The organism is Nocardia coubleae NBRC 108252, from assembly GCF_001612805.1.
Lineage (GTDB): Bacteria > Actinomycetota > Actinomycetes > Mycobacteriales > Mycobacteriaceae > Nocardia > Nocardia coubleae.
The window spans coordinates 1-57,671 of the sequence record NZ_BDBD01000003.1 but is presented as its reverse complement, the minus strand read 5'-3'; the positions used below and the strand labels follow the sequence as shown (position 1 = coordinate 57,671).

General features: G+C 68.9%; 48 protein-coding genes (1 of these 48 running past the window's edge). 30 read left to right on the top strand and 18 right to left on the bottom strand.

Annotation, left to right across the window (positions count from 1 at the left end; translation table 11 throughout):
• Both hutG and hutI read right to left on the bottom strand, forming a co-directional pair.
• Positions 1-195 carry the beginning of a formimidoylglutamase gene (gene hutG / locus NCO8_RS01745; protein ID WP_067635836.1) on the bottom strand. It extends 717 nt beyond the left edge of the window, so 195 of the gene's 912 nt are visible here — the first part of the coding sequence; it begins with the start codon at positions 193-195; its stop codon lies off the left edge, out of view.
• Between the two features lie 10 nt (positions 196-205).
• Positions 206-1,378 carry an imidazolonepropionase gene (hutI, locus tag NCO8_RS01740; RefSeq protein ID WP_084456358.1) on the bottom strand — a complete coding sequence of 391 codons (1,173 nt, stop codon included), beginning with the start codon at positions 1,376-1,378 and terminating at the stop codon, positions 206-208.
• A 222-nt stretch (positions 1,379-1,600) separates the two neighbouring features.
• Here hutI and NCO8_RS01735 point away from each other — a divergent pair, with 222 nt between their 5' ends.
• Together NCO8_RS01735 and hutH are read left to right on the top strand one after the other, a co-directional pair.
• Positions 1,601-2,998, top strand: a complete 1,398-nt coding sequence (locus tag NCO8_RS01735; protein WP_067635832.1) for an amino acid permease — start codon at positions 1,601-1,603, stop codon at positions 2,996-2,998.
• A 41-nt stretch (positions 2,999-3,039) separates the two neighbouring features.
• The gene (gene hutH / locus NCO8_RS01730) at positions 3,040-4,608 is read left to right on the top strand and encodes a histidine ammonia-lyase (protein WP_067635858.1); all 1,569 of its coding nucleotides are present in this window, start codon (positions 3,040-3,042) and stop codon (positions 4,606-4,608) included.
• A 229-nt stretch (positions 4,609-4,837) separates the two neighbouring features.
• Here the strand turns inward: hutH and hutU are convergent, their stop codons facing one another.
• Positions 4,838-6,514 (bottom strand): urocanate hydratase, encoded by a 1,677-nt coding sequence (gene hutU / locus NCO8_RS01725; RefSeq protein WP_067635830.1) that lies wholly within the window; start codon positions 6,512-6,514, stop codon positions 4,838-4,840.
• A 125-nt stretch (positions 6,515-6,639) separates the two neighbouring features.
• Here hutU and hutC point away from each other — a divergent pair, with 125 nt between their 5' ends.
• The 13 genes from hutC (at position 6,640) to NCO8_RS01660 (ending at position 20,765) form a co-directional block, all read left to right on the top strand.
• Entirely contained in the window at positions 6,640-7,410 is a 771-nt protein-coding gene (gene hutC, locus NCO8_RS01720; RefSeq protein WP_084456362.1) for a histidine utilization transcriptional repressor HutC, read from the top strand.
• A 192-nt stretch (positions 7,411-7,602) separates the two neighbouring features.
• Positions 7,603-7,872, top strand: coding sequence for a hypothetical protein (locus tag NCO8_RS01715; protein ID WP_157104742.1), 270 nt, complete (start codon positions 7,603-7,605; stop codon positions 7,870-7,872).
• 652 nt (positions 7,873-8,524) lie between these two features.
• Positions 8,525-9,592 carry a polyprenyl synthetase family protein gene (locus NCO8_RS01710; protein ID WP_067635825.1) on the top strand — a complete coding sequence of 356 codons (1,068 nt, stop codon included), beginning with the start codon at positions 8,525-8,527 and terminating at the stop codon, positions 9,590-9,592.
• Complete coding sequence (locus NCO8_RS01705; protein WP_067635823.1) at positions 9,589-10,857, top strand: hypothetical protein; 1,269 nt, start codon at positions 9,589-9,591, stop codon at positions 10,855-10,857. Before NCO8_RS01710 ends, NCO8_RS01705 begins: the two co-directional genes overlap by 4 nt.
• Before the next feature lie 31 nt (positions 10,858-10,888).
• Positions 10,889-11,884 (top strand): fatty acid desaturase, encoded by a 996-nt coding sequence (locus NCO8_RS01700; protein WP_067635821.1) that lies wholly within the window; start codon positions 10,889-10,891, stop codon positions 11,882-11,884.
• Complete coding sequence (locus NCO8_RS01695) at positions 11,875-12,672, top strand: methyltransferase family protein (protein ID WP_067635819.1); 798 nt, start codon at positions 11,875-11,877, stop codon at positions 12,670-12,672. Before NCO8_RS01700 ends, NCO8_RS01695 begins: the two co-directional genes overlap by 10 nt.
• Before the next feature lie 81 nt (positions 12,673-12,753).
• The gene (gene mvk / locus NCO8_RS01690; protein WP_245655201.1) at positions 12,754-13,761 is read left to right on the top strand and encodes a mevalonate kinase; all 1,008 of its coding nucleotides are present in this window, start codon (positions 12,754-12,756) and stop codon (positions 13,759-13,761) included.
• On the top strand, positions 13,758-14,783 hold the full coding sequence (gene mvaD, locus NCO8_RS01685; RefSeq protein ID WP_067635815.1) for a diphosphomevalonate decarboxylase: 1,026 nt from the start codon (positions 13,758-13,760) through the stop codon (positions 14,781-14,783). The genes mvk and mvaD overlap by 4 nt, the downstream gene beginning before the upstream one ends.
• The gene (locus tag NCO8_RS01680; RefSeq protein ID WP_067635813.1) at positions 14,780-15,973 is read left to right on the top strand and encodes a phosphomevalonate kinase; all 1,194 of its coding nucleotides are present in this window, start codon (positions 14,780-14,782) and stop codon (positions 15,971-15,973) included. The genes mvaD and NCO8_RS01680 overlap by 4 nt, the downstream gene beginning before the upstream one ends.
• Positions 15,970-17,067: a type 2 isopentenyl-diphosphate Delta-isomerase gene (gene fni / locus NCO8_RS01675; RefSeq protein ID WP_067635811.1), complete on the top strand. Its 1,098-nt coding sequence runs from the start codon at positions 15,970-15,972 to the stop codon at positions 17,065-17,067. Before NCO8_RS01680 ends, fni begins: the two co-directional genes overlap by 4 nt.
• Positions 17,060-18,118, top strand: coding sequence for a hydroxymethylglutaryl-coenzyme A reductase family protein (locus tag NCO8_RS01670; RefSeq protein WP_208115300.1), 1,059 nt, complete (start codon positions 17,060-17,062; stop codon positions 18,116-18,118). The genes fni and NCO8_RS01670 overlap by 8 nt, the downstream gene beginning before the upstream one ends.
• A complete protein-coding gene (locus NCO8_RS01665) occupies positions 18,115-19,287 on the top strand; it encodes a hydroxymethylglutaryl-CoA synthase (RefSeq protein WP_067635809.1) in 1,173 nt (390 codons plus the stop codon). Before NCO8_RS01670 ends, NCO8_RS01665 begins: the two co-directional genes overlap by 4 nt.
• Positions 19,284-20,765, top strand: coding sequence for a flavin-containing monooxygenase (locus NCO8_RS01660; RefSeq protein WP_067635807.1), 1,482 nt, complete (start codon positions 19,284-19,286; stop codon positions 20,763-20,765). The genes NCO8_RS01665 and NCO8_RS01660 overlap by 4 nt, the downstream gene beginning before the upstream one ends.
• 61 nt (positions 20,766-20,826) lie before the next feature.
• Here the strand turns inward: NCO8_RS01660 and NCO8_RS31010 are convergent, their stop codons facing one another.
• The 7 genes from NCO8_RS31010 to mftR form a co-directional block, all read right to left on the bottom strand.
• Complete coding sequence (locus NCO8_RS31010) at positions 20,827-21,120, bottom strand: hypothetical protein (protein WP_157104741.1); 294 nt, start codon at positions 21,118-21,120, stop codon at positions 20,827-20,829.
• A 13-nt stretch (positions 21,121-21,133) separates the two neighbouring features.
• Complete coding sequence (locus NCO8_RS01650) at positions 21,134-23,488, bottom strand: SpoIIE family protein phosphatase (RefSeq protein WP_067635803.1); 2,355 nt, start codon at positions 23,486-23,488, stop codon at positions 21,134-21,136.
• Positions 23,489-23,498: 10 nt separating this feature from the next.
• On the bottom strand, positions 23,499-24,122 hold the full coding sequence (locus NCO8_RS01645; protein WP_067492038.1) for a SpoIIE family protein phosphatase: 624 nt from the start codon (positions 24,120-24,122) through the stop codon (positions 23,499-23,501).
• Positions 24,115-24,540, bottom strand: coding sequence for an ATP-binding protein (locus NCO8_RS01640; protein WP_067492040.1), 426 nt, complete (start codon positions 24,538-24,540; stop codon positions 24,115-24,117). The genes NCO8_RS01645 and NCO8_RS01640 overlap by 8 nt, the downstream gene beginning before the upstream one ends.
• Positions 24,518-24,901, bottom strand: coding sequence for an STAS domain-containing protein (locus NCO8_RS01635; protein WP_067492042.1), 384 nt, complete (start codon positions 24,899-24,901; stop codon positions 24,518-24,520). The genes NCO8_RS01640 and NCO8_RS01635 overlap by 23 nt, the downstream gene beginning before the upstream one ends.
• 9 nt (positions 24,902-24,910) lie before the next feature.
• Complete coding sequence (locus NCO8_RS01630) at positions 24,911-25,819, bottom strand: STAS domain-containing protein (RefSeq protein ID WP_067492043.1); 909 nt, start codon at positions 25,817-25,819, stop codon at positions 24,911-24,913.
• Positions 25,820-25,883: 64 nt separating this feature from the next.
• On the bottom strand, positions 25,884-26,516 hold the full coding sequence (mftR, locus tag NCO8_RS01625; protein WP_067635801.1) for a mycofactocin system transcriptional regulator MftR: 633 nt from the start codon (positions 26,514-26,516) through the stop codon (positions 25,884-25,886).
• Positions 26,517-26,592: 76 nt separating this feature from the next.
• Between mftR and mftE the strand changes: the two genes are divergently transcribed.
• From mftE to NCO8_RS01610, 3 genes are all read left to right on the top strand, one after another.
• A complete protein-coding gene (gene mftE, locus NCO8_RS01620) occupies positions 26,593-27,291 on the top strand; it encodes a mycofactocin biosynthesis peptidyl-dipeptidase MftE (RefSeq protein WP_067635800.1) in 699 nt (232 codons plus the stop codon).
• Positions 27,288-28,502, top strand: a complete 1,215-nt coding sequence (mftD, locus tag NCO8_RS01615; protein WP_067635798.1) for a pre-mycofactocin synthase MftD — start codon at positions 27,288-27,290, stop codon at positions 28,500-28,502. Before mftE ends, mftD begins: the two co-directional genes overlap by 4 nt.
• A 92-nt stretch (positions 28,503-28,594) precedes the next feature.
• Complete coding sequence (locus NCO8_RS01610; protein WP_157104740.1) at positions 28,595-29,071, top strand: hypothetical protein; 477 nt, start codon at positions 28,595-28,597, stop codon at positions 29,069-29,071.
• A gap of 1 nt (position 29,072) precedes the next feature.
• Here NCO8_RS01610 and NCO8_RS01605 read toward each other — a convergent pair whose 3' ends face one another.
• Positions 29,073-29,591, bottom strand: coding sequence for a MarR family winged helix-turn-helix transcriptional regulator (locus NCO8_RS01605; RefSeq protein WP_245655200.1), 519 nt, complete (start codon positions 29,589-29,591; stop codon positions 29,073-29,075).
• A gap of 207 nt (positions 29,592-29,798) precedes the next feature.
• Here NCO8_RS01605 and NCO8_RS01600 point away from each other — a divergent pair, with 207 nt between their 5' ends.
• The 3 genes from NCO8_RS01600 to NCO8_RS01590 all read left to right on the top strand — a co-directional run bounded on the left by NCO8_RS01600 (position 29,799) and on the right by NCO8_RS01590 (position 33,489).
• Positions 29,799-31,475 carry a fumarate hydratase gene (locus tag NCO8_RS01600; RefSeq protein WP_174550282.1) on the top strand — a complete coding sequence of 559 codons (1,677 nt, stop codon included), beginning with the start codon at positions 29,799-29,801 and terminating at the stop codon, positions 31,473-31,475.
• A 116-nt stretch (positions 31,476-31,591) separates the two neighbouring features.
• Positions 31,592-32,962, top strand: coding sequence for an ABC1 kinase family protein (locus NCO8_RS01595; protein ID WP_067635794.1), 1,371 nt, complete (start codon positions 31,592-31,594; stop codon positions 32,960-32,962).
• Between the two features lie 38 nt (positions 32,963-33,000).
• On the top strand, positions 33,001-33,489 hold the full coding sequence (locus NCO8_RS01590; protein ID WP_245655199.1) for a M15 family metallopeptidase: 489 nt from the start codon (positions 33,001-33,003) through the stop codon (positions 33,487-33,489).
• Between the two features lie 23 nt (positions 33,490-33,512).
• Here NCO8_RS01590 and NCO8_RS01585 read toward each other — a convergent pair whose 3' ends face one another.
• Entirely contained in the window at positions 33,513-34,646 is a 1,134-nt protein-coding gene (locus tag NCO8_RS01585) for an epoxide hydrolase family protein (RefSeq protein ID WP_067635792.1), read from the bottom strand.
• A gap of 86 nt (positions 34,647-34,732) precedes the next feature.
• Here NCO8_RS01585 and NCO8_RS01580 point away from each other — a divergent pair, with 86 nt between their 5' ends.
• Complete coding sequence (locus NCO8_RS01580; protein ID WP_067635790.1) at positions 34,733-35,692, top strand: helix-turn-helix transcriptional regulator; 960 nt, start codon at positions 34,733-34,735, stop codon at positions 35,690-35,692.
• Between the two features lie 8 nt (positions 35,693-35,700).
• Here the strand turns inward: NCO8_RS01580 and NCO8_RS01575 are convergent, their stop codons facing one another.
• The gene (locus tag NCO8_RS01575) at positions 35,701-36,102 is read right to left on the bottom strand and encodes a RidA family protein (protein ID WP_067635788.1); all 402 of its coding nucleotides are present in this window, start codon (positions 36,100-36,102) and stop codon (positions 35,701-35,703) included.
• A gap of 97 nt (positions 36,103-36,199) precedes the next feature.
• Here NCO8_RS01575 and NCO8_RS01570 point away from each other — a divergent pair, with 97 nt between their 5' ends.
• Positions 36,200-37,171, top strand: a complete 972-nt coding sequence (locus tag NCO8_RS01570) for a helix-turn-helix transcriptional regulator (RefSeq protein WP_067635786.1) — start codon at positions 36,200-36,202, stop codon at positions 37,169-37,171.
• Positions 37,172-37,181: 10 nt separating this feature from the next.
• Here NCO8_RS01570 and NCO8_RS01565 read toward each other — a convergent pair whose 3' ends face one another.
• The 4 genes from NCO8_RS01565 to NCO8_RS01550 all read right to left on the bottom strand — a co-directional run bounded on the left by NCO8_RS01565 (position 37,182) and on the right by NCO8_RS01550 (position 45,946).
• Positions 37,182-41,717, bottom strand: a complete 4,536-nt coding sequence (locus tag NCO8_RS01565) for an SbcC/MukB-like Walker B domain-containing protein (RefSeq protein WP_067635784.1) — start codon at positions 41,715-41,717, stop codon at positions 37,182-37,184.
• 4 nt (positions 41,718-41,721) lie between these two features.
• Complete coding sequence (locus tag NCO8_RS01560) at positions 41,722-43,083, bottom strand: DUF2398 family protein (RefSeq protein ID WP_067635782.1); 1,362 nt, start codon at positions 43,081-43,083, stop codon at positions 41,722-41,724.
• Positions 43,080-44,639 (bottom strand): TIGR02677 family protein, encoded by a 1,560-nt coding sequence (locus NCO8_RS01555; protein WP_245655198.1) that lies wholly within the window; start codon positions 44,637-44,639, stop codon positions 43,080-43,082. Before NCO8_RS01555 ends, NCO8_RS01560 begins: the two co-directional genes overlap by 4 nt.
• A gap of 74 nt (positions 44,640-44,713) precedes the next feature.
• Positions 44,714-45,946: an NsdA family TPR-like regulatory protein gene (locus tag NCO8_RS01550; protein ID WP_243749666.1), complete on the bottom strand. Its 1,233-nt coding sequence runs from the start codon at positions 45,944-45,946 to the stop codon at positions 44,714-44,716.
• Positions 45,947-46,183: 237 nt separating this feature from the next.
• Here NCO8_RS01550 and NCO8_RS01545 point away from each other — a divergent pair, with 237 nt between their 5' ends.
• Entirely contained in the window at positions 46,184-46,489 is a 306-nt protein-coding gene (locus NCO8_RS01545) for a hypothetical protein (RefSeq protein WP_067492061.1), read from the top strand.
• Positions 46,490-46,556: 67 nt separating this feature from the next.
• Here the strand turns inward: NCO8_RS01545 and NCO8_RS01540 are convergent, their stop codons facing one another.
• Positions 46,557-47,441 carry a PAC2 family protein gene (locus NCO8_RS01540; protein ID WP_067492062.1) on the bottom strand — a complete coding sequence of 295 codons (885 nt, stop codon included), beginning with the start codon at positions 47,439-47,441 and terminating at the stop codon, positions 46,557-46,559.
• Between the two features lie 126 nt (positions 47,442-47,567).
• Between NCO8_RS01540 and metH the strand changes: the two genes are divergently transcribed.
• The 6 genes from metH to NCO8_RS01510 all read left to right on the top strand — a co-directional run bounded on the left by metH (position 47,568) and on the right by NCO8_RS01510 (position 57,603).
• Positions 47,568-51,164: a methionine synthase gene (metH, locus tag NCO8_RS01535; RefSeq protein WP_067635779.1), complete on the top strand. Its 3,597-nt coding sequence runs from the start codon at positions 47,568-47,570 to the stop codon at positions 51,162-51,164.
• Positions 51,165-51,379: 215 nt separating this feature from the next.
• Positions 51,380-53,170, top strand: coding sequence for a serine/threonine-protein kinase (locus NCO8_RS01530; protein WP_067635777.1), 1,791 nt, complete (start codon positions 51,380-51,382; stop codon positions 53,168-53,170).
• 73 nt (positions 53,171-53,243) lie between these two features.
• Positions 53,244-53,936: an HAD family hydrolase gene (locus tag NCO8_RS01525; RefSeq protein WP_281201857.1), complete on the top strand. Its 693-nt coding sequence runs from the start codon at positions 53,244-53,246 to the stop codon at positions 53,934-53,936.
• 157 nt (positions 53,937-54,093) lie between these two features.
• Entirely contained in the window at positions 54,094-54,957 is an 864-nt protein-coding gene (locus tag NCO8_RS01520; RefSeq protein WP_067635775.1) for a HalD/BesD family halogenase, read from the top strand.
• Positions 54,958-54,966: 9 nt separating this feature from the next.
• Positions 54,967-55,782 carry a class I SAM-dependent methyltransferase gene (locus NCO8_RS01515; protein WP_067635773.1) on the top strand — a complete coding sequence of 272 codons (816 nt, stop codon included), beginning with the start codon at positions 54,967-54,969 and terminating at the stop codon, positions 55,780-55,782.
• Between the two features lie 9 nt (positions 55,783-55,791).
• Positions 55,792-57,603 (top strand): choline/carnitine O-acyltransferase, encoded by a 1,812-nt coding sequence (locus NCO8_RS01510; protein WP_067635771.1) that lies wholly within the window; start codon positions 55,792-55,794, stop codon positions 57,601-57,603.
• The last annotated feature ends 68 nt before the right edge of the window (positions 57,604-57,671 follow it).

Below are 57,671 nucleotides of genomic sequence, written 5' to 3'. Positions count from 1 at the left end.
CAGCGCGCGGCGCAGGGCATCGGGCCCATCGGCGGCGCCCGGCCGACCCTTGTTGCGGCGCACGCCTTCGTCACTGGCGAAGCCGACGAACACGCAGGCGCCGGGGTCGACGCCGGGTTCATAGGGTGCGACGGCCTGATGCCAGCGCAGATGCTCGGGTGACGTGCCGTCGACGCGGCCGGTCCAGGAAGTCATGGGGGACACTTCAGTTCGATGCGAGCACGCCGCCGCGCCACACCTGGCGCACGAGCGGAACGCCGGGACGGTAGGCCAGATGCAGATGTGACGGCGCGTCCAACGCGACGGCGTCGGCCCGCATGCCGGGGGAGAGGGCGCCGATATCGCCGCGCCGCAACGCTTTCGCCCCACCCGCGGTCGCCGCCCAGACCGCCTCGTCCGGTGTCATGTGCAGCTCACGCACGGCCAGGGCGATACAGAACGGCAGGCTGGTGGTGTAGCTCGTGCCCGGGTTGCAGTCGGCGCCGAGGGCAACGGTGACCCCGGCGTCGAGCAGCGCGCGCGCATCGGGATAGCTGTTGCGCGTGCAGAAGTCGGCGCTGGGCAGCAGCGTCGCCACGGTGTCGCTGTTCGCGAGCGCGTCGATATCGGCGGCGCCGACATGGGCGACGTGATCGACCGACGCGGCCCCCAGTTCGACGGCGAGCTGCACGCCCGGCCCCTGGTGCAGCTGATTGCCGTGCACGCGCGGCACCAGCCCGTGCGCGATGCCCGCACTGAGGACGGCATGCGACTGGTCCCGGTCGAAGGCGCCCTGCTCGCAGAACACGTCGATCCACCGGGCCTCGGGCGCGCAGCGCGGAATCATCTCCGCACACACCATGGCCACGTAATCGTCCGCGCGCCCGGCGTATTCGGGCGGCGGAACGTGCGCGGCAAGCAACGTCACCTCGTCGGTGTGGCGGCCCGCGATGCGCACGCTGCGCCATTCGTCGTCGACGGTCTGGCCGTAACCGCTCTTGATCTCGACCGTGGTGCTGCCTGCCCGCAGCGACTCGGCGAGCAGCCGCCGCACGGTCGCGTCGAGTTGCTCGTCGGTCGCCGTGCGCGTCGCCGCGATCGTCGTGCGGATGCCGCCCGCGCCGTAGGGGCGGCCGGACATGCGCGCGGCGAACTCCTCGGCACGGTCGCCGGCGAAGACCAGATGCGAATGCGACTCGACGAAACCGGGCAGCACCGCGCGACCGTCGAGGTCGACCGCCTGATCGGCGGCGGGTGCGTCGGCGCTGTCACCCACCCACACCACCTGCGCGTCGTCGAAGACGACGGCCGCGTCGCGGCGCAACCCGAGCGGGCCGTCCCCGAGAGCCGGGTCGTTGGTGACGAGGGTGCCGATATCGCGCAGCACGGTGGTTGGCACGGTTTGTCCTCCTGGCGGCGGGCTGTGCGATGGATCACGCCAGCTATGTATAGGCCTGTATATACAGGATAGTCAAGCGCTACGGTGCCAGACGGTAACTGGCCATTGACACGGCTGTATAGACAGGCATATACATGTAGGGGTCGTTGTGACCGGCCCCACAGGCGAAGAGACCGGGCATCACCGGCGACCCTGCGCCCTTTCCGATCCCGGGAGAATGGTTTGAACAAGCCCGCCGCCGCGCTCACCCGCGGCCTCACCGCCCGCCATATCCGTTTCATCGCGCTCGGTTCGGCCATCGGCACCGGCCTGTTCTACGGGTCCGCCGAGGCGATCCACCGGGCAGGTCCCTCGGTGCTGCTGGCGTACCTGATCGGCGGCGCCGCCGTGTTCCTCGTGCTGCGGGCGCTGGGTGAGATGGCGGTGAGCAACCCGGTCGCGGGCTCGTTCGGTGAATACGCCAGCCAGCACCTCGGCCCGCTCGCGGGCTTCTTCACCGGCTGGACCTACACCTTCGAAATGCTCATCGTGTGCCTGGCCGATGTCACCGCGTTCGGTGTGTACATGGGGTTCTGGTACCCGGACGTGCCACGCTGGATCTGGGTGCTCTCGGTCATCTTCTTCATCGGCGCGATCAACCTGCTCAGCGTGAAGGTCTTCGGTGAGGTGGAGTTCTGGTTCAGCCTGGTCAAGATCGTGGCCATCGTGGCGATGATCGCCGGCGGTATCGCCGTGCTGATCTTCGGCTTCGGCCTCCACGACACCAGCGCGGGCGTGCAGAACCTGTGGGCCGACGGCGGCTTCTTCGCCACCGGAATCGGCGGCTTCATCGCCTGCTTCGCCATCGTGATGTTCGCCTTCGGCGGTACCGAGATCATCGGTATCACCGCGGGCGAGGCCGAGAACCCGCAGCGCACCATCCCGCGCGCGATCAACACCGTGCCCGTGCGCATCATCGTGTTCTACGTGCTCACCCTCGCGGTGATCATGGCGATCGACTCGTGGCGCACCATCGGGGACGAGGGCAGCCCGTTCGTGCAGATCTTCCAGAGCCTGGGCCTCGGGCCCGCCGCGGCGGTGCTCAACGTCGTGGTCATCACGGCCGCGCTGTCGGCGGTCAACAGCGACATCTTCGGTGCGGGCCGGATGATGTACGGCATGGCCCAGCGCGGCCAGGCGCCCGCGGCGATGAAGCGGGTCTCGCGCAACGGGGTGCCGTGGATGACGGTGGTCATCATGACCGTCACCCTGCTGGTGGGCGTTCTGCTGAACTACCTGATCCCCGACAAGGTGTTCCTGGTGATCGCCTCGATCGCCACCTTCGCCACCATCTTCGTCTGGCTGATGATCCTGCTCGCGCACCTGCGCTCGCGGCGCGGCATGAGCCCCGAACAGGTCGCCGCACTGAAGTTCCCGGTGCCGCTGTGGCCCTACGGCCAGCTGATCACCATCGCGTTCCTGGTGTTCGTGATCGGGGTCATCGCCTTCGACGCCGACAGCCGGGTGGCCCTGGTCGTCGGTGCGGTGTGGCTCGCGCTGCTCGGTATCGCCTACCGCCTGTGGGTCCGGCCCGCGACCGCCGAACCCGAGCCGGTCGCCGTACCGGCCGACGTCGCCTGAACTTGCTTGTCCTGCACGCTTATTCGGAATGGAGAAATATCGTGGGTATCGACTCGAACCGGTCGGTCACGCTGGAACCGGTCGTCGTCGGCACCGGTCCGGTGTCACCCGCCGACGTGGTGCGGGTGGCACGGGAGGGTGCCGCGGTGCGGCTGGCCGAGGAGGCGCTGGCCGCCATGGGCGAAAGCCGGGAGCGCATCGAGGCGCTGGCCGCCGACCCGCGACCGGTGTACGGGGTGTCGACCGGGTTCGGCGCGCTCGCCGTGCGCCACATCCCGCAGGAGTCGCGTAAGCAATTGCAGCGCAGCCTCATCCGCTCGCATGCCGCCGGATCGGGGGCCGAAGTGGAGCGGGAGGTGGTGCGCGCCCTCATGCTGCTCCGCCTCTCGACGCTGGCCACCGGCCGCACCGGCGTGCGACCGGTGGTCGCCGAGACCTACGCCGCGCTGCTGTCGGCGGGCATCACCCCGGTGGTCCACGAATACGGCAGCCTCGGCTGCTCCGGTGATCTCGCACCGCTGGCTCACGTGGCGCTCGCCGTCATCGGGGAGGGCACGGTCCGCGACGCGAGCCGCACCGCGATGCCCGCCGCTCAGGCGCTCGCCGCCGCCGGGATCGCACCGGTGGAGCTGGCGGAGAAGGAGGGGCTCGCTCTCATCAACGGCACCGACGGCATGCTCGGGATGCTGCTGCTCGCCTGTCACGATCTGCGCGCGCTGCTGCGGCTGGCCGATGTCACCGCCGCCATGAGCGTGGAGGGCCTGCTCGGTACCGACAAGGTGTTCGCCGCCGACCTGCAGGCGCTGCGCCCGCAGCCGGGCCAGGCGGTCGCCGCCGCGAACATGACCCGGCTGCTGGCCGATTCGGCGATTGTGGCCAGTCATGCCACCCCCGACTGCACCGTGGTGCAGGACGCCTACTCGCTGCGCTGCGCACCGCAGGTGGCCGGTGGCGCCCGCGACACCCTCGCCCACGCCGAGCGGGTCGCGGGGTACGAGCTGGCAAGCGCCGTCGACAATCCGGTGGTCACCCTGGACGGCCGCGTCGAGTCCAACGGCAACTTCCACGGCGCCCCGGTGGCGTATGTGCTGGACTTCCTCGCCATCGTCGTCGCCGACGTGGCCAGCATTAGCGAGCGCCGCACCGACCGTTTCCTCGACAAGGCGCGCAACCACGGGCTGCCGCCGTTCCTCGCCGACGACCCCGGTGTCGACAGCGGCCACATGATCGCCCAGTACACCCAGGCGGCGCTCGTCTCCGAGCTCAAGCGCCTCGCCGCGCCCGCATCGGTGGACTCGATCCCGTCCTCGGCCATGCAGGAGGACCACGTGTCCATGGGCTGGTCGGCCGCCCGCAAACTGCGTCGCGCCATCGACGGCCTCACCCGTGTGCTGGCCATCGAGGCGCTCACCGCGGCCCGCGCCCTCGACCTGCGTGCGCCGCTCACACCGTCGCCCGCCACGGCAGCGGTGCGCGATGCCCTGCGGACCCTGGTCCCAGGCCCCGGCCCCGACCGGCACCTCGCGCCCGAAATCGAGGCGGCGGTGAATCTGGCCGCCTCCGGTGCGCTGCTGGAGGCCGCGGAATCCGTTGTCGGCCCGCTGGATTGACTCGGCTGTACTGACCCGCGCCGCTGTAACCGAATCGGCCCCAGGTGGTTCCCGCCACCTGGGGCCGTTTCGTCGTGGATTTCCGGGCTCCGCGTGGTGAAAGCGGGTGGCGCGCCTTGGGGGCTGTAGGCCGCGACTCACGCAGCGATCCCGGACATCCGCCGCGTAGATACCCGTGACACGATTCGGCGCCGGGTGCGTTTCACACCCGGCGCCGAAGTATGCGATATCAGCTCTCCTGCATCGGGATTCGCACACCGCGTTCCCGGGCGACCTCGGCCGCGTGCTCGTAGCCCGCGTCCACGTGACGGATCACGCCCATACCGGGATCGTTGGTGAGCACCCGCTCCAGCTTCTGCGCCGCCAGGGGCGTGCCGTCGGCGATACACACCTGACCCGCGTGGATGGACCGACCCATGCCGACACCGCCGCCGTGGTGGATCGACACCCACGAGGCGCCCGATGCCGTATTGAGCAGGGCGTTGAGCAGCGGCCAGTCGGCGACGGCGTCCGACCCGTCGGCCATGGCTTCGGTCTCGCGGTAGGGCGAGGCGACCGAACCGGAATCGAGGTGATCGCGCCCGATCGCCAGCGGCGCCGACAGCTCGCCCGAGGCCACCATCTCGTTGAAACGCAGTCCGGCGCGGTGCCGTTCGCCGTAGCCGAGCCAGCAGATACGCGCGGGCAGGCCCTCGAATTTCACCTTCTCACCGGCCATGGTGATCCAGCGCTTCAGATGCTCGTTGTCGGGGAACAGCTCGAGAATCGCGCGGTCGGTGGCGGCGATATCGGCCGGGTCACCCGAGAGGGCCGCCCAGCGGAACGGGCCCAGGCCCTCCTCGAACAGCGGCCGGATATAGGCGGGCACGAAACCGGGGAACGCGAAGGCGCGGTCGTAGCCGCCCTTGCGAGCCTCGTCACGGATCGAGTTGCCGTAGTCGAACACCTCGGCGCCCTTGTCCATGAACCCGACCATGGCCTCGACATGCTTGGCCATCGATGCCTGCGCCTCGGCGGTGAACCACACGGGATCCTTCTCGGCCATGGTGTGCCAGTCCTCGAGCGCGACCCCGATCGGCAGGTAGGACAGCGGGTCGTGCGCGGAGGTCTGGTCGGTCACCACATCGATCGGCGCGTCCATGGCAAGCAGCGCCGGGAACACCTCGGCGGCATTGCCGACCAGACCGATCGACAGCGGCCTGCGCTCGTCGCGCGCGGCGACGGCCAGCTCCAGCGCCTGCTGGAGCGAGTCGGCCTTGGTGTCCAGATAGCCGTGCGCGATGCGGCGATCGATGCGGGCCGGATCGACATCGACACACAGGGCCACGCCGTCGTTCATCGTCACCGCGAGCGGCTGCGCGCCGCCCATCCCGCCGACACCCGCGGTGAGCGTGATCGTGCCGGCCAGCGACCCGCCGAAACGTTTACGCGCCACCGCGCCGAAAGTCTCGTAGGTGCCCTGCAGAATGCCCTGGCTGCCGATATAGATCCACGAACCGGCGGTCATCTGCCCGTACATCATCAGGCCGGCCTGTTCGAGTTCGCGGAACTTCTCCCAGTTGGCCCAGTCGCCGACCAGATTCGAATTGGCCAGCAACACCCGCGGCGACCATTCGTTGGTGCGGAATACGCCGACCGGTTTCCCCGATTGCACGAGCAGTGTTTCGTCGGACTCGAGGGTTTCCAGGGTCCGCACGATGGCGTCGTAGGCCGCCCAGCTGCGGGCCGCGCGCCCGGTACCGCCGTAGACGACCAGATCGTCGGGGCGTTCGGCGACCTCGGGGTCGAGATTGTTCATCAACATCCGCAGGGCGCCCTCCTGCTGCCACCCCTTGGTGTGCAGCTGGGGACCGCGTGGGGCACGGACGGGGCGCGGACCTGCGGCGGGCGCGGTGTCGTCGGTCATGTGTTCACTCCTCGAAAGACGGGTGTGTCCGGGGTCACTGAACACCAGATTAGTGGTATAGTCCTGTCTATACAAGTAGCTGCCGAAATCGGCCGCGACGTATTCTCTTGGTCGAGCGGAGGGAAATACCGGTGGTGGCGATCGAAGTGGCCGATGCGGAGCTGGCCGCGCTCTACGGCGAGCTCGGTACGGAGTTCGCGGCGTACGAGCGGGTCAAGCAGCTGATCATGGCGCAGATCAAGGGCGGCCGATGGAGCGCGGGGGAGCAGATCCCCTCGGAGAATCAGCTGGTCGCCGCGCTCGGGCTGTCGAGAATGACGATCAACCGCGCCCTGCGCGATCTCACCGCCGACGGTGCCCTCACCCGGGTGATGGGCGTCGGCACGTTCGTCGCCGCGGGCAAGGCCACCTCACCACTGTTCGAGGTCAGGAACATCGCCGACGAGATCGCGCGGCGTGGGCACCGGCACCGCACAGAGGTCGTCTTCGTGCGCGCCGAGCAGATCGACGAGGGCCATCCGATCCTCGGAAACGACCTGAGCGGCACGGTGTTCCACTCACTGCTCGTGCATCGCGAGGACGAGGTGCCGATCCAGCTCGAGGATCGCTACGTCAACCCGGCCCAGGCGCCCGACTATCTCGCCCAGGATTTCACCGCCGTCACCCCCAACACCTATCTGAGCGAGGTCGCCCCGCTGCTGCGCGGTGAGCACGTCGTCGAGGCCGTGCGGGCGAGCCAGGACGAGTGCGCGCTGCTCGGCATCGCCCGCGACGAGCCGTGTCTGCTGATCCGGCGCCGCACCTGGTCCTCCGGCGGCCTGGTGAGTGCGGCGCGGCTGATTCATCCGGGATCACGTAATCGTCTCGAAGGCACTTTCGGTACCGAACCGGGCTGAGGGCGACTCGCGCGTTCCGGTGACCGCGTTCATCGGCGTCGCTGAATTAACATGACCCATGAGCAAATATTTCGCAAACTGAGTTATCACCATTTCGTGACAATCGGGCGAATGGCGTTCACCGGGCTGTAGCTTTGTTTATGGATCGCTGAGTTCGACGTTCGCTGAGTTCCATCCATGGAGAGGGCGGAAATGGCTACGATCACGCGACGCTCCGGGGCGACGATGGCGCCCTCGACTCTGGTAACTCTCGGTTTGATCCTCTTGATCCCGGTACTGCTCACCGCGGGCCCGATCGCCGCCTCGGCGATGATCGCGCACTACGCCGGTGTCGGCTGGTCCGGGGGACTCGTCCTGTCCGCGATCGCGGTGGTGGTCGTCGGGTCGATCCTGGCCGCCGCATGGTCGTTCCGGCTGGCTTGGCAGCGCGGTCACCGTCCCTTCGGTTCGCGCCCCCGCTGACGACCGCCACGCCACGCCACGGGGTCCTCGCCCGTGGCGTGTCATCGCACGGAATCCCCCTGAACCGGTGTTTCGCTGCCGCACAGCCCATTTCGGGGCCGTGCGGCTGTGGTTTTCGATTCGCGCGACCGCGTCACCGATTGTAGAGTCGCGAACGTAACACTTCTCGGCCGTCGAAGTCGCCGGCCTCTGGACGTCTCCCGCTGACCTCTCAGCGCAGATGCGCAAGCCCACAGTGTCGTGGCACCCCTCCGTGAAACCGTACCCGCGATGAACAGTCGCGCGCTGACCGCACCCCTCCGGCCTGCTTGCCGCACGTGCGTAAACGCTTGTGCCGCAGCGTGTTTCATGTCACTACGGTGATGACATCAAGACGTCGGCTGTAACGCTGTCATCAGTTACTTCTGCTCAAAAACATTGTGCTCCAGTGCTATTCGTGCACGTCAGAGCGAAACCTTCACTAGTGCTTGACAATTGGGACAACCGTCTACAAAACTACCCGTCGGTAGCCAGTGATCGGGACAACACGGCCCCGACGCCCGCCGGTGGCGACACCCCTCCGACTCCTCCGAGGCGATTCCTCGAAAACCTCTGTCCACCAGGCGCAATGAGCTCTGCAGCCATCGTGACCACACCAAAGGAGTTCAGCGCTATGGACAACTCCGCGCTAGCCTCAGCCCATCGCCCCGAGGTTCCCCAGGCGGTGCACGTGGAGCACCCCGGTGACCAGGTGAGGGTCCTGCCGCGACCGGCCGGTCCGGTCGAGCAGCTCCCGCTCGTCGCCGCGCGCCTGCCCGAAATCCTGCTCACCGGTGAGGATTTCGACGACATCTACCGCCATGTGCTCGCCGCGCCCGGCAAGCGGGTGCGGGCCAGGCTCGTGCTGGCCTGCGCCACCCTGCTCCCCGATGCGCCGGGCGACGCGGTGTCGCCTGCCGACGCGGTCGACCTGGCCTGCGCGATGGAGATGCTGCACGAATCCTCGCTGATCCACGACGACATCTGCGACGGCTCCCTGCTGCGCCGCGACGCGCCGTCGGTCCCCGCGGCCTTCGGTGTCCGCCAGGCCGCCCGCGCCGGTTTCCACATGGCGGGCGCCGCGATGAAGGTCGTGGCCCGCGTGCTCGCCGACAACCCGGCGATGGCCGAGCGCATCACCGACGCTCCCGGTATCACCTTCGCCGACCGGCTCTCGGAGCTGTCGTTCGGCCAGCTCATCGAGACCCTGCCACCCGCCGTCGACGTGCCCGCGCTGCGCAGGCACTACGAACTGGTCGCCATCGCCAAGACCGGCACCCTGTTCCGGCTGTCGTGCGCCTACGGCGGCACCGCGGGCGGCGTCGACCTGGACCGGCTGCACGCGCTGATGGTGTACGCCGACCAGCTCGCCATGGCCTTCCAGATCATGGACGACGTCCGCGATATCGAGGGCGGCCCCGGCCTCGGCAAGGACGCAGGCGGTGATCTCGAACGTCGCGTGCCGACCTGGCCGGTCATCGAGTGGCTCGACCTGCGCGAGGGCGCCCGCGACCTGTGGCTCGACCCGGCCACACCGAGCGAGACCCTGCGCACCGACCTCGTGGACAGCGGCGCGACCAAGGCCGCCCGCGTGGTCGCGGTGACCGCCACCGAAACCGCGGCCGACGCGCTCGACGTGTTCGGCCCCTCTCCGGCGCGGGACGACCTGCGCGAACTTCTGCGGCAGGTGATCTCCCGATGAGCGATGTCCGACTCCTCCAGCTGGCCCGCGGCCTGCGTGTGCTGCGCCGCGCCCCCGACCTGGCCGCCATGCGCGCCGCGCGCACGCCCGAGGAACTGGCCCGGCTCGCCCTCGTTCCGGCCGGACGCAACCTCGGTATCGCGGTGAGTTTCCTGCCCGCCCACCAGCGTGCCGAAGCCGCCGCGGCCCTGCTCGCGTGCCGGGTGCTCGACGCCTACGAAGATCTCGCCGACCGCGGCCACGCGGGTTCGGCTGTGCTGGCCGCGGCCGAATACCTGAACGGCACAAGCGATTCCGCCCCGCCCGCGCTGCCGCCGACCACCGGCGTCGTGCGCGACAGCGAGGCGCTGGACCTGTTGCTCGCCGAGCGCATCGCCGACATCCGCGCGCTGGTCACCGGATTGTCGCCGCAGGCGCGCGAACGGGTGGCGAGCGTGCTCACCGACATGGCCGCGGTGATGGCCCGCAACCTCGACAAGCCGCTGCCGCGCGTCACCTACAGCGAGGGCGTGCTCGGCCGCGTCACCCATTACGCGTGCACCCTGGTCGCCGACGGCGTACTGCCCGAGGACGACCTGCGCGAGCTCACCGGCTGTATCGCGGTGATCGCCCAGTCGGCCAACGACCTGCGCGACGGCGAACTCGAGCTCTACGGCGCCGCCGACCGCGAGGAACTCACCCGCATGGTGATGCTGCGTCAGCTCGCCCCGACCCTCGGCGGCTTCGCGCTGCTCGCCAGGCTCGGCCCCGGCACGCCGGGATTCGGCGCCCGCGCGGCCATGGCCTACATGACCATCACCACCTCGGCGTTCCTGTGCGGTGCGGTCGGTGCGCCCAAGCCGTACCGGCGTCCGCTCACGGCGTCCGTGCTGGCCGCGGGTTCACCGAAGTACTGGACCCGCATGCTCGAGCGGGTGCGCGCGGGGGCCGACGGCGCCATCCACACCATGCTCGACGCCGCGCCGGACTTCGCGGCCGAGCTCCACGTCCCCAAGACCGATGTGCTGCGCGCCGGTGGTGAGAACTCGTCCGCGACCTCGCTGGTCCCGCTGATCGTCGACACCACCTTCGCCCTCGTGCGGGCCCTGCCCGAGGAACCGATGACCGGCGAACCGGCCGGCTCGACGGTGCGCACCATGATGATCGCCGACCACCTGGCCTTCGGGGCCATGGAGCGGGTGCCGGGCAACCGGCCCGACGCCCTGCGCGACCTCGCCGAGCGCCTGCAACAGGCAGCGCTCGCCACCGACGCAATTCGTTCATGAGCATCGTCACTACTAGCGAAGGAGCTCGCCCATGAGCACCCCAACGCCCGTCGCGCCTACCGAGAAACCGCCGTTCAGTCGGCGGGTCCTCAAACTCGAGCACGCCTCCAATGTCGGTCCGCTCGTGCACATCGCACTGTGGATGGGGATGACCGCGGCCGCCCTGTTCGTCCCCGCCGCGGGCAACTGGTACATCGCGATCCCGCTCATCATCGTGCTGTCGCTGCTCAACCTCTCGCTCACCATCGGTGTGATGCACATGCACACCCATCGGCCACTGTTCGTGTCGAAGCTGCCCAACCGGGTGGTCGACATCCTGTGCTGCCTGCCGGGCAACCTGACCGCCGCCGAGATGCGCGAGGTGCACGTCCTCAACCATCACCGGTTCAACGACGGCCCGGGTGACGTCACCGCCACCACCGGCATGGAAAAGGGTCTCGGTGCCATCTGGTACTGGATCCGCTACGGAACCATCGTCAAGATCCACACCGTGCGCACCGTGTTCGCCGCGAACCCGGCCCCGCGCCGCCGCCGCACCCGCCACCAGTTCATGTTCGACCTGGCGGTGTACTTCGTGGTCATGGCCGCGGTCTGGTACGCCGCGGGCACCGAACGGTTCGTGCTGTTCTACTGGGTGCCGTTCCTCATCACCCAGGTCAACGCGGGCTACTTCGCCTGGCTGAGCCACGCGCCGGCGCGCCGGTTCGAGGACGAACCGAGCACCTCGCTCAACAACGCGGGCAACATCCTCAACTTCCTCATCTTCAACCAGGGTTACCACAGCGTGCACCACCGCTACCCCGGTATCCACTGGAGCCAGATCCCCGACAAGCTCGACTACATGCGTGATGTCAACCCCGGCGTCATCGTGCCGTACTGGATGGTCGCGCAGTCGGGCTGGCGCCTGGTCGTGCCCGGTGGCTTCCTCAACGAGCGCTACGGCACCAAGTGGAAGGCGCGTCTCGAGCAGCGCCTGGAGTCGGGCACCGTCCGCAACCGATACCTGCCGTGGTTCGCATGGATCTGATGACTCCCCAGCAGGCGCGGGGCGTGCTGAGCACGCCCGGTCGGCTCGTCCCGTTCCTGTTCTCCTTCGCCGTGTACGCCTTCGCGGGCATCACGGTGCCGCTGATGCTGTTGTTCGCGGGCGGCTGGTTCCTGCCCAAGACCGTCGACAAGGGACCGCACCTGTCCGCGGTGCCCGCCGTCGCGATCGACCTGGTGCTGCTGGCCTTGTTCGCCCTGCAGCACTCGGGCATGGCCCGGCCGGCGTTCAAGGCCTTCATCACCCGCTGGGTGCCCGAAGCGCTCGAGCGGACGATCTACATCATCGGCGTCTGCCTGGTGATGTGGGTCATCATGCTGGCCTGGCAGCCCATACCACACGTACTCTGGTCTGCTGAAGGTGCGGTGGGTATCGCGCTCGATATCGGGTTCTGGATCGGGTTCGTGCTGGTCTACGCGGCGACTCTGCTGCTGAACCATTTCCATCTACTCGGTATCAGCCAGGCCTACCGGCAGTACGTGATCCAGGTGCCGGACGCCACCGTCGACCGGTTGCAGGTCAACGGTGTGTACCGGCTGGTGCGGCATCCGCTGATGGCCGGGCTGCTCGTGTCGTTCTGGTTCGCCAGGGAGTTCACGGTCGGCCACCTGGTGTGGGCGCTGGGTCTGACCGGGTACATCCTGCTCGGTACCTACCTGGAGGAGCGTGACCTGATCGCCCGCTTCGGTGCGTCGTATCGCGCCTATGCCGCACAGGTGCCCGCGTTCTTCCCGTCCGTGCGCAGTATTCTCGGCCGATCGACTCGGTAAGCGCGAGGCCGACCGTCCGGCGTCGTTCCGGTAGGAAGGATGTCGGGCGGTGAACCTGCCCGAGTTGGGAGAGGAATCGATGTGACCACGAAAACGGGCATGGTCGTAGGGATCGGGCGCGCCCACGCCAAAGCGATCCTGCTGGGCGAACACACGGTCGTGCACGGCACGCCCGCGATCGCGTTCCCCCTGCCCGCCCTGCCGGTGCGCGCCCTCGCGCGCCCGGCCGAACCCGGCACCGGGTCGCAGGTTCCGGCCGACGGGCACTTCCGTTTCACCGTCGGTGGAACTGACACCGCCCTGTCGGGTCCACGGGTCGCGGCCGAGGAAGCGTTGCGGCGGTGGGGAATCACCGATACTACCGTCGAAGTCGTTGTGGAGTGCGGGATTCCGCTGGCTCGTGGGCTCGGTTCCAGCGCCGCGTGCGCGGGGGCCGCGGTGCGCGCGGTCGCGGATCTGCACGGGCTCGTCGTGGAATCCGGCGAACTGTACGACCTCGTGCAATGTGGCGAGCAGGTCGCGCACGGGCGGGCCAGCGGCATCGACGCCAGTGCCGTCCTGGCGAACGGTCCGATCCGGTTCCACCAGGGCCGCGCCGAGCCGATGCCGATCGGGCTCGACGCCGCGCTCGTCATCGCCGACACCGGCGTGCCCGGCTCCACCCAGCACGCGGTGGCAGGCGTGCGGCGCAGGCTCGACGAGGACCCGGTGCGGGCCGGGTCGCTGCTCGAGCGCGCCTCGGGCCTGATCGAGGCCGCGGGCGACGAGTTGTCGGCCGGTGCCGCCGAATCGCTCGGCAAGACCATGCTCGACTTCCAGGAACTGCTCGCCGAGCTGGGGGTGAGCACGCCGCACATCGACGCCCTCGTCACCGCCGCGCTCGGTGCGGGCGCTCACGGCGCCAAGCTCACCGGCGCCGGGCTCGGCGGCTGTGTGCTCGCCCTCACCGAGCCCGCCTCGGCGCCCGGGGTGAGTGCCGCGCTGCGCCGTGCGGGTGCCGTGCGAACCTGGACGGTGCCGACTCGCGCCATGCACGCCGGCGCCACGCCCCTGTCCGCCACGACTTCGGAACCCGGTACCCACCAATGACTTCGACCTCCGCCACCGGCGAGGCCACCGCGCTCGCCTACCCGAACATCGCCCTCGTGAAGTACTGGGGCAAGCGCGACGAAACGATGTTCCTGCCCGTCACGAGCAGCCTGTCGATGACGCTCGACATCTTCGCGACCACCACCACCGTGCGCGTCACCGACGGCCCGGCCGACGAGATCGAGTTCAACGGCACCGCCGCCACCGGTTCCGCGCACACCCGCATCGAACGTTTCCTCGACCTCGTGCGGGCCAAGGCGGGTCGTACCGAACGCGCCACCGTCGTCACCGTCAACGACGGCCCGACCGGGGCCGGGCTGGCCTCCTCGGCGAGTGGTTTCGCCGCGCTGGCCACGGCCGCGGCCACCGCCTACGGTCTGGACCTGGACGGGCGCGCGCTGTCGCGGCTGGCCCGGCGCGGGTCCGGGTCGGCGTCGCGCTCGATCTTCGGCGGTTTCGTGGTGTGGCACGCGGGCGAGGGCGACGGCGAGGCGGGCGATCTCAGTTCCTATGCCGAGCCGATCGGCGGCGACGAACTCGACCCGGCCCTGGTGGTCGCGGTCGTGAACCAGACCGCCAAAACGGTGTCGAGCCGTGACGCCATGCGCGCCACCACCCAGACCTCCCCGTTCTACCGGCCGTGGGCCGAGTCGTCGATGCTCGACTTCGACGAGATGCGCCGCGCCGTCGCCCGCGGTGACCTGGCCGCCATCGGTGAGATCGCCGAACGCAACGCACTCGGCATGCACGCCACCATGCTCACCGCCCGCCCCGGCATCCGCTACCTCTCGCCGCACTCGCTCGCGGTGCTCGACGCCGTGCAGGCCCTGCGCGCCGACGGTGTGCTCGCCTACGCGACCATCGACGCGGGCCCCAATGTGAAGGTGCTGTGCACCCGCGCCGACGCCGCCCGTGTGGCCGCGACCGTGGAGAGCCTCGGCGATTTCGTCACCACCCGCACCGCGCACATCGGTCCCGGCGCCACCTTGCTCCCGGACACCGCGCAGGTCGGGGCCTCATGATTTCCTGTCGCGCCCCGGGCAAACTGTTCGTCGCGGGGGAGTACGCCGTCGTCGAACCGGGTCACCGGGCCGTGCTGGTCGCCGTCGACCGCTACGCCACCGCAACGGTCACGGCGACCGACGGCGACACCGTCCTCGCCTCGGATCTGGAGGGCGGAAGCTCCCTCCGGTGTAGCCGCGTGACGGGCGACCAGGCTGGTGTCGCTGCCTCAGCGGAATCGGCCCCCACGAACTCGGCGACGGCCGCCCTCGCGGCGGAAGCGGTCGTGCCCCGGGCGCCCGCGTCGGCAGGCCACCCCGGTTCCTTCGTGTCGGCGACCGGGTCGGTTCCGGCCACCTTCTCCTATCTGTTCGCCGCCGCATCGGTGCTCGACCGACTGGTGCTCGAACGCGGAATCACCCCGCGCCCTTACCGTTTGGACGTCACCGCCGATCTGGGCGACGCCGACGGCCGCAAGTTCGGGCTCGGTTCCAGTGCCGCCGTGACCGTCGCGGCGGTGACCGCGCTCGGCGAGTTCTACGAGCTCGGCCTGAGTTCGATGGACCGCTACCGCCTCGCCATGCTCGCCACGGTCACGGTCCATCCCCGGGCGTCCGGCGGGGATGTAGCGGCCAGCACCTGGGGCGGCTGGCTCGCCTACAGCTCCCCGGACCGCGCCCGGGTGGCGGAGGCGGCCGAGGCGGACGGCGTCGACGCGGCACTTCGCCTGCCGTGGCCGGGTCTGTCGGTGCGCCCGCTGCCCACTCCAACCACGCTCGAACTGCACATCGGCTGGACCGGCATCCCCGCCTCCACCCCCGCCCTGGTCGCGGGCCTCGGCGCACCCCTCGACCGCGCGGAGTTCCTGGTGCGCAGCGATGCCTGCGTCGAACGCCTCGCCGCCGCCGTCGACGCCGACGACCCCGTCGCCATCCGCACCGAAATCGACTGCGCGCGTGAGCTTCTCCTCGGTCTCGACGCGGCCGAGCGGCTCGGCGTCATGACCGAACGCCTCGCCGCGTTGTGTCACGTGGCGGCCGAGGTCGGCGCCGCCGCGAAACCCTCGGGTGCCGGTGGCGGCGACTGCGGTATCGCCCTGCTCGAGCACGGCCGCGCCGACGCTGTCGCCGCACTGACCGACGGCTGGGAAGCCGCCGGAATCCGCAAGCTGCCCTTGCGGATCCACCCGTCCGAAGGAGTTCGCGCATGATCGCCGACCGCAAGGACGACCACGTTCGCCACGCGGTGAACCATCGCCGCAACCACAGCGGTGGCAACGATTTCGACTCCGTCGCCTTCGTGCACCACGCCCTGGCAGGCATCGACTCGGCCGACGTGCGGCTCGGCGTCGATTTCGCCGGAAAGCACTGGAATTCACCGCTGTACGTGAACGCGATGACCGGTGGCAGCACCAACACCGGCGAGATCAACCGGCAGCTGGCCGTCGCGGCCCGCGAGACCGGAGTCCCCATCGCCTCGGGGTCGATGAGCGCCTACTTCCGTGACCCCGCCGTCGCGGGCACCTTCCGGGTGTTGCGCGAGGAGAACCCGCACGGGTTCGTCCTTGCCAATGTGAACGCCAACGCCACCCTCGACCAGGTGCACAGCGCGATCGACCTGCTCGAGGCCGACGCGCTGCAGATCCACGTGAACTCGGTGCAGGAAGTCGTGATGCCCGAGGGCGACCGCGCCTTCGCCGGGTGGCCGCGCCGCATCGAGGAGATCGTCGCGGGCGTGCCGGTGCCGGTGATCGTCAAGGAGGTCGGGTTCGGCCTCAGCAGGCAGACCGTCACGTGGCTGCGCGAGGCCGGGGTGGCCGTGGCCGACGTGGGCGGACGCGGCGGAACCAATTTCGCGCGCATCGAGAACGACCGGCGGGCGGGCGCCGACTTCGCCTTCATCGAACAGTGGGGTCAGTCGACGGCCGCGTGCCTGCTCGACTGCACCGGCATCACCGGCATCGACATCTCCGCCTCCGGCGGCATCCGCTCGCCGCTGGACATGGCCCGCGCCCTGGCGCTCGGCGCCAAGGCGACCGGTGTGGCGGGAGCATTCCTGGAAACGCTCGTCGACCACGGCACCGAGGCCCTCGTCGCCAAGATCACCACCTGGCTCGATCAGCTGCGCAACATCATGACCGTCCTCGGCGCGACCACTCCCGCCGAGCTCACCGGTCGCGATGTGCTCGTCACCGGCGACCTGGCCGGCTTCTGCGCGCTGCGCGGCATCGATGTGGCCTGCCTCGCCCACCGGAGTCCCTGGTGGCGCGAATCGAACCTCCGAGAAGGAGTCATCCATGAATGACATGTCGTACGCGGCTGTCCCGATGCAGTGGGTCGGTCCGCTGCGGATCACCGGCAATGTCGTCGACGACTCCGTCGATGTGCCGCTGGCCACCTATGAGACCCCGCTGTGGCCCTCGGTGGGGCGCGGCGCGCGGATCAGCACCCTCACCGAGAAGGGCATCGTCGCCACCCTCATCGACGAGCGGATGACCCGGTCGATCCTGCTCGAAGCCGACGACGCCTACACCGCCTACACCACCGTGCGGCAGCTCGAGGCCCGCATGCCCGAGCTGCAGGAGGTCGTCTCGGGCAGCAGCCGCTTCGCCCGGCTCATCGACCTGAACCACCAGATCGCAGGCAACCTGCTGTTCCTGCGGTTCGAGTTCACCACCGGCGACGCCTCCGGCCACAACATGGCCACGCTGGCCAGCGACCACCTGATGGACCACATCCTGTCGACCATGCCCGGTGTGCGCTACGGCTCCATCTCGGGCAACTACTGCACCGACAAGAAGGCCACCGCCGTCAACGGCATCCTCGGTCGCGGCAAGAACGTCGTCACCGAGCTGCTGATCCCGCGCGAGGTGGTCGAGGCGCGGCTGCACACCACCGCCGCCAAGGTCGTCGAGCTCAATATCCGCAAGAACCTGATCGGCACCCTGCTCGCGGGCGGAATCCGTTCCGCCAACGCGCATTACGCGAACATGCTGTTGGCCTACTACCTGGCCACCGGTCAGGACGCCGCCAATATCGTCGAGGGCTCCCAGGGCGTCACCCACGCCGAGGACCGCGACGGTGATCTGTATTTCTCGTGCACCCTGCCCAACCTGATCGTCGGTACGGTCGGTAACGGCAAGCACGCCAGTTTCGTCGAGGACAACCTGGTGCGCCTCGGCTGCCGGGCCGAACGCGAGCCCGGCGAGAACGCGCGCCGCCTCGCCGTGATCGGTGCGGCCACCGTGCTGTGCGGTGAGCTGTCGCTGATGGCCGCGCAGACCAATCGCGGTGAATTGATGCGTGCCCATACCCAATTCGAGCGGTCAACCACGAGCAACGGGACACAACGATGACCACAACGCCGGTCGGTATCCACGACCTTTCGTTCGCCACCACCCACTACGCCCTCGATCACGCCGTCCTCGCCGAGCGACTCGGGGTGGATCGCGACAAGTTCTACCTCGGCATCGGCCAGGAACGCATGAGCGTGGCCGCCGCCGACGAGGACATCGTCACCATCGCCGCCGCGGCCGCCCAGCCGATCCTGGAACGGCACGGCGCCGACAACATCCGCACCGTGCTGCTGGCCACCGAGACCGGTGTCGACCAGTCCAAAGCCGCTGCCCTGTACCTGCATTCGCTGATCGGGCTGCCCAACGCGGCGCGGGTGGTCGAGCTCAAGCAGGCCTGCTACGGCGGCACCGCCGGGCTGGCGTTCGCCGCGGGCCTGATCGCGCGTGACCCCTCGCAGCGGGTGCTGGTGATCGCCGCCGACATCGCCAAGTACGAACTCGACACCCCGGGCGAGCCGACCCAGGGCGCGGCAGCGGTCGCGATGCTGGTCACCGCGAACCCGGCCATCCTCGCGCTCGACCCGATCTCGGGGCTCTACAGCGCCGACATCATGGACTTCTGGCGCCCGAACTACCGCTCCGAAGCCATCGTCGACGGCAAGACCTCGGTGAACGCCTACCAGAAGGCCGCCCAGGAGGCGTGGAGCGACTACCGCCGCCAGGGCGGTCGCGAGCTCAGCGAGTTCGCCGCGTTCTGCTACCACCAGCCCTTCACCAAGATGGCCTACAAGGCGCACCGGCACCTGCTCGAGAGCCAGGGCCACACCGCCGAGGCCGCCGATCTCGAGGCCGCCATCGGCGCCACCACCACCTACAACCGCACCGTCGGCAACAGCTACACCGCCTCGCTGTACCTCGGCCTGGCCTCGCTGCTCGACCACGCGGACGACCTCACCGGCAAGGCCCTGGCCATGATCAGCTACGGCTCCGGCAGTGTGGCCGAGTTCTTCAGCGGCACAGTGCAGCCTGGCTACCGCGCGCACCTGCGCACCGAGGCCAACCAGGCCGCGATCAGCTCGCGCGAGATGCTCGACTACGACCACTACCGTGCCCTGCACGAAGCGGTGCTGCCCACCGACGGCGCCTACCACGCCATGGCCGAGGAAACCCGGCGTCCGTTCCGGCTGGCCGCGATGTCGGGCCACAAACGCATCTACGAAGCTCGGTGACCGTGGCCGATCCGGAAATACGGCACGTCAGGATCATCATCGTCGGAAGCGGGCTGTCGGGCGTCGGCGCGGCGGTCCGGTTGAGTCAGCAGGGGCACACCGATTTCCTCGTGCTCGAACGTGGACCCGATGTCGGTGGCACGTGGCGGGTGAACACCTACCCGGGTGCCGGGTGCGACGTCCCCTCGCAGTTGTATTCGTATTCGTTCGCGCTGAACCCGAATTGGACGAGGTCGTTCTCCCCGCAGGCCGAGATCGAACGCTACATCCGGGACGTGTCGGAGCGTTTCGGGGTGCGTGACAAGCACATCTTCGATTGCGAGATGACGGCGGCGCGCTGGAACGATACCGACGGCCGATGGGAGATCCACACCAGCCGTGGGCAATTCACCGCCGATGTGGTCGTGTCGGCGGCCGGTGTGCTCGCGGAGCCGAATCTTCCCGATATCAAGGGGATGTCGAGCTTCGAGGGCGAGATCTTCCATTCGGCGCGGTGGAATCACGAGTCGACGCTCGCGGGTAAGCGGGTGGCGGTGATCGGTACGGGATCGTCTGCGGTGCAGATCATTCCGTCGATCGCGCCGGAGGTGGCGAGCCTCGATGTGTATCAGCGCACCGCCACCTGGGTGATGCCGCATCTTGGCCGTCGCTATACGGCGGTCGAGCGGTTCGCGTTCCGGCGGATTCCCGGCTTCCAGCGGCTGGTCCGGGCGATGATCTACCTGCTGCGCGAGATCTTCGTCGTCTTCCAGGCCAAGTACCCGCGTGCGGCGGTGCTGCTGGAGTTGGTCGGCCGGGTCAAGATGTTCCTCGAGATCCGTGATCCGCAGGTGCGCCGGAAGGTGTTGCCGGCGCATCGTCTCGGCTGTAAACGGATGCTGGTGTCCAACCGTTTCTATCCGGCGCTCGACCGCGACAATGTGGATCTGGTGACGGATTCGATCGCGGAGGTCCGGGCGAATTCGATCGTCACCGAAGACGGCACCGAACGCGAAGTCGATGCGATCGTGTTGTGCACGGGATTCCAGGTATCGGATTCCCCGACCTACAACCTGTACGTCGGCCGCGACGGGCGCACGCTGTCGGAAATCGGTGAGGCGGAAGGGTATCGCAACTACAAGGGCACAACGGTCGCGAACTTTCCCAACCTGTTCTTCATGCTCGGTGCCAATTCCGGCTTGAATTACACCTCGCTGATCTACATCATGGAATCCCAGTTCCGGTACCTGATCTCGGCACTGGAAACCATGGAGCAGCGCGGCCTGCGCACCGTCGAAGTGCGCAAGGACGCCGAGGAAGAATACAACCGGGGAATCCAGCGCAAGATGGCGAAAACGGTGTGGGCCACCGGTGGGTGCCGCAGCTGGTTCCTCGACAGCACGGGCAACAACGCGGTGCTGTGGCCGGACTTCAGTTTCCGTTACCGCAGGCAGATGCGCGCTTTCGATCTCGAGGCGTATCAGACGACCACGAACTGAACCCGTCGATTCCGGAGCTGTCGTCGGCTCCGGAATCGACGGTTTACTCACGGATCGTTGTTCAGAGGATCGACCCGATGATCTTCAAAATACTGTCGATCAGGTCGCCGACTGCTGCAGACATCAGTTTCTCCTTCGAGATGGGGATCGTCCCGCAAAATTGCACGGCGATGGCACCGACAGCGTCGGTGTCATCAGGGTTGTGCAGCTCAACGAATTCGCGAGATGATCGCTGGATATCCGGATGCACACCTGGCTCGGTGTGGGACTGCGGTATCACCGTAGCAATGGAGTTTGGCTCCGACAAGCAACGGGTAGACGTGTCAGCACGGAATTTCTCTGTGCCTTTCCGCATTTGCTGACAGTTGTCAGGACGAGCTCAGCGACGACATTCCCGGCGGGCGCGTCGAGGCGCGCAATGGGTTCGCGGTCGGGAAGGTGATCGAGGGCAGCGTCACCCACATGCGCACGCGCGTGCCTTTGTCGTCGTGGGTGAATTCCAGGTCCTCGGTGAGTACCCGCATCATCTCCACACCCCGGCCGCGATAGCCGGGATCGGTGGGGGTGGGCACCCAGCGGCCGGTGTCGGTGACCTCGATGACCACCCGGTCACCCTCGCAGGTCGCGGTGAGGACGACCCGGCCGGGTGCGGTGTCGCGGTAGGCGTGTTCGACGCTGTTGCTACAAGCCTCGTTGGCGGCGGCCACGAGGTCGGCGGCCAGGTCGTGCGGCACGGCGGCCGTGGCGAACCAGCGGTAGAGGGTGCGGCGCAGGCCGGTCAATTCGACTGCGGCGGCGGGTATGTCGACGTGCAGCGGTTCCGGCGGCTGACGGTAGACGACCATCGCCACGTCGTCGTCGTAGCCCGCGGGCGGGCACAGCCGCGACAGCACGGCATCGGCCACATCGCGGGGGAGCGCGCCGCCGGTTTCGCTGAGGACGTCCGCGATCTTCACGAACCCCTCCTCGATGTCGTAGCCGCGCTGTTCCACCAGCCCGTCGGTGAACAGCACCAGCGAGGAGCCCGCGGGCAACGCGGTGGTCGCCTCGGGACGGCGCGGAGTGTCGAAGGTGGCCAGCGGCACCGCCCGCCCGCCTTCCAGGATCCGGCCCGGCCCACCGGGAGCCGCCAGGATCGGCGGCATGTGGCCGGCGTTGGAGTAGCGAACCACGCCGCGCTCGGGGTCGAGCACGGCGGCGCACACGGTGGTGCACATGGCGCCGGGAATCCGGGCGGCGACCGCGTCGAGTTCGGCGAGCAGCTGGGCGGGTCCGGCGCCGCGCAGCAGCAGCGCCCGTGCGGCAGTGCGCAATTGGCCCATCACCACCGCAGCGGACAGGCCTCGGCCGACGCAGTCGCCGACGACCACACCGATGGTGCCGTCGCGCAGCGGGACCACGTCGTACCAGTCGCCGCCGATCTCGAGCGGCGGCAGGGCCGGTTCGTAGTGCACCGAGAACCGCGGCGGCAGTTCGATCGGGCCGAGCATGGCACGCTGCAGGGTGAGCGAGGTGGCACGGGCCTGGTCGAAGTTGCGCGCACGTTGCAACGCGACACTGAGATGGCCGACCAGCAGCGAATACAGCGCCCAGTCGGCGGCACTCACCGCGCGCGGGGCGCCGAAGCGCACCCACAGCGCCGCGTCGCCGGTCTCACCGAGCGGCGCCACGACGGCGTCGACGCCGCCCTCGTCGCCGGTGATGGCCGACAGGCCGCGCGCGGACTGCCTGCGCGCCCGGTCGAGCAGTTCGTTGGTCTGCTCGTCGAGCACCACCGGAGCCTCACCGCGCGAACTCGGCTGCTGCACCGGCGTCGCGACGAATCTGGCGTTGGCGGAGACGAATTCGGGTTCCGGCGGGGCCTGCGCCGCGGTGGGGGACTCGCCGCAGGAGTAGAGGTCGGGTCGACCGGTGCGGCTCGGCCACACCGCCACGAGTGCCGTGCGCGCGCCCATCGTCCGCCGCAATTCGTCGAGCCCGACGGCGAGGACCTCCACCATGCTGGTGGCCGCGCCGACCGCGGTCGCCAGTCGCGAGGCCGCCTGATCGCGGGCCTGCGCGTCGTGCTCGGCGGTGACGTCGCGCACCGTGCCGACGAAGATCCGCTCGTTGTTCTCCTGCTTCACCAGCGAACTCGCGCTCACCGCGAGCCAGCGTTCGCGGCCGTCGCGATGCCGCACCGGCATCACGAAACGTGAGGCCTCGGTACCGATCTGGGGATAACCCTTGCGATCGTGCAGTGCCCACGGATGCGGCAGCGCGAACGGCACCTCCTCGGGCCCGTACCCGGTGAGCACCCCGAACGCCGAGTTCACCTCGACGATGGTCCCGTGCTCGTCGGCGACGAAGAACCCGTCCTGCAGCGACTCGACCAGCGCGGTGCGGAACGCGTCGCGGCCCGCCAGATCCTCGGCGCGCGAACGCTGTTGCTCGTAGCGCTTGGTGCCGTCGAGGTAGCCCCGGGTGGCGATGTCGAGCGCGGCCATCGTCTGCAGCAGGAATTCCAGTGCCACCTCCGCCCCGCGCGAATACGCCTCGCTGCCCGCGAGTTCGGCGACGGTGCGGAAGTGGTGCTCGGTGAGATCGAGCAAACTGATGCCCTCGACGAGGGCGCGCCTGCCGAGGTCGTAGCCCTCGCTCAGGCCTGTCTGGCCCGGCGCGGCGACATGGCGGCGCAGGGCAGCCGAATAGTCGTCGAGGAACGCGGCCAGGACAGCACTCATCGGCACCCTCTCATGATCCTGCTCCCCGGAACCGGGCCGCCAGGACCAGCGCGTCGTCGGTGTCCTTGGCGTCGCGGGCGAGCAGGTCGCCCGCGATGGCGGCCGCGGGCCTGGCCAGGTCGATCTTGTCGGCGTCGGCGGTGACGAGACCGTCGGTGGCCATCAGCAGCAGGTCGCCCTGTTTGATCGGCAGGGTCTGCGGCTGGAGATGTGCGGGCAGGCGGTAGCCGACGATGCCGCCGGTGAGCAGCATGGTCGCCCGCAGCTCCGGGCCCGCCGGGCCGAGCGTGAGCAGCCGCGACTCCACATTGCCCACGCCGATCCATTGCAGGGTGTCGCCCGGCCCTATCAGCGCCAAAGACATTGCGGCGCCGCGGGTTTCGGCCATCGCCCGATGGCACAGCACCATCAGCACATCCAGTGGTTCGCCGCGGTTGTCCGACAGCACGAGGGTCGCGCGATCGGCCGCGTCCGCGGCCGCGGCGCCGTGGCCGAGACCGTCGAGCACGCCGAAGAGCACGCCGCCGTCGCCGGTGTCGAGGACGACGCCACGGTCACCGGAGACGTCCTGGCCGGGTAGTGCCCGGCCTGCCGTCGACCATTCCGTGCGGCCGGTGATCCCGTCTTCATGCACCGTCGGGTACCCACTTCCACATTTCGATCAACGTCCCTCGGCCGGGGGCGGAATCGATGGTGATGCCGTCCATCAGCCTGCGTGCGCCCGGCAGGCCGAGTCCGAGGCCGCGCCCGGTGGAGTACCCGTCCTCGAGCGCGCGCGGAATGTCGCGGATGCCGGGACCCTGGTCCTCGGCTTGGACCACGAGGCTCTGGCGGCCGTCGCGGATGTCGACGAGCAGGCGGATCTCGCCACTGCCCGCGTAACTGGTGATGTTGCGGGCGATTTCGGAGATGGCGGTGGAGATCATGGTGCGGTCGGTGAGGGTGAAGCCGAGGTGAGCCGCCAGCTCGTGCCCGGCCTGGCGTGCGGTCACGATGTCCTCGGACACCTTGACTGCGATCGCGACCTGCTCAGCGGCCACTGTCACGACCATCTCGTCGGCTGCGCGGGTGACGGTTCAGCCAGGCGAGACCTTCTTCGAGGTCGAGGGCCGTCTGCATGTCCTCGAAGGTGAGCCCGAGCTGCACCATCGCGAACGCGACCTCGGGCTGTAAACCGACGATCACCGTTTCCGCGCCGCGCAACTGGGTCATGTGGGCGATGGTGCGCAGCGACCGGGCGGCGAAGGAATCCATCACGTCGATGGCCGTGACGTCGACGATGATGCCGGTCGCGCGATAGCGGCTGACCTGCGTCATGAGATCGTCCTGCAGCCGCTCGGTGTCGGCGTCGGTCAGCGCCGACTGGACCGAGGCGATCAGGAATGTGCCCTGTTTCAGGATGGGTACCGGCATGGCGGACTGCTAGCGCCCGTCCCGCTCGCTCAGCCGCTCGGTGACCCGGGTGACCTCGTACCCGAGCAGCCGCTCGGCCTCTTCGATACCACCCTGCAGGTCGCCGACCGCGTTCATCTTGGACAGGTCGAGGCCGATGGTCACCAGGGTGAGCGCGATCTCGGAGGACAGACCGGTGATGATGACGCTGGCGCCCATCAGGCCCGAGGCGTCGACGGTCTGCACGAGGTGGTTGGCGACCACGGAGTCGATGGCGGGCACACCGGTGATGTCGATGACGACCACCTTGGCGCGATTGGCCCGGATGGCGCGCAGCAGCTGCTCGGTGAGCTGACGGGCGCGCTGGGAGTCGAGCACACCGATGATGGGCAGGATGAGCAGCTGCTCGCGCACCTGCAGCACCGGGGTCGACAGCTCGCGGATGGCTTCCTGCTGGCGGCTGATGACGCGCTCGCGCTCCTGCACGAACGACACGCCCACGGTGTTGGCGATGCGGTTGGCGGCGGGCTCGTAAGCGTCGAGCACCTGGTTGAGCATCTCGAAGTTGGACTGGTACTTCGAGAACAGCGAGCGGGCGAGCACGTCGCGCAGCAGCAGCACGATTCCGAGGACCTCGTCGGTCTCGACGCCTCGGGGAATGATGCGCTCGGACAGGTCGCGGGCGTAGGCCTGCAGGGCCTCGACGCTACCGGTGACCAGCACCTCGACGTAGTTGTCGTACATGGAGGTGGCCTCGGAGAAGATCTCCTCCGGGGTCATCGCGGTGAGCAGTTCGGCCTCGGTGATGCGCCGCGCCCATTCCTCACGCAGGCCGGTGCGGTTCTGCCGGAGGTGCTCGACCAACTGGGGGAGCAGGTTGTTGTCCACCGGGCGCGCCGGTGGCGCATCCGCGGAAAGACTCGTTGACACCTCGGACATGGAAGCTCCTGCCCCTTTCGACGTTTTCACCAGGTGCGCGCAGCACACGTTGACCGAAGCCTACTCATACCCCATCCATGGTGCTGTCCAAACCTGCCGGTAACCGGCTATCCGGGGTGAAGCCGCGAGCCAGCGCCGCCAGGGCCCGATCCAGGTACACGGTGAGATCGGCGTCACCGCGTTCGAGCCAGGCGTCGAAGGCCGCGCGGGCGGCGGCCAGGGTGGTGCGGCCGACGGCCAGGGGGATCAGGTCGTCGGCGCTGGTGCCGAGCCTGCGCGCGGCGAATTCGCCGACCGCGCGTTCCCAGGCGTCGTAGTGCGCACCCGCGCCCGCCGACAGTGCGGGGATTCCCGAGATCAGGCGCATCCTGGTGCGTAGTTCGGGGATATCCTCGGCGCGATACCTGTTGGCCGCCACCACGATCCGCCGCACCGCCGTCATCATCGGCTCGTCGTCGGCGACGGCGGCGAAGGCCGCGCGCAGGTCGGCCACCTCGTCGTCGAACTGGTGCCACAGCACCTCGCCCTTGCTCGGGAAGTAGCGGAAGAAGGTGCGTTCGCTGACGCCCGCCTCGGCCGCGATCTGCCCGACGGTCACCTCCTCGAAGCCGTGCTCGGTGAACAGGCGCATCGCTATGAGTTCAAGTGCGCGGCGCGTGGTGCGCGGTGGGCGGCCGCGCTGGGTCGGGGCTGACATGGATACAGCGTAGGGAGTGGGCCGCCGGGTGGAGTCCGGTCTTGATTATGTCAGTGACTGACGTTAATGTTCGGTCATGTTCGTGGCCCAGCTCACATCGCCGGAGGTCGACGCCTGTCGCGCGTCGATCCTGCTGGTGCCGCTGGGCGCCATCGAGCAGCACGGACCGCACCTGCCGCTGTCCACCGATCTCGACATCGCCTCGGCGCTGTGCGCGCGGGCCGCCGCCGCTCGCCACGACGTACTCGTCGCGCCCGCCGTGCCCTACGGCGCCAGCGGTGAGCACGCCGGATTCGCGGGCACGCTGTCGATCGGGCAGGCGGCGCTCGAGCTGCTCGTGGTGGAGCTGTGTCGTTCGGCCACCGCTACTTTCGAGCGGATCGTGCTGGTCAACGCCCACGGCGGCAATGTCGAGGCGTTGCGCCGGGCGGTCACTCTCCTGCGTTCGGAATCGCGCGACGTGCGCCTGTTCTGCCCCGGCTACGGCGGCGACGCGCACGCGGGCCACACCGAAACCTCCCTCCAGCTCGCCCTCGCGCCCGACCGGGTGCGGACCGAGCTGGCCGAACCGGGCGACACCCGCCCGCTCGCCGAGGTGCTGCCGCTGCTGCGCACGGGCGGAGTGGCCGCGGTGAGCAACAACGGAATTCTCGGCGACCCGACCGGGGCGAATGCCGCCGCGGGCACCGAACTGCTGAGTGCGGCGACCGCCGCGCTCCTGCACGACCTGGGCCGCTGGTGGCCGGGTGACAACGAGGAAGGACCACGTCGATGAACCCCTGGTTCGAGACCGTCGCCGAGGCGCAGCGTCGCGCCCGCAAGCGGCTGCCGAAGTCGGTGTACGGCGCGCTGATCGCCGGTTCCGAACGGGGCCAGACCATCGAGGACAACCAGACCGCGTTCACCGAACTCGGTTTCGCACCGCACTGCGCGGGCCCCATCGGGGACCGCGACCAGTCGACAACTGTGCTGGGGCAACAGGTTTCGATGCCGGTGCTGATCTCGCCGACCGGTGTGCAGGCGGTGCATCCCGAGGGTGAGGTCGCCGTGGCGCGGGCCGCGGCCGCCCGCGGCATCGCCATGGGCCTCAGCTCGTTCGCGAGCAAGCCGGTCGAAGAGGTGATCGCGGCCAACCCAGCCACCTTCTTCCAGCTGTACTGGTGCGGCAGCAAGGACCAGATCCTGGAACGGATGGAACGCGCGAAGACCGCCGGTGCGGTCGGGCTGATCCTCACCCTCGACTGGTCCTTCTCGCACGGTCGCGACTGGGGCAGCCCGCAGATCCCCGAATCGCTGAACCTGCGCACCATGATGAAATTCGCACCGCAGACCCTCGCCCGCCCGCGCTGGCTGGCCACCTACCTGCGCTCGGGTTCCATCCCCGATCTCACCGCACCCAACATGTCGGTCGGCGGCGGCGCCGCGCCCGGTTTCTTCGGCGCCTACGGCGAATGGATGCAGACACCCGCTCCCGACTGGGACGACGTGGCCTGGATCTGCGCGCAGTGGGACGGCCCGGTGCTGCTCAAGGGCGTGATGCGAGTAGACGACGCGCTGCGCGCGGTCGACGCCGGCGTCGCGGGCATCTCGGTGTCCAACCACGGCGGCAACAACCTCGACGGCACCCCCGCCGCCATCCGTGCCCTGCCGGTGCTGGCCGACGCCGTGGGCGACCAGATCGAGGTCCTGCTCGACGGTGGTATCCGGCGCGGCAGCGATGTCGTCAAGGCCGTTGCCCTCGGTGCCCGCGCGGTCCTCATCGGCCGCGCCTACCTGTGGGGTCTGGCCGCCAACGGCCAGGCCGGTGTGGAGAACGTCCTCGACATCCTGCGCGGCGGCATCGACTCCGCCCTGCTCGGCCTGCGCAAGACCTCGGTCACCGACCTGACCCGCGACGACATCGTGGTCCCGGAAGGTTTCGAACGCGCCCTCGGCATCCCCGACACGGCCCGCACCGCGAACACCGCCGAAAAAGTCTTGCGGTAAGCGGTATTTCGCCGAGGGCCGGACGGGTTGTTCGGGCGGGGACCGGTCGCTATGGTCGAGCGTTGACCTGTCGGTCGCCGGAGGGGGAGATCATGGATGTTCGGGTAATGCGGTCGCGCAGTGTGACTTTCACCCTGCCCGCCTTGGTCGCGGTGGCGCTGGTGTCGGCCGGGTGCAGTGCGCCGGGTTCGGCCCAGCGCCCGACGACCACCACCCGACCGCCGGTGACCACCCCGCGCGCCACCACCTCCGCGCCCGCCACCACCAGCACCGCCGCCCGCCCGGCCTCGGTGGGGGTCTGCGTGGAGACGGCGACCAACAAACGGGTGGCCGACGATCGGTGCGACACGTCCGACGCGAGCTACAAACGGTTCTGGTACAAGCACACCGACACGCTGGTGTACCCGGCGGTCGGTGCCGCGATCGTGCTGGCGGCGGGCAGTTTCCTCCGGCCGAGCACCGGCGACGTCTACGACCGCGGGGCACCGGTCGCGGGCGGAACGGTCCTGCGCGGCGGGCTCGGGCAGCGACCCGACTCGAGCGGTGGCGGCGGAAGTTCGGGGTCCTGACTCACGCCATGTCCGCGGCCGGTGTCGCCTCCTTCGCTGCTACGCGTGTGCCGAGTTCCCTTGCCGCACTGCGGTGGTGGTCGATCAGCACGTCGTAGATCTCGGCGAGTGCCGCCAGTTGCGAGCGGTCGAGCACATCGATCATGTGCCGTCGCACGCTGCGCACATGGGCGGGAGCCGCCGTGGTGAGCAACTGACCGCCCGCGCTCGTCAGCCGCGCGACGGTGCGGCGCTGATCGTGCGGCATCGTCTCGCGCACCACCAGCCCACGCTTCTGCATGCGGGTGATCTGGTGTGAGAGTCGGCTCTGCGACCATTCCAGCGCACCCGCCAGGTCAGCGAAGGTCAAACGCTGGTCCGGTGCGTCCGCTAGGTACACCAGCACGGAATATTCGACATAACTGAGATTGGCCGCCCGGCCGGCGTCACGCCCGATCGCCGCGGCGATCAGGTCGCGGGTACGGACATAGCCCAGCCAGGCGCGCATTTCGACATCATCGAGCCACTGTGGATCGGTCACGATCGAGCTCCAGATTCGCCGGTGCAAGCTTCGGATTGAACGGCGCACGCCCACCACCGCCCGGGAGAATGGGTAGCACCGTTTGTGTTGAACGTGCAACCTCGACCATTCTTTATGTTGAGTAAGGGTTGCCTAATCCGCAGGTCGGCGGCCGGTGGTGGATAGGCTCTGCGATGCTCTGCCCACCTGCCTGAAGGAGTGCGATCCGTGACCGCGCCGGAGTTCCGCTATTCCGATCTGCTGCCGATCGGCGCGGACGACACGCCGTACCGTCTGCTGACCACCGAGGGGGTCAGCACCTTCGAGCACAACGGCCGCACCTTCCTGCAGGTAGAGCCAGAAGCCCTGCGCCTGCTCACCGAGACGGCGATCCACGACATCAGCCACTACCTGCGCCCCGCGCACCTGCGGCAGCTGCGCAAGATCATCGACGACCCGGAGTCCTCGGGCAACGACCGTTTCGTGGCGCTCGACCTGCTCAAGAACCTCAACATCTCCGCGGGCGGCGTGCTGCCGATGTGCCAGGACACCGGCACCGCGATCGTGATGGGCAAGAAGAGCGAGGGTGTGCTCACCGGCGCCGACGACGCCGAGTGGATCAGCCGCGGCGTGTTCGACGCCTACTCCCGGCTCAACCTGCGCTACTCCCAGCTCGCGCCGATCACCATGTGGGAGGAGAAGAACACCGGTTCCAACCTGCCCGCCCAGATCGAGCTGTACTCCACCGAGGGTGACGCCGACAACCCGGTCTACAAGTTCCTGTTCATGGCCAAGGGTGGCGGTTCGGCCAACAAGTCGTTCCTGTACCAGGAGACCAAGGCCGTCCTGAACCCCGAGCGCATGCTCGAGTTCCTCGACGAGAAGATCCGCTCCCTCGGCACCGCGGCCTGCCCGCCGTACCACCTGGCCGTGGTCATCGGTGGCACCAGCGCCGAATTCGCTTTGAAGACAGCGAAATACGCCTCGGCGCACTACCTGGACAACCTGCCGACCGAAGGTTCCATCACCGGTCACGCCTTCCGCGACCTCGAACTGGAGGAAGAGGTCTTCCAGCTCACCCGTGAGTTCGGTATCGGCGCCCAGTTCGGTGGCAAGTACTTCTGCCACGACGTGCGCGTGGTGCGCCTGCCCCGCCACGGCGCCTCCTGCCCGGTCGCCATCGCGGTGTCGTGCTCGGCCGACCGCCAGGCCCTCGCCAAGATCACCAAGGACGGCATCTTCCTCGAGCAGCTGGAAACCGAACCGGCGCAGTACCTTCCGGAGCAGACCGAGGACATCCTCGGCGGCGACGTGGTGCAGATCGACCTGAACCGCCCGATGGACGAGATCCGCGCCGAGCTGTCGAAATACCCGGTGAAGACCCGGCTTTCGCTCACCGGCCCGCTGGTCGTTGCCCGCGATATCGCGCACGCCAAGATCAAGGAACGCCTCGACGCGGGCGAGCCGATGCCGCAGTACCTGCGTGACATGGCCGTCTACTACGCGGGCCCGGCCAAGACCCCCGAGGGTTACGCCTCCGGCTCGTTCGGTCCGACCACCGCCGGGCGCATGGATTCCTACGTCGACCAGTTCCAGGCGGCGGGTGGTTCGATGATCATGCTGGCCAAGGGCAACCGCTCCGCCCAGGTCACCAAGGCGTGCAAGGAACACGGCGGCTTCTACCTCGGTTCCATCGGCGGCCCGGCCGCGCGCCTGGCCCTCGACTGCATCAAGAACGTCGAGGTGCTCGAGTACCCCGAGCTCGGCATGGAGGCGGTCTGGAAGATCGACGTCGAGGACTTCCCTGCCTTCATCGTCGTCGACGACAAGGGCAACGACTTCTTCGCCGAGACCTCCAAGCCGATCGCCCTGCGCGTGCGTACCCGCTCCAAGGAACGCGTGTAGAGACCCGCTCCCGAGGACCCCGGCGGCTGCGTCTTCGCGGGCGCCGTGGTCTTCTGGTCGTGCGTCCAGCCGTCGCGGTGTAACGTGACCGGCGACATACGGTGAACGGGGTGGCTATGCCCGCTGGAATTCCTGGGGGCCGAGTGGCGCGCGGCGCCAAGCTCGGACAGTTCGCCGCGGGCCAAGCGGTGCGCGGGGTCGGCAGACGACTGTCGATGATCGGTCGCACCGAGGAGGCCAGACAGGTCCTGGCCGAGCGCTCGGCGATGACGACCGCGCAGCAGATCGTCACGGTCCTCGGCAGCATGAAGGGGTCGGCGATGAAGCTGGGGCAGATGGCCTCGGTGCTCGACCTCGACTTCGTTCCCGAATCACATCGCGAACATTTCCGCGCCCAGTTGGCCGCACTGCAGGACAAGGCGCCCGCGGTCGCGTTCCCCACCATGCGTGCGGTGATCGAGGAGGATCTCGGACCGCTCGGCGGCGTCTTCGCCGACTTCGACGAGACCGCCATCGCGGCCGCGTCGATCGGTCAGGTGCACCGGGCCACCCTGCGCGACGGGCGCGTGGTCGCGGTGAAGGTGAAGTATCCCGGGGTGGAGCGCGCCGTCCACGCCGATATCGGCAACCTCGAATTCCTCAGCAAGATGGGCAGATCCGTGCTGCCGAGCATGGCCGATACGGGTGTGCTCGAAGAGATCGCCGACAATCTGCGCAGCGAACTGGACTACGAACGCGAGGCCCGCACCCAGCACCGGGTGGCGCGGCGGTATCGCGGACACCCGTTCATCACCGTGCCCGACGCGATCGTCGAACACTGCTCGCACAATGTGCTCGTCACTGAATACGTCGAGTCACAACCCTTTTCGCACATGCGCACGCTGCCCGACGCCGACCGCGACCACCTGGGCGAACTGATCTACCGGTTCTACATCTCCAGCCTGTTCGTCGACAACGAGTTCTGCGGCGACCCGCATCCGGGCAATATGCTGCTGGCCGCGGACGGAAAGCTCGCCTTCGTCGACTTCGGCCTGTACAAGCAGATGGACCCGGCGCATGTCGATTTCGAGCGCGACGTGCTGCGTGCGGCCGCCGAGGGACGCGGTGAGGACCTGTACACCGCGTGGGTCGACCGGGGGATCATCGACCCGAGCGCCGGGGTGTCGGTCGAGGAGAGCCTGGCCTACGTGTGGGCCGCCACGGGCTGGCACCTGCTGGACGAGGACGTCACCATCACTCCCGAATTGGCCACCGGCGCACTGCTGCTCGCGGTCGACCCGCGTTCGTCGCAATTCCACGGCATGCACCGGCAGCTGCTGCCGCCGGAGCACGTGTTCTCCCGCCGGGCCGACCTGTTCACCTTCGCCACCCTCGGCCAGTTGCGGGCCACCGCGAACTGGCACCTGCTGGCCCGCGAATGGCTCTACCGCGAGCCGCCCGTCACCGAGGTCGGCCGCGAGATCGACCGGTGGCGCCGATCCGGGTGAGGCGAACCGCGCCGAACCGGGGTCGATAGGATTCCGGCATGCACTCTGTTCTCCGCATCCTGGTCGGCGTGAGCGCGGTCGCCGCGATGACGGCCACCGGCACCGCAACGGCCGACCCCGATCAGCGCGAACAGGTCCAGTCCGCCGCGGGCACCGAGGGCCTCGACCCACCGCTCGCCCTGGCCTACACCCTGGCCGAGCAGCAGGCCCACGCCGAGGGCGTGCCGCTGTCGGTCACCTCCGGTTACCGCACCCCCGAACAGCAGGAAGCGCTGTGGCAGGACGGCCTGGCCACCCACGGCACCCCGGAGGAGGCCCGCCGCTGGGTCCTCCCGCCCGCCGAATCGACCCACGTCTCCGGCCACGCGGTCGACGTCGGCCCGCAGATCGGCGCCCAGTGGCTCGAGACCAACGGCAATCGCTGGGGGCTGTGCCGGACTTTCGACAACGAGTGGTGGCACTTCGAGTTGGTGACGGTGCCGGGGACGCCGTGCCCGCCGACCGTGCCCGACGCGAGCATGCGGTAGGTCGACCGGCGCGGTCTTGTCTCTCAGTGCAGGGCGGCGAAGAATGCCCGGATGTCGGCGACATGCGCCGCCGGTTCCTCCATCGCCACGAAGTGGTTGCCCGGGTTGCCCGACGGCCAGTGGGTGATCTTGTTGTCACGTTCGGCGAGCTTGCGCATGAGTGGTGAGCCGCCACCGTAGACACCCGTCGGCACCAGCTTCTGGCCGGTCGGCCAACCGAAACCGCCGTCACGCAGCCCGTTGTACATGGGCCACGAGGACGTGCCGGTGGTCTGGGTGAACCAGTACAGCGACACCGTGGTGAGCAGGTGATCCCGGTCGATCACGTCCTCGGCGAGTTCGGCCATCGGCGTGAATTCCTGGAACTTCTGCATCATCCACGCCAGCAGCGCGACCGGGGAATCGTTCCAGCCCAGCGCGAAGGTCTGCGGTGCGGCGCGCAGCAGGGTGTGGTGGTCGACGCCGCCGGTCATCCACAGTTGCATCTGGTCCCACTCGGCGCGGTCCTCGTCCGACATCGTGGGCACGTCGGCCTCGGTCGGCATGCCGATCCCGCCGTCGAGATGGACACCGATCACGTGCTCCGGGGCCGCGAGCGCCATCTCCGGTGCGATGTAGGCGCCCAGGTCACCGCCCTGCGTGCCGTAGCGCTGGTAGCCGAGCCGGTCCATGAGCTGCGTCCACATCCTCGCTACTCGTGCGGTGGTCATCCCGGCCTCGCGGGGAGCCTGGGAGAAGGCGAAGCCGGGGACCGACGGGACGACGACGTCGAAGGCCAGGGCGGGATCGAGACCATGGGCGCGGGGATCGGTCAGCGGGCCGATGACCCGGGTGAATTCGGCGAAGGTGTTCGGCCACCCGTGAGTGAGCAGCAGGGGCACCGCATCGCGCTCGGGGGAGCGGACGTGGACGAAGTGCACGTCGAGGTCGTCGATGGTCGTGTGGAACTGCGGGAAGGCGTTGAGCGCGGTTTCCTGTGCCCGCCAATCGAATTCGTCGGCCCAATAGGTGGCGAGCTCGCGCAGGTACGCGGCAGGCACGCCACGTTCCCAGCCGTCGCCCGGCAGTTCGGGGGTCCATCGGGCTCGGGCCAGCCGGTCGCGCAGGTCGTCGAGATCGGTCTGCGGGATGTCGATGTGGAAGGGGCGGACAGTCATTCGGAACTCCTCGTGATCGGTGTGAACCCGACGCTACGAGGCATCTAGGACAGGATCGGTCCTAGATCTCCGCGAGAATCGACATCATGACCGACACCGCCGCCCGACTGCTCCGATTGCTCTCGCTGCTGCAGATGCCACGCGAATGGCCGGGCAGCGAACTCGCCGACCGCCTCGGCGTCACCGACCGGACCGTGCGCCGCGATATCGACCGGTTGCGCGAACTCGGCTACCCGGTGCTCGCCGCGCTGGGTGCGAGCGGTGGCTACCGCCTCACCGCCGGGTCGGCGCTGCCGCCGCTGGTGCTCGACGAGGACGAAGCGGTCGCGGTCGCCGTCGGCCTGCGAGTCGCCACCGGGCAGGCGGTCGGTGGGATCGAGGAGGCGTCGGTGCGGGCGTTGACGAAACTCGAGCAGGTCCTGCCCGCGAAGCTCCGCCGCCGGGTGCGGGTGGTCGGCACGGCGGTCGCGGTCCGGGTGGGTGAGGGGCCCGCCGTGGAGCCGGAGGTCCTCACCACCCTCGCCGCGGCCGTCACCAACCGGGAACGACTGCGTTTCGGCTATTTCGACGCCGACGGCGCCGAGTCACGCCGCCATGTCGAACCGGTCGGCGTCGTCGCGTCCGGTCGGCGCTGGTACCTGGTCGCCTACGACCTCGACCGAGACGCCTGGCGCACCTACCGCGCCGACCGGATCGCCCACCCGCACCCGACCGGTGCCCGGATCACCGCGCGCGAGCTACCCGCGGCCGACGCCGCCGACTATGTGGCGGGACGCCGAACCGACTGGGCCACCGCCCCGTACCGGGCCGACGTCACCATCGACGCCCCGCTCGCCCGGGTCACCGGCCGACTCGGCGAGGACCCCGCCACACTGCACTCCACCGGTGCCACCACCTGCCGCCTCACCGGCGTCCGCGACGACGACCCCGATTGGCTTGCCCGCCAATTGGTTTCGCTCGGAGTCGCGTTCCGGGTACACGACTCGCCCGAACTGTCCGCGCGACTGCGCGCGATGGCGGAGCGCATCGGGCACGCGGTGGGGTGAGGACCGCGTCAGGGCCGGGCCGCGACCGCTTCCACCTCGAACAGCACATCGGGGGTGGCCAGCGCCGCGACACCGAGGAGTGTCTGGGTGGGTGGGGTGGTGCCCCAGTGCTCGGCGACGGCACCGGCGATCGGACCGAGCTTCGTGACATCGTGGTTCACCACGTAGGTGCGCAGCGCGACGACGTGGCTGAGATCCAGGTCGTGGGCCGCCAGGGCGGTGGCGATGTTGTCGAAGGTCCGCTTCACCTGGTCGGCGAAGTCACCGGAGACGACCGCGCCGTCGGCATCGGAACCGTACTGGCCGGAGACGAAGACCAGCCCGGAACCCGCCGGGACGGTGGCGGTGTGGCTGTAGCCGAACGGAACCGGATTGTGCAGGCCGTCGGGGTTGACGATGGTGTGCGCCATGCGAGGCACCTCTCGTGTGATGGGTCGTTGTGACGCTGATGAGCCTGTCAGCAATACACGACATCCTCTGTCGTGTATTCCGGGTAATCTTTCGCGAGTGCGCGCCGACCGGCTTGTCTCCCTCGTGCTGCTGCTGCGCAGACACGGACGGCTGACCGCGGACGTGCTGGCCCGCGAGTTGGAGGTTTCCACTCGCACTGTGCTGCGCGATATCGAGGCGCTCTCCGCGGCCGGCGTGCCGGTGTACGCCGAACGCGGCAGGCACGGTGGATTCGCCCTGCTCCCAGGTTTCCAAACCGAACTCACCGGGCTGAATCACGACGAGGCGCTGGCACTACTGGTCGCCGGATCACGGCGTGGAGCACAAGCTTTCGGCCTCGGCGGTGCGCTGGCGTCGGCCATGCGCAAGGTCGTCGACGCACTGCCCGAGAGCTATCGCGACACCGCGACCGGCGCCGCCCGTCGACTGCTCGTCGACCCCGAGACCGACCTCCTGTCGCGTCGCGTCGTGCCCGAGGACCTGCCCGACGCCGTAGTGGCCGAGGTCCGCCGCGCGGTGCTGACCGGTCACCGGTTGCGCATCAACTACGCCGCCGTCGACCAGTCCGCGCAGTGGCGAACCGTGGACCCGATCGGCCTGGTCACCGTCGCCGACCAGAGCTATCTGCTTGCCACCAGGTCTGGGGAGGACCGCACATACCGCCTGTCGCGCATCCTCGACGCGGAGGAACTGCCCGAACCCGCGCAGCGGCCGGAGCACATCGACCTGGATCAGGCCTGGAAAGAACGCAGCACCCGGTTCCGTGCCGGCAGCGACCAGGTAGCCGTCGAGGTCCGGGTGAACCCCACCCGCCGTGCGGAACTCATCGGCACGGCGGTGACACTTCGCTCCGAAACGACCGAGGCCGACGGCCGGCTCCGCCTCGAGCTGACCTTCCAAGACCCGCGTCATGCCGAATGGGCACTCTGGCAACTCGGCACCCACGCGGAAATCCTTGCGCCGCAATGGCTGCGCACCACCCTGCACGACCGCGCGACCACGCTCGCCGCCCACTACCGGTCGCCCTGAGACAGTGATCTCAGCCGACCGACGCCGGTTCTCCTGGCATCCCTTCCAACGTGAGGCCGCCCTCGATCGTGTTGGGGAGGCGGCGGCGGTTGGGGGAGCCGAGGGCGGTGGTGAGGTCGCCGCCGTCGTGTTCGGCGAGGAGTTCGCCGCTGTCCCACACCAGCAGGGTCGCGCTCACGGTGTTCTCGGCGGTGGAGTGGGCCAGGTCGTAGTGCGCGCAGCCGGGGACGTGTGGGTAGGTGATCCACAGGTCGTAGCCGGTCATGAACAGGTCGAGGTCGAATTGCACGCTGAGGCCGAGCAATTCGCTGCGGCCGTTGTCGTCGACGCCGGCGAAGGCTTCGTCCAGCGCCAGCAGGCGTGGTGCCTGTGGGTCGGCGGAATCGAGCATCACGTGGGCGGCGGCGAACAACGGCAGGTGCAGCGACACCGACTGTTCACCACCGGAGAGCGCGCTGTGGCGGGCGACGGTGAGCTTGTCCTCGGACCCGTCGCCGGATATCAGCGTGAACGAGAACACCCGCCAGGACCGGTAATCGAGGGTGGCGGCGAGGATTTCGGGGTAGGAGCGTTCCGGGTGGGCGGCGCGGGCGGCCCGGATCTCGGCGGCGAAATGCGCGCGCACCGCACCCAGATCGTCGGGGCTCAGCGCCGAGGTGTCGCGGTCGAGCAGCTTGCACATGGCGCGCGCGGCCTCCGACAGGCCGTCGGCCAGCACCCAGTGCACGCCGATGGTGTTGCCCGACGACATCCGCCGCTGCTTCATCTCCGCGCCCATGCGGGAGATGAGTTCCCTTGCGTCGGTTGTTCTTTCGTGGATCTGCTGGGCCAAGCCGGTGAGCAACGCATCCTCGAGGATGCGGCGTTCGGCGTCGGTGAGCAACAGTTCCTGGTCGCGGCGTGCGGCGTCGATGCGCGCCGCGAAATCGGCGAGCGCGGTCTGGCCGTTCTCGTCGTGCACGGCCACCACGGTGAGCCCGTCAGCAGCATCCCAGTGCAGACGATAGTCGCGCCCCGACGCGGTGAGCGCGGCGTCGAATTCCTGCAGCGCGCTCGTCACCGCCGACCGGGTGGACTTGCGCCCGGCCTCGGTGGCGCGAACCTGGGCAGTGGCGGCATCCAGGTCGGCGAACAGGGCCGCGACCTCGTCCGGCAAGACCACCGGATCGGTTTCCGGGCCCGCGGCGACGATGCGGTACTGCAGCTGCTCGGGTGTCGACCAGGCGGCCTCGCTGCTCGGCCACCGGTGTTCGACCGACGCGCCGAGTAGGCTCAGCAGGTCGGGCCGCGCGTACGGAGCCAGCGACCGCACTTCCGCGAGCACCTCGGTGAGCGCCGTGGCGAGCGCCTCGTGCGCCGTGCGATAAGCCGCTTCCGCATCACCCACCGCCTCGATCGCCGCATTGGCCGCCTTGCGCGCGGCCCGCTGCTCGGCTTTGGCGGCTTCGATGGCCGCACGCGCCGCATCCAGCTCACGGTCGATGTCGACAGCACTGGCGCCCAACGCTTCTCGCAGCGTTTCGAGCTTGCGCTGCTGCTCGGTGTATCCGGCGCGGGCCGCCTCGGCCTCCTCGGCGAACGCCTCGGCAAGGGCACGGGCCTCGTCGTGCCGATCGGCGCCCTCCCGTTCGCGCTCACGTTCCCGCTCGTGCTCGGCACGCAACCGCAACAGCCCGGTGCCGGTGTTCTCGAAATGCCGGATCGCCGCGGCCAGCGCATCGAGTTCACGCGCCTCCCGCGGCGTGCGGTGCGCCTGCGCGGCCGCCCGCACCTTCTTGTCCTGAGCGGCCACCTCGGCCACGGCCTGATCGAGCTCCCGCTCGGCCTGCGCCGCCGCCTCCACCCGCGACCGCATCAGTCCGGCGGTCTCCGCGACCGCCCGAAGTGCGGCGGTCACCGCCGAAGGTCGTGGCAACGACTTCGCCGCAGCGGTGAGCTCAGCCAATTGCGCTGCCGCCGAAGACTCTTCGGCCCGAGCCGCCTCGTATTCCGCGCCGGCCGCCTCGATCGCCGCCTCGATCTCGGCGAGCCGCAACGCTCGCCTGCGCGCCCGCGCGGTCGCACCGATGAACTCGGCCTCGGTCTTGTGATGCCTGCCGACCAGGACACCCAGTCGAAAGTGGCCCGCTGTTCCGATCACCACGGGGCCGGCCTCGGCGGTCAGCGCACTCAGCGTGGCGCCTGGCATGGTCCGTCCCATGCCTTCGCCGTCCGCAACCCCGGCGCGATCCGCACCCGTCGCCGCGACTGTCGTCGATTTCGCTCCGCCTGCGCCTGGTGCGGAGTCTGCTCGGGCCGGCGTGGTCGGCGCCGGGTGCGTCTCGGCGGCTTCGTAGCCTGAGTGGTCGTCGGCTGCCGTAGCGGCGGAGCTGTCCGATTCAGGGAGGAGTTCGTCGAGGGCGATGGAGGCGAGCACGGCAGCGACCGTGTCCCTCGGGACCTCGACCTCCGCCGTATTCTCCTCCACCACAAGGACATCGGCGAGGGTACGACCGGTCGGGCGCTGGTCGAGGGGCAGTGGGAGCAGGAAGTGGTCGGACTCGACCTCGGCGGGCAGGGTCGGCCCACAGATCCAGCTGTCCAGCAGACCTGCGGCCTGAAGCGCGGCCTCGATTCCCGCCGCCTCCTGCGCGGACACCCCATCCCCGAACCGCACCAGCTTCCACAGCGGAGCGCCCGGAAGTCCCTCGCGCATACCGGTTCTGGCCGACGACGACGGAGGGGCGTCATCGTGTTCGGCAGCGATCTGCTTGCGTTCGGCCGTCAGTGCGTCGCGGCGCGCGGCCGCAGCATCAGCCCGCGCCCGCGACTCCTGCCGACGGGTGCGGAGCTGCTCGCGTAGCGGCTCGATCCGCTCCGCCAAAACCTCTGCGGCAGAGGGGATGTCCTCCACTCCGGCACCAGCGAAGGCGGTCTCCAGCGCCTCGAACAGTCCACCGTCATCAGCCCCCGTCCGATCAGATCGCGCCCCGATGACGCCGTGGGCAGGGTCGCCCCCGTCGATGACTGCTTCGGCGGCTTGGGCGTTCACCGAGGATTCCGCGATGCCCGCAAGGAGGGCTGAGTTGGTCTTCCACCAGGCGCGCAGGTTCGCCGCAGAATCTTTGCGCGCCAACGCAACCGCGGCTTCTGCATGCGCGACTTCGGCGGCTGCCGCGTCGCGCAGTTCTGTCGCGCGTTCGGCGAGGCGTTCGGCGCGGGTTCGGTCGGCGGCGGCGGATTCCCACTTGCTCACCGCCTTGCGGACCGCGCGCACGTCGGCGTCGCGTTCCTCGGCGTGGCCGCGGACGGCGGCGGTGAACTGGTCGCCCCGGCCGTCGGTGCCGGGCGTGGTCCACTCGATGCCCGCTTCCTCGGCGGCTGATCGGAGGGCCTCTTCGCCGCGCACCAGCGCGGCGGCGGCGGTGCGTACCGCTTCGGCCGCCTTCTCGGCTTCCTCGGCGCGCCGCTGCAACGTCTGCGCTGCTTCGGCGGCCTTGTCGCGGTGGGCGGCAGCGGAGGTTTCGAGTCGGCGTACGGCGTCGGCGAGGTCGTCGAGTTGCTGTTTGCCTTCGTAGGCGCTGGAGCGCTGCAGGTTCTCGCGGTCGGCGATGGCCTGTTCGTAGGCGCGGTCGGCCTCTTCGGCACGGGCCTCGGCGGCGGCGCGGTCGGCGTCGCGGCGGGTGCGTAAGGCGGTCGCGGCGAACAGGGCGGTCGAGGCATTGGTGACGGCGTCGAGCCGGGTGCGCACCTGATCGACATCCGATTTCGCTTGCACCGCAAGGTATTTGCGATACACGTCGACGAACCGCCGGGTGGCGGTGTCGGCCTGCACCAGCCCGTCGAGAGTGCGGCCCACTTCCTCCATATCGCTGAACGAACGCGCCGCGTCGAGGATGAGCTGTTCGTCGAGGGGACGCAGACCGTCGGTGAGGGCCTGGGACAACCCCCGCGGGTCGAGGTTCTTGGCGAGCTGTGGGCGGCGCAGCGTGAGGATCAGGTTGATGAGCTGGTCGTAGCGCTGCATACCGAGCCCGAACATGCGGGCATCGATCGCGGCCCGGTATTCGACCGGCCGGTCGACGATGGCGTCGCTGCCGATCTGTTCGGCGAGCTGTTTGCGGGTGAGCGGGCGGTCGTCGGGACCGATGAGCGAGAAATCGACACCCGCGCGGCCGTCGGCGACGAAATACCAGCGTGTCACCTTGTCCGAGGACCGGGTGGCGCGCATTCCGATACCGACCGTGACGACCTCGGGATCCTCCCAGCTGCCGCGCGCGAATTCCATCCACACATACGAGTACGCCGATTCCTGCTTGCGGTAGAGCAGGTTCGACTTCATGGTCCGTTCCTCACCGGCGAACGGGTTGAGCCTGCGCGGCTCGATCCGCCCGTCGAGCACGAACGGGAACAGCACCTCGAGGGCCTTGGTCTTGCCGGAACCGTTGGGTCCGCGCAGTACCAGGCGTCCGTCGGCGAAACAGAACTCCTGGTCGCGGTAGTCCCACAGGTTGACGATGCCCGCGCGGGTCGGGACGAATCGCACTCCGCCGTGAATGAGCGTCATCTGCTCAGCTCCCTCCCACTCCGGTGCCGACATCAGCGGCGGTGACGAACAATTCCTCGGTCTTGCGCACCCGTACCGTGACGACCGCGCCCCGGTATCTGGCCAGCGCGGGCAGCACGAGCAGACCGTCTTCGACGGGCCGGATCAGCCGCAACTTGGTGAGCAATGCAAGTACCTCGGCGGTGAGGCCGGCGGCATCGGCCTGCCATTGCGCGGCGAAGGTGGCACCGTAGCGATCGGTGAGCGCGGTGACGGTGGTGCGCACCCACGCATCGTCGAGGAACGGATAGGTGTCGGGTTCCTCGGCGAACTCGTCGTCGGAATCCGTTGCCGGGTCGGGTGTTTCGTCGGCCAGCGGGACGAACACCCCCGCCTCGGGGATCGCGGTGTCGAGCTGGTCGAGCAGTTCCTCGGCCGGATGGAGGTCGGGCAGTGGCCGGTGCGGCAGCGGATTGTCCAGATCCAGTACCGCGTCGGCGATCTCGCCGATCAGCAACAACCCCACCTGCGCAAGGGTGCCCGTGCCGGGGAACCGGGTATCCGACAGGCGACCCGACGTGTCGATGAGAGCGACACCCTCGGCCCGCCGTTCGGCCCGCAGCCCGGTGCAGTACTCCACCTCACCGATCAGGCGCTCCTGACCGAGCAGTGCCCGTTCGGCGGGCGTCAGATCCGCGAGATACACGACCGGTCGCTCCACCAGCGCACGCCGCACCCGGCGAGCGATGTCGGCCGCCACCTCGGTGTCCTCGGCCAGCAGACCACGCACGCTGTGCAGGTGCTGCAATGCCCGCGGCGGCCGGAACAGCGCGAAAACCACCGGGCGGTCGATGTCGTAGAGCGCTTCACCCGCGTCGGGATCGCTGGCCCACCCGCCCGCGTCACCGTCGGCCAGGGTCAACGCGCCGCGCGCACCGAGCCAGCCGACGGCGTCGACGAAGGCGTCACGATCGGCGGCCCGCTCGGTGGACAATTCGAGCCCATCGATGCGGCTCGCGTAATCGGCGACATGCTCTGCCAGTTCCGACAGGGTGATCTGATCCCCGGCCCGCCCCAACGCGGCGAGTGCCAGCGACAGATAGGCGTAGCGCCGCCGGTCGAACACCCGATCGTTCACACTGCGCGCGGGCCGGGCATCCTCGAGCCGATCGTGCACCGGATACAGCCGCGCCGTCGTTTCGGTGATCTCCACCCGATACCCGAACAACTCGGCCATGTCCTCGCGCAGCTCGGTCGCCCACCGCCGGATCAGCGGCAACGCGATCCGATCCGGATACACCCGCGTGACAAGGTGATTCGCCAGCATCACCCGGACCGCCCGCTGGTAGCTGTCGAGCGCGAGCGCATCGATCCGCTGCCGCTTCACCGCTTGGTCCTCCGCCCCGTCGAACCCTGTACTTCGAGGCGGCGGTTGTTCAAGTGGAGCAATCCCGCCGCCGTGCGGATGACCGTCGACCCGTCGCACGGGCGAACCGTCAGGGTGACGCCGTTGTCGGAACCCGTTGTGCCCTCGACCCGTCCGCTCACCGGCACCCAGGCTGTGGAGGCCGCGTCGAGCAGGCGCAGCAGCACCTCGGTCTCGCGCTGGTCGAGTACCCGTTCGTGCACGTTGCCGGTGGCCAGGGACGCGGCAGCTGCCGCGCGTTCGCGCTGGGCGGCGAGTTGCGCCTCACGCAGGCGACGTACTCCGGCGTCGTTGCGTGATATTCGGGCGGGCGCGCCGGCGGCGGGGGCTCGGCCGGTTTCGGCGAGGGTGCGGGAGATCTCCAAAGGTGGTGCGTCCCACCAGGACCGGTCGGCCGGTACCAGGTCGGCGTCGGGGTGTTCCAGCGACAGGTGCCGTGGTTTGCCGAGGCCGAACACCGCGTCGTACAGGGCGTGCGCACTGCCCGACGTGGGGGTGGCGACGAACCACGCCGCCAGGTGGCGCAGCGCCGATTCCCGGCTGATCCCGCCCCGGCGGGTCTCGGTGACCCGGCGCAACAGCGACAGCACGGCCGCGATGGCGCTCATCGTCGCCTCCCGCAGCCGGTCGGCCTCGCACGACTCGCCCGGCTCGGTGCCCGCGACGAACCAGGTGCGCAATCCGTCCCAGCGGGCCCGCCAATCCGCCTCCCGCTCGACCGAACTCAGCAGCACCCGCTCGTCACACCCGGCCGCCCGACCGATCAACGCCTCGACGCCGGTGTCCTCCACCTCGCCGATCGCGGCGGCCAGGCGCGGCGCGAACCGGGCCAGATCCATGCTGAACTCCCGCATGTGCGCGAGCAGCGCGTCCTTGTGCGCCAGAAACGACTCGGGGGTGATCTCGGTGGTCCGCACCAGGTCGCCCAGCGACAGATAGAAGTGCGCGGCGCGCGCCGCCATGTCGGTGAGTGCGGCGTCCAGCCTGCGCAGGGTGGTGTAGACCCGCTCGGCGTCGCCCTCGCGATTGGCGGTCGCCAGAGTGCGCAGATCCGCGAGAAGCTCGGGAAGCACCAGCCGCGACAGCGACGCGTCCTCCATCCGCGCGGACAGCACCCCGGCCACCGCCTGATACGCCTGGAAACCGGCCTGTGCGAACTGGTACACGTAGTGCCGGTTGCGGTACTCGGCCAAGGTGGCCGCCCGGGTGCCGTCGTAGCTGCGCTCGAGCACACCCCAGCGGTGCAGCTGCTCGAGCAGCGGACCGATCTCGGCCGCCGAGAGCGGCACCCCCGCCGGAGCGGGCCCCTGTGTGCCCGCCTCGGCCTTGGCGATCCACTCGGCGACATCGTCGGCGTGCAGCAACACCACGTACGCCGCGCGCGCACTGTCGAAGGCGCGCAGAACCCGCAGGTAGTCGGCGCGTTTCTCGGCGGTGGCGAACGAGAACAACCGCAGCCGCTCGTCCCACAGGGCAGGGACGGCGCTGGGCAGGCCGTCGGCGCGGTGGTCGGTCACCGTAGACAGATTAGTGGTGACCGAGCACTGCTCCGACCGACCCGCCCCGGATCGGCGTGGCATCGCCGCCGCGCTCACCCGACGTTGAGCGAGCGCAACTGCTCGAGGAACGACTGGGTGCGCGGATCACCGGGGAAGCGTTCGATGATCTCGCGCGCCGCCTCGCCCGCGATCCAGGCCAGCGACGGCAGCGACTTGCGACCCGCCGTGAACGCCGCGACACCTTCCTCCACCGCGCGCTCGAGATCGCGATCACGCACCGCGACCACCGCGAGCGTGAGCCGGGCTTCGGACACGCGCATCGGATTGCGCACACTGCCGTCGGGCCGCGTCGAATCCTTGATCACCTGCTGGGCATAACGTTCGGCCAGCCGGTCCTGCCCGGCCACCCGGCAGCAGTCCATGGCGTAGAAGTCGAATTTCGTTGCGTCGACGACGAAGTGGTTGTCCAGATCGGCCGGATGACCCATCCGCGCCAGGATCGCCCGGCCCTCGTCGAGCGCGGTCTGCACTGCCCGGCGATCGCCCAGGCGCGCCCAGCCCTTGGCGCGTTGTGCGGCCAGCTGCACCCCGACACCCATCGACGTGGTCCCCGCCATCGCCTTCTCGGAGACGTCGATGGCGCCGCGAAAGTTGCCCTGGGTCAACGCGAACCACGCCGACATCTCCGCCGCCCAGCCGACGATCTCGGGGTTGCCCGCTTCGCGGCCGAGCGAATCCGCCGCCCGCCGAGTGGCTTCCGCGCCGGCCCGGTGGCCGAGGTCGTAGTCGACGCAACCCACCAGCAACGCCACCCAGCCGGCCAGTACGAGGATTTCCCGATGCTGGCTCAGGGTGAGTCGGCCGTCGAGCAGCGAGGTGATCCGGCGCAACCACGCGGTTCCCTCGGCGTGCAGCTCGTGCGGGTCGGCATAGGCGTACTCGCAGCACAACCGTTCGGCGGTGATCCGCACCGCGTCGAGGGTGGCGCTGTTGACATCGGACATGCGTAGCCTGCCGATGAATTCGAGTGTGTCCATACCGGTTGCGGATAACAGCTCGTCATCGCGGTTGGGACGGGCTTTGGGGAAGAACGCGGCGGGGACGGTGTCGAACGCGGCCGCGATGATCGGCGCGTAGAACTCGTCGGGTCGTGATTCACCGGACTCCCAGCGGCGCCAATTGCGCAGCAGAGTACTGTCCGTCGGCAGGTTGTGTGAGGACTTGGCACGCATCGCGCGGACGGCGTCGGCTTGCGACCATCCCCTCGCGTCACGTTCCGAGCGCATCCGGACAGCCCAGACGGGTCGATCATCAGTTGCGGTCACGGCCGTAGTATTCCACCAGTTAACGTTCGGCGTCCCGGATAGGGCATGTAGATGTCATCGGTTTGACATCTGCTACAACGGAGGACGAATGCGCATGCTGTAAGTAGGTGCTCGGCCGGACCGATCACCCGCCCCGCAGGAGAGCTTGCGAGGCAACGCAGTACCCCCGCGCGGCGGCTGGCGCCGCGCGGGGGGATCCGACAACAGAACAGCGATCCCAATCCAACGGAGGTTCGGGTGGAAGCGTTGATCTATGGATACTTGCGTGACGATCTGGCCGAGGGCCAGGGCGATCAATTGGAGGATGCGCTACGCAGCCTCGCGGCTACGGCGGGGATGTGTTTCGCCGCGACGTTCCATGAATCGACCGCGGGTGACGGTGCGGCCTTCGCCGAGCTCACCCAGGAATTGAAGCGGGCCGACGCACACCACGTGGTGGTCCCGTCGCTCGATCATCTTGCCGGGCAGACGATTCCGCGCGACATGCTGATCGCCAAGCTGGCGCACGAAGCCGCCGCCCAAGTCCTCACCCTGGAGCGCTGAGATGGCGGCCTCCGACACCGAACCACCATCCTGACGGCGGCGGCCCGAGCGGGCCGGTGCATCGGGTCTACAGCCCGAAGCTTCCCGGCCCGCGCCTGCGCAGGTACTTCTCGAACTCCGCGGCGATCGCGTCACCATCGATCTTCGACATCGTCTCGTTGAGATCGAGTGCCGCGTCGCCCCGTTCCTCGAGCGAGCGCACGTATTCGCTGATCTCCTCGTCGCCGACGGTCATCTCGTTCACCGCGGCCTCCCACTCCTCGGCTTGAGCAGGCAGCTCGCCGAGCGGCACCTCGATGTCGAGGACCTCCTCCACCCGGTGCAGCAGCGCGATCGTCGCCTTCGGATTCGGCGGTTGGGACACGTAGTGCGGCACGGCGGCCCAGAACGACACGGCGGGCACGCCCGCCTTCACGCACTGGTCCTGCAGCACGCCGGTGATTCCGGTCGGACCCTCGTAGCGGGTCTGTTCCAGATTGAATCGCTCGGCGGCCTCCGGGCTGTAGGCCGAACCGGTGACCGGCACCGGTCGGGTGTGCGGCGTGTCGGCCAGCAACGCGCCGAGGATCACCACCGTCTCCACACCCAGCTGTTCGATGAACTCGAGCAGGTCGTTGCAGAAGCTGCGCCAGCGCATATTGGGTTCGATCCCGCGCAGCAGCACCACGTCGCGATCGCTGCCGGGCGGCGAGCACACCGACAACATGGTCGAGGGCCACTGGATCTCCCTGGTCACCCCGTCGACCTGACGCACGGTCGGCCGGTTCACCTGGTAGTCGTAATAGTCCTCGGAGTCGAGTTCGGCCAGCGGCTCGGAGTCCCAGAGCAACTCCAGATGTTCGACCGCGCCACTGGCGGCATCTCCGGCGTCGTTCCAGCCCTCGAAGGCCGCGACCAGCACGGGATTGCGCAACGTCGGCAGTTCCGTCTCGGGGGTCTCACTGGCATCCACCAGGTCAGCCTAGTGTCTTGTGCCAATTGTTTTGTGGCGACCGGCAGGGTTGCGTGTTGTGTGGTCCGGGCCACTGGATCACCGACAGTGGTCTCGTGTGTCGGAGGCGCCCACTAGTCTTGAACCATGCCTGCGTCCTTGCCCACCACTTTCGATACCACGCTCCTCGACACGCTGCGACGCCGTGTCGTCATCGGCGACGGTGCGATGGGCACGATGTTGCAGGCCGCGGACCTCACACTCGACGACTTCCGCGGCCTCGAGGGATGCAACGAGATCCTCAACGACACCCGCCCGGATGTCCTCGCCGACATCCACCGCGCGTACTTCGCGGCGGGCGCGGACGCGGTGGAGACCAACACCTTCGGGTGCAACCTGCCCAACCTCGCCGACTACGACATCGCCGACCGGATCCGCGACCTGTCCGAACGCGGCACCCGTATCGCCCGCGAGGTGGCCGACGAGATGGGTCCCTCGGCCGACGGCACCCCGCGCTACGTTCTCGGGTCGATGGGCCCGGGCACCAAGCTGCCGACGCTGGGTCACGCCCCGTTCGCCGCGCTGCGCGACGCCTACACCGAGGCCGCGCTCGGCATGCTCGACGGCGGCGCCGACGCCATCCTCATCGAAACCTGCCAGGACCTGCTGCAGGTCAAGGCCGCGATCACCGGCAGCCGCCGGGCGATGCTCGCCGCCGGTCGCCGGATCCCGATCATCACCCACGTCACCGTGGAGACCACCGGCACCATGCTCGTCGGCAGCGAGATCGGTGCGGCGCTCACCGCGCTGGAACCGCTCGGTATCGACATGATCGGCCTGAACTGCGCCACCGGACCCGACGAGATGAGCGAGCACCTGCGGCACCTGTCGCGCCACGCCACCATTCCGGTGTCGGTGATGCCGAACGCGGGTCTGCCGGTGCTCGGTGCCAAGGGCGCGGAGTACCCGCTCACCGCCGAGGAGCTGGCCGTCGCGATGAGCGGTTTCGTCTCCGAGTTCGGGCTGTCGATGGTTGGCGGTTGCTGTGGCACCACGCCCGAGCACATCCGTCAGGTCGCAGAGGCGGTGCGCGAGGTCGAAAAGACGCTGCCGCCGATCGACGATCGCCGTCACCCCGAGCACGAACCCGCCGTGTCGAGCATGTACACCGCCGTGCCGTTCGAGCAGGACGCCTCGATCCTGATGATCGGTGAGCGCACGAATGCCAACGGCTCCAAGGCTTTCCGCGATGCGATGCTGGCCGCCGACTGGCAGCGCTGCCTCGAGATCGCCAAGGACCAGACCCGCGACGGCGCCCACATGCTCGACCTGTGCGTCGACTACGTGGGCCGCGACGGCGCCGCCGACATGAACGAGCTGGCTTCGCGCCTGGCCACCTCGTCCACCCTGCCGATCATGCTCGACTCCACCGAGGTCGCGGTCCTGCAGGCCGGGCTCGAGCACCTGGGCGGCCGGTGCGCGGTGAACTCGGTGAACTACGAAGACGGTGCAGGCCCCGAGTCGCGATTCCAGCAGATCATGGCGCTGGTCGCCGAGCACGGTGCCGCCGTGGTCGCGCTGACAATCGACGAAGAGGGCCAGGCACGCACCGCCGAGCACAAGGTCGCCATCGCCGAGCGGTTGATCGAGGACATCACCGGCAACTGGGGGCTGGCCGAGTCCGACATCATCATCGACACGCTGACCTTCACCCTCGGCACCGGTCAGGAGGAATCGCGCAAGGACGGTCTCGAGACCATCAACGCGATCCGCGAACTCAAGCGCCGCCACCCGCAGGTGCAGACCACCCTCGGTCTGTCCAACATCTCCTTCGGCCTGAACCCGGCCGCCCGGCAGGTGCTGAACTCGGTGTTCATGCACGAGTGCGTGGAGGCCGGGCTCGACTCGGCCATCGTGCACGCCTCGAAGATCCTGCCGATGAGCCGGATCCCCGACGAGCAGCGCGAGACCGCCCTCGACCTGATCTACGACCGTCGCGGCGAGGACTACGACCCGCTGCAGAAGCTCATGGCCATGTTCGAAGGCGTCTCGACCGCGTCCTCGAAGGCTTCGCGCGCCGAGGAGCTGGCCGCGCTGCCGCTGTTCGAGCGCCTGGAACGCCGCATCGTCGACGGTGAACGCAACGGTCTCGGCGAGGATCTGGACGAGGCGATGAAGTCGGTGCCGCCGTTGCAGATCATCAACGAGACGCTGCTGTCGGGCATGAAGACCGTCGGTGAGCTGTTCGGGTCGGGTCAGATGCAGCTGCCGTTCGTGCTGCAGTCGGCCGAGGTGATGAAAACCGCGGTGGCGCACCTGGAACCGCATATGGAGGCCACCGACGACTCGGGCAAGGGTCGCATCGTGCTGGCCACGGTGAAGGGCGATGTGCACGACATCGGCAAGAACCTGGTCGACATCATCCTGTCCAACAACGGCTACGAGGTGGTGAACCTGGGCATCAAGCAGCCCATCGCCACCATTCTCGACGCCGCCCAGGACAAGAAGGCCGACGTGATCGGCATGTCCGGCCTGCTGGTGAAGTCCACCGTGGTGATGAAGGAGAACCTGGCCGAGCTCAACGCCAAGGGCGTGGCCGAGCAGTTCCCGGTGCTCCTCGGTGGGGCCGCGCTCACCCGCTCCTACGTCGAGAACGACCTCACCGAGGTCTACGACGGTGAAGTGCACTACGCGCGTGACGCTTTCGAAGGTCTGCGGTTGATGGACGAGATCATGACCGTCAAGCGCGGCGGTGGCCTCGACCCCGACAGCCCCGAGGCGATCGAGGCGAAGAAGAAGGCCGCCGAACGCAAGGCCCGTCACGAACGGTCCAAGCGGATCGCCGCCGAGCGCAAGGCCGCCGAGGCGCCCATCGTGGTGCCCGAGCGTTCCGACGTGGCCGCCGATCAGCCGGTGCCGACCCCGCCGTTCTGGGGCACGCGTGTGGTGAAAGGCCTTCCGCTGGCGGAGTATTCGGGTCTGCTCGACGAGCGGGCCCTGTTCCTCGGGCAGTGGGGTCTGCGCGGGCAGCGTGCTGGTGACGGGCCGAGCTACGAGGAACTGGTCGAGACCGAGGGCCGTCCCCGGCTGCGGTACTGGCTCGACCGGCTGGCCACCGAGGGCGTGTTGCAGCACGCCGCCGTGGTGTACGGGTACTTCCCTGCGGTGTCGGAGGGCGACGAGGTCATCGTGCTGACCGAGCCGGAACCCGATGCACCCGTTCGGTATCGGTTCACCTTCCCGCGTCAGCAGCGTGACCGGTTCCTGTGCATCGCCGACTTCATCCGCTCGCGGGACAAGGCACGCGAGACCGGTCAGGTCGACGTGCTGCCCTTCCAGCTGGTCACCATGGGTCAGCCGATCGCCGACTTCGCCAACGCCCTGTTCGCGGGCGACAGCTACCGCGACTACCTCGAGGTGCACGGTATCGGCGTGCAGCTCACCGAGGCGCTGGCCGAGTACTGGCACCGCCGGGTGCGCGAGGAACTGAGCATCGACGGGCAGTCGGTCGCCGACAGCGATCCGGCCGATGTGCAGGACTACTTCAAGCTCGGCTACCGGGGCGCGCGGTACTCCTTCGGCTACGGCGCCTGCCCGGACCTCGAGGATCGCGCCAAGCTCGTCGACCTGCTCGACGCGGGCCGGGTCGGGGTGACGCTGTCGGAAGAACTGCAGCTGCATCCCGAGCAGTCCACCGACGCCTTCGTCCTGCTGCATCCCGAGGCGAAGTACTTCAACGCCTGACATCGGTGTTCGGTGATCGGGCCGGTCCACCTCGGACCGGCCCGATTCGTACTGCGCCCGTTGTGAATCTGATCACGAACCCGGCGGGTCGACCATGGTGGTCGATGGTCGGCAACGGAATCGAAGCACTGAGGCACGTAGGATTTTCGGAAGTTTCATCCCGCTGTGGCGCGGAGGGCTGGACGACTCGGCGGTAAGCAGGAGGGGCACACGTTATGACATCGGATCGGTTGATCGCGGGACGCTATCGACTCACCGACCCGATCGGCACGGGTGCGATGGGCGTGGTGTGGCGCGCCACCGACGTCCGGTTGCGGCGCACCGTCGCGGTCAAGCAGGTGCTGCTCGCGCCGGGTCTCACCGGAACCCAAGCGCTGGAAGCGAAATTGCGGGCCATGCGTGAGGGTCGCATCGCCGCCCGCCTGCACCACCCCAACGCCATCACCGTCTTCGATGTCGCCGAAGAGGACGGCCAGCCCTGGCTAGTGATGGAATACATGAACGCGCCGAGCCTCGCGGTGAAGATCTCCGGCGGGGCGACGCTGTCGCCGATCGAGGTGGCCGGGATCGGCGCGCAGGCCGCGGCGGCGTTGTCCGCCGCGCACGACGCCGGGATCATGCACCGCGATGTGAAACCGGCCAACCTGCTCGTCGGTGACGACGGCACCGTCAAGCTCACCGACTTCGGCATCTCGCACGCCACCGGCGACGTCACCGTCACCGCGACGGGCTTCCTCGCGGGCACCCCCGCCTATCTCGCGCCCGAGATCGCCCGCGGTGACAACCCGAAACCGGCCGCCGACGTGTTCGCCCTCGGTTCCACGCTCTACGCCGCCGTCGAGGGCGCGCCGCCGTTCGGCGAGGGTGACAATCCCCTCGCTGTCCTGCACGCCGTCGCGCGCGGGGTGGTGCCCGAGCCGAAGAAGGCGGGCCCGCTCGGACCGGTGCTGATGTGGTTGCTCACCGCCGACGACACCGAGCGCCCGACCATGGCACAGGCCAGGCGTGCGCTGGAAGACGTTGCGGCAGGACGTGTTCCAGCGCTGCCCGCCACCGCGACCAAGGTGCTCGCGCTCGGTGAGACGCCTGCCGAATCGCCCGCACCCGAGAGCGGGGGAGTGAAGGCCGCCGGATTGCTCGGCAGCGGTTTGGCTCTCGCGAAGGCGGCCCGCTCCGCGATCACCGGCGGCTCATCGGGCCCCGCGGGCCTGGTCGGGCCACCGCCCCCGGCCGAACCGCGGGTCCAGGACGCCGCGGCATCGGCGAACGACATCGACTCCGCCGCCGCGACCGAATTCATCGGTGGTGTCGGTGATACCGGCGGGCATTCGTCGGGCAGGCCACCCGCCTTTCCCGCCGTGCCGCCGCGGACCGATTCGTCCAACAACCGTGCCGTCCTGTTGCTGGCCGCCGCCGTCGCCGCGTTCACGGTGATGCTCGTGGTCCTGGTCGTCACCCGTGACCGTGGCGGTGACGCCGGGCAGCAGGCGCAGGACCCGCCCTCACCCGTCACGGTGACCACCATGGTCGACGGCAAGGTGAGCACCGTGGTGATCGTGCCCGAGCAGGAGACGATCACCGTCTCGGCGCCGCCGCCGTCCGGGGCCACCACCGCACCCACCTCCACCCCGGCCACGAGCAGCGCGACCTCCACCCCGCGCCCCACCACGACCACCGTCACCACGACACCGTTCGGCCCACCGACGCCCGAACGCATCAACCAGTTCATCGCGAGCTACTACGGGATGCTGCCCGGCAACACCAGCGGCGCCTGGTCGCGCCTTGCCCCCGGCTACCAGGCCCAGACCGGCGGCTTCGGCCAGTACTCGTCGTTCTGGTCCACGGTGCGCTCGGTGACTGTCGGATCGATCACCCCCAGCGGGCCCGATCGCGCGGTCGTCTCGCTCACCTACCACCTCACCAACGGGTCGGTGAGCTCGGAGAACCGGTGGATCCAGGTCACCGGCGACGCGGGCAACCTCCAGATCGCCGGATCAGGGGTATGAGCCGAACCCGTTAGGCTTGACCGGGCCCCGCGAGCGCTGGTGCCGGCGAGACGAGAACGAGGCGAGTGAACACGTGAGCGTGCGACCGGCCGCGGTGCTGTGGGATATGGACGGCACGCTGCTCGATTCGGAGAAGCTGTGGGACATCGCGGTGCGCGAGCTGGCCCGCGAACACGGCCACGAGATGAGCGACGAGTTGCGTCACTCCCTCATCGGTGCTTCCGGGCCCAATGCGCTGCGCATGCTCTTCGACGGGATCGGCGTCGCGGCGACCCCGCAGGTGATCGCGGCGGCGGGGGAGTTCCTCGAACAGCGCGTCACCGAACTGATGCTCGGCCCCATCCCGTGGCGCCCCGGCGCGCTCGACGCGCTGAACATGGTGCGCGCCGCGGGGCTGCGCTGCGCGCTGGTGACCAACACCAAACGCTCGCTCACCGAGTACGGTCTCGACACCCTCGGCAGGCACTTCTTCGACCTGTCGGTCTGCGGTGACGAGGTGGCCCACGGCAAGCCCGCGCCCGACATCTACCTGCGCGCGGCCGAGCTGCTCGGTGTCGATCCGGCCGACTGTGTCGCGCTGGAGGACTCGCCGACCGGTGTGCTGGCCGCGCAGGGCGCCGGCTGCGCGGTGATCGTGATTCCCTGCGAAATCGAGGTTCCCGAGGTCGCTGGGCGGGTATTCAGGGAATCACTGAACGGATTGTCGGTGGCCGACCTGCGTGCCGCCTTCGCCGCACGGGACGAACGGGCCACTGCCACCGCGTGATAGGGCGTAATAGCCTACCGTGATAATTCCGTCATCGGGATGGAATTTACGAAAACTGTTGTGGCACAGATGAATTCACCTGCCTGTGATCTGTTCGGGATTGGCCGATTCGACCGAATCCCGGGCGTGTCACAGAATTTTCGCGCAAACTGTTTCCATGACAGGCACGCGGGGGCTTGACGAAATCGTCGACATCGCACGGTATCCACTCACCGATCCGGGTGATCCGGGTAGACAGGCCGCGATCGACGCGGCCCGTGCCGAACTCGCCGAGGACGGCTGTACCGTGCTGCGGGAATTCATCCGCCCGCAGCTGCTCGACACCCTGCGCGCCGAGGGCGAGGCCATCGCCCCGCACGCCCACTACAAGGTGGAGCGGGTCAACGCCTACAACATCCCGCTCGACGCCGACCTGCCCGCCGATCACCCGGCGCGCATCGTGCTCGACCGGGGCAACGCCTTCGTCGCCCGCGACCACATCCCCACCGACGCGCTGATCCAGCGCCTCTACACCGACCCGGTGTTCCAGCGCTTCGTCGCCGACTGCTTCGAACTCGACGAGCTGCACGAATTCGCCGACCGGCTGGCCGGCCTGTGCCTGAACGTGGTCGAGCCGGGCATGTCGCACCCCTGGCATTTCGACACCAACGAATTCACCGTCAGCATGCTCACCCGCCGCCCCGACTCGGGCGGTGTCTTCGAGTACTGCCCCAACATCCGTGACCCGCACGCCGAGAATCTCGACGACGTGCGGGCCGTGCTCACCGGCGAGGGCGGGCGCTTCATCCGGGCGCTCGAGCTGCGCCCGGGCGACCTGCAACTGTTCAAGGGCCGCTTCTCCCTGCATCGCGTCACCGAGGTGACCGGTGCCGGACAACGACATTCGGCGATCTTCGCCTACACGGACCGGCCAGGGGTGATCGGCACTGTCGAACGCACCAGGCAGCTGTTCGGCCGTGTGCTACCCGATCACGTGGCCGCCGCGGCCGCCGCCGTCCGAGGTGACCGACTGCTCGACTGAGAGGAACCCATGTCCGTTCCGTTGCACACCACCGGTAAAGCATCCTTCGACGACATCTACGAGAGTCCGGACCCGCGTGCGTATTTCGCGCGCATGAACGAGCTGGACTACCGGATCCCGGAACTGGCGAAGCCGCATTTCGCCGAGCAGTTGCGCCAGCTGCGCGCCGCGCGTCCGGACCGCATCCCGACGGTGCTCGATCTGGGCTGCTCCTACGGAGTGAACGCGGCGCTGCTGCGGACCGACACCACCGTCGACGAGCTGGCCACGCACTACCGCGACCACGCCGACACCGACCGCGTCGGCCTCCTCGCCGCGGACCGGGAGCGGTTACGCACCGACCTGATGCCCGACGTACGCTTCATCGGGATGGACGCCGCACGCCCGGCGCTGACCTACGCCCACGCCGCCGGACTCCTGCACGACTACGTGCACGCCGACCTCGAGGCCACCGAGCCCACCGAGGCACAGCGACGTGTGCTCGCCTCCGCCGATCTGGTGATCTCCACCGGATGCGTCGGCTACATCACCGAGAAAACCCTGTCCAGGGTCGCGCAAGCCGATCCACACAAGCGACCGTGGATGGCGCACTTCGTGTTGCGGATGTTCGACTTCGATCCCATCGCCGCCGAACTCGCCGCGCTCGGCTATCGCAGTGAGCAGCGGCCCGGTATGTTCCAGCAGCGTCGCTTCGCCTCGGCGCAGGAACGTCAGCAGGTACTCGATGCGTTGGCGGCCAAGGGAATCGACACCACCGATCACGAAGCCGAAGGCTGGCTCTACGCCAACCTGTTCCTGTCCCGCCCGCATCCCATCGAGACCTGAGGATCTGGATTGAACCAACCCACGTTCGCCGCCGAAGACACCCTGCCCCGGGTTCCGCTGCCGACACTGGAAGACAGTTGCGCGCGGTTCCTGCAGTGGTGCGCTCCGCTGCTCGGCGCCGAGGAATACGCCACCACCGAGGGCGCGGTAGCCGAGCTGCTGCGCCCCGGTGGGGCCGGGCGCACCCTGCACGCCGCGCTGGCCGAATACGACGCCACCCCCGGCGTCGGGAGCTGGCTCGACGAGTTCTGGCCCTCGCGGTACCTCGGCCGCCGCGACCGGATCGCGCTCAACGCCAACTTCGTGTTCCTGTTCCGCGACGACACGCCGCTGGCGTCGTCGACGGTGGCGGGGCAGGCCGAGCGGGCCGCCGCGCTCATCGGCGCCGCTGTCGACTACAAGCTGGCCCTGGACGCGGAGAATATCCCGCCGGTCACCCAGCGTGGACAGCAGTTGTCGATGTGGCAGAACAAGTACCTGTTCTCCGAGACCCGGATTCCCGGCGAGGTGCAGGACTCCGTTCGCAAGCCCTACAGCGATGAATGGCCGGGGCCATCGGACGCCCGCCACATCGCGGTCTTCTACCGCGGCAACATCTTCCGGATGGACGTGGTCGGGGCCGACGGTGCGCCGTACGCGTTCTCCGACCTCGTCGACGGGTTGCGTGCGGTGATCAAGGCGGGCACCAAGCCGGCCGCCACCGATACCTCGGTCGGTCATCTCACCACCAAGGCACGCGCCGAATGGGCCCGCAGCCGGGCCGCCCTGCGCACCGTGCCCGCCAACGTGGAGGCGTTCGACGCCATCGAGACCGCACTGTTCTCGGTGTGCCTCGAGGACTTCGCGCCCCGCGACGAACTGCACGCCTGCGATCAGCTCCTGCACGGCGACAGCGGCAACCGCTACTTCGACAAGTCGGTGTCGTTCATCGTCTTCGCCGACGGCCAGGCGGGCATCAATATCGAGCACTGCGGGCTCGACGGCACAACGGTGCTGTCGTTCGTCGACGCGCTGCTCGAGCGCGGCGCCGACGACCACGCCGCCACCAGCGGTGCCAAGGCGCAGGGACTGCCCGCCGTGGAGCCGGTCGAGTTCGAGCTCGACTCGGCGGCACGGGCCGATATCGCCGCCGCCGGAGCGGATTTCGCGAAGTTCGCCGCCGACACCGCCACCTCGCTGGTGTCGTTCGACGACTTCGGCACCGCGGACGCCAAGAAGCTGGGTATCTCGCCGGACGCGTTCGCGCAGTTGAGTTATCAGCTCGCGCACCGGCGCAGCAAGGGCATCACCGGGGCGACCTACGAGTCCATCGCGACCCGCCAGTTCCGCAACGGCCGCACCGAGGCCATGCGGGTGGTGACACCGGAGATGGTGGCCTTCGTCGACGCCATGGTCGATCCCGAGGCCGACCAGGAGACGAAGCTCGCCGCCGCGCGGGCCGCCGCCACCGCGCACGTGAACCGCGCCAAGGAATGCCAGGCCGGCCAGGCACCCGAGCAGCATCTGTGGGAGCTTGAGTGGATCCAGCGCCGCCGCGGTGCCGAGCTCGGTGTGGACGGTGAGCGGATCGCGTTGTTCGACAGCCCCGGCTGGACGGTCATGCGCGACGACTACTTGTCGACCAGCTCGGCGCCCTCGCAGTACATCCGCTACTTCGGTTTCGGGTCGACCAGCCCGCGCTGTATCGGCATCGCCTATGTGCTGCTGCCGGACCGCTGGAACATCTACCTGGCCACGCCGAAGTCGGTGGCCGATCAGATGTACGCGTTCGCCGACCACCTGCGTACGGCGGTTGGTGAGCTGCGGGAGTTGTTGGCGTGAGTTGGGCCGGGTACGCGTGTGTGGGGCGCGTACCCGGCACTTTTGGGTTTGCGCCCATGAAGTGCTGG

Coding starts and splice junctions, on each gene's coding strand:
- hutU (WP_067635830.1), bottom strand. CDS start 6,514: ATGACCGACGACACCGCGCCCGCCGCAGGTCCGCGCCCCGTCCGTGCC.
- NCO8_RS01715 (WP_157104742.1), top strand. CDS start 7,603: ATGGCTACGATCACGCGACGCTCCGGGGCGACGATGGCGCCCTCGACT.
- NCO8_RS01710 (WP_067635825.1), top strand. CDS start 8,525: ATGGACAACTCCGCGCTAGCCTCAGCCCATCGCCCCGAGGTTCCCCAG.
- NCO8_RS01705 (WP_067635823.1), top strand. CDS start 9,589: ATGAGCGATGTCCGACTCCTCCAGCTGGCCCGCGGCCTGCGTGTGCTG.
- NCO8_RS01700 (WP_067635821.1), top strand. CDS start 10,889: ATGAGCACCCCAACGCCCGTCGCGCCTACCGAGAAACCGCCGTTCAGT.
- NCO8_RS01695 (WP_067635819.1), top strand. CDS start 11,875: ATGGATCTGATGACTCCCCAGCAGGCGCGGGGCGTGCTGAGCACGCCC.
- mvaD (WP_067635815.1), top strand. CDS start 13,758: ATGACTTCGACCTCCGCCACCGGCGAGGCCACCGCGCTCGCCTACCCG.
- NCO8_RS01680 (WP_067635813.1), top strand. CDS start 14,780: ATGATTTCCTGTCGCGCCCCGGGCAAACTGTTCGTCGCGGGGGAGTAC.
- fni (WP_067635811.1), top strand. CDS start 15,970: ATGATCGCCGACCGCAAGGACGACCACGTTCGCCACGCGGTGAACCAT.
- NCO8_RS01670 (WP_208115300.1), top strand. CDS start 17,060: ATGAATGACATGTCGTACGCGGCTGTCCCGATGCAGTGGGTCGGTCCG.
- NCO8_RS01665 (WP_067635809.1), top strand. CDS start 18,115: ATGACCACAACGCCGGTCGGTATCCACGACCTTTCGTTCGCCACCACC.
- NCO8_RS31010 (WP_157104741.1), bottom strand. CDS start 21,120: ATGCGGAAAGGCACAGAGAAATTCCGTGCTGACACGTCTACCCGTTGC.
- NCO8_RS01650 (WP_067635803.1), bottom strand. CDS start 23,488: ATGAGTGCTGTCCTGGCCGCGTTCCTCGACGACTATTCGGCTGCCCTG.
- NCO8_RS01640 (WP_067492040.1), bottom strand. CDS start 24,540: ATGGTCGTGACAGTGGCCGCTGAGCAGGTCGCGATCGCAGTCAAGGTG.
- NCO8_RS01635 (WP_067492042.1), bottom strand. CDS start 24,901: ATGCCGGTACCCATCCTGAAACAGGGCACATTCCTGATCGCCTCGGTC.
- NCO8_RS01630 (WP_067492043.1), bottom strand. CDS start 25,819: ATGTCCGAGGTGTCAACGAGTCTTTCCGCGGATGCGCCACCGGCGCGC.
- mftR (WP_067635801.1), bottom strand. CDS start 26,516: ATGTCAGCCCCGACCCAGCGCGGCCGCCCACCGCGCACCACGCGCCGC.
- mftE (WP_067635800.1), top strand. CDS start 26,593: ATGTTCGTGGCCCAGCTCACATCGCCGGAGGTCGACGCCTGTCGCGCG.
- mftD (WP_067635798.1), top strand. CDS start 27,288: ATGAACCCCTGGTTCGAGACCGTCGCCGAGGCGCAGCGTCGCGCCCGC.
- NCO8_RS01610 (WP_157104740.1), top strand. CDS start 28,595: ATGGATGTTCGGGTAATGCGGTCGCGCAGTGTGACTTTCACCCTGCCC.
- NCO8_RS01595 (WP_067635794.1), top strand. CDS start 31,592: ATGCCCGCTGGAATTCCTGGGGGCCGAGTGGCGCGCGGCGCCAAGCTC.
- NCO8_RS01590 (WP_245655199.1), top strand. CDS start 33,001: ATGCACTCTGTTCTCCGCATCCTGGTCGGCGTGAGCGCGGTCGCCGCG.
- NCO8_RS01585 (WP_067635792.1), bottom strand. CDS start 34,646: ATGACTGTCCGCCCCTTCCACATCGACATCCCGCAGACCGATCTCGAC.
- NCO8_RS01580 (WP_067635790.1), top strand. CDS start 34,733: ATGACCGACACCGCCGCCCGACTGCTCCGATTGCTCTCGCTGCTGCAG.
- NCO8_RS01575 (WP_067635788.1), bottom strand. CDS start 36,102: ATGGCGCACACCATCGTCAACCCCGACGGCCTGCACAATCCGGTTCCG.
- NCO8_RS01565 (WP_067635784.1), bottom strand. CDS start 41,717: ATGACGCTCATTCACGGCGGAGTGCGATTCGTCCCGACCCGCGCGGGC.
- metH (WP_067635779.1), top strand. CDS start 47,568: ATGCCTGCGTCCTTGCCCACCACTTTCGATACCACGCTCCTCGACACG.
- NCO8_RS01530 (WP_067635777.1), top strand. CDS start 51,380: ATGACATCGGATCGGTTGATCGCGGGACGCTATCGACTCACCGACCCG.
- NCO8_RS01520 (WP_067635775.1), top strand. CDS start 54,094: ATGACAGGCACGCGGGGGCTTGACGAAATCGTCGACATCGCACGGTAT.
- NCO8_RS01515 (WP_067635773.1), top strand. CDS start 54,967: ATGTCCGTTCCGTTGCACACCACCGGTAAAGCATCCTTCGACGACATC.